The sequence below is a fragment of the Plantactinospora veratri genome (assembly GCF_036421995.1).
GTDB classification, from domain to species: domain Bacteria; phylum Actinomycetota; class Actinomycetes; order Mycobacteriales; family Micromonosporaceae; genus Plantactinospora; species Plantactinospora veratri.
On record NZ_JAZGQL010000014.1, the window covers coordinates 288,215 to 345,885 of the forward strand.

Annotated in this window: 46 protein-coding genes and 1 pseudogene (2 of these 47 running past the window's edge); 23 read left to right on the plus strand and 24 right to left on the minus strand. The window is 69.9% G+C overall.

The features are described from left to right. The 12 genes from V1634_RS20020 to V1634_RS20075 all read left to right on the plus strand — a co-directional run. Window positions 1-1,053, plus strand: the 3' portion of a protein-coding gene (locus tag V1634_RS20020) for a rhamnogalacturonan lyase family protein (RefSeq protein WP_331209407.1). The gene continues 834 nt to the left of window position 1, outside the view; 1,053 of the gene's 1,887 nt are visible here — the last part of the coding sequence; the start codon falls outside the window, past its left edge; the stop codon is at window positions 1,051-1,053. Between the two features lie 235 nt (window positions 1,054-1,288). Then, window positions 1,289-2,689: a family 43 glycosylhydrolase gene (locus V1634_RS20025; protein ID WP_331209408.1), complete on the plus strand. Its 1,401-nt coding sequence runs from the start codon at window positions 1,289-1,291 to the stop codon at window positions 2,687-2,689. Window positions 2,690-2,708: 19 nt separating this feature from the next. Continuing rightward, on the plus strand, window positions 2,709-4,154 hold the full coding sequence (locus tag V1634_RS20030; RefSeq protein ID WP_331209409.1) for a glycoside hydrolase family 43 protein: 1,446 nt from the start codon (window positions 2,709-2,711) through the stop codon (window positions 4,152-4,154). 149 nt (window positions 4,155-4,303) lie between these two features. Further along, entirely contained in the window at window positions 4,304-6,100 is a 1,797-nt protein-coding gene (locus V1634_RS20035) for an ABC transporter ATP-binding protein (protein ID WP_331209410.1), read from the plus strand. Window positions 6,101-6,171: 71 nt separating this feature from the next. Continuing rightward, window positions 6,172-6,306 (plus strand): keywimysin-related RiPP, encoded by a 135-nt coding sequence (locus V1634_RS20040; protein ID WP_331209411.1) that lies wholly within the window; start codon window positions 6,172-6,174, stop codon window positions 6,304-6,306. 40 nt (window positions 6,307-6,346) lie between these two features. Next, the gene (locus tag V1634_RS20045) at window positions 6,347-8,182 is read left to right on the plus strand and encodes an asparagine synthase-related protein (RefSeq protein WP_331209412.1); all 1,836 of its coding nucleotides are present in this window, start codon (window positions 6,347-6,349) and stop codon (window positions 8,180-8,182) included. Between the two features lie 10 nt (window positions 8,183-8,192). Beyond that, window positions 8,193-8,453, plus strand: coding sequence for a lasso peptide biosynthesis PqqD family chaperone (locus V1634_RS20050; RefSeq protein ID WP_331209413.1), 261 nt, complete (start codon window positions 8,193-8,195; stop codon window positions 8,451-8,453). After that, window positions 8,450-8,905, plus strand: a complete 456-nt coding sequence (locus V1634_RS20055; protein WP_331209414.1) for a lasso peptide biosynthesis B2 protein — start codon at window positions 8,450-8,452, stop codon at window positions 8,903-8,905. Before V1634_RS20050 ends, V1634_RS20055 begins: the two co-directional genes overlap by 4 nt. Beyond that, window positions 8,902-9,444: a MauE/DoxX family redox-associated membrane protein gene (locus V1634_RS20060; RefSeq protein WP_331209415.1), complete on the plus strand. Its 543-nt coding sequence runs from the start codon at window positions 8,902-8,904 to the stop codon at window positions 9,442-9,444. Before V1634_RS20055 ends, V1634_RS20060 begins: the two co-directional genes overlap by 4 nt. 9 nt (window positions 9,445-9,453) lie before the next feature. Then, on the plus strand, window positions 9,454-10,008 hold the full coding sequence (locus V1634_RS20065) for a thioredoxin domain-containing protein (RefSeq protein WP_331209416.1): 555 nt from the start codon (window positions 9,454-9,456) through the stop codon (window positions 10,006-10,008). A gap of 284 nt (window positions 10,009-10,292) precedes the next feature. Beyond that, window positions 10,293-13,763, plus strand: a complete 3,471-nt coding sequence (locus V1634_RS20070) for an NB-ARC domain-containing protein (RefSeq protein ID WP_331209417.1) — start codon at window positions 10,293-10,295, stop codon at window positions 13,761-13,763. A 164-nt stretch (window positions 13,764-13,927) separates the two neighbouring features. After that, complete coding sequence (locus V1634_RS20075; RefSeq protein ID WP_331209418.1) at window positions 13,928-14,290, plus strand: hypothetical protein; 363 nt, start codon at window positions 13,928-13,930, stop codon at window positions 14,288-14,290. Between the two features lie 161 nt (window positions 14,291-14,451). Here the strand turns inward: V1634_RS20075 and V1634_RS20080 are convergent, their stop codons facing one another. Beyond that, on the minus strand, window positions 14,452-15,042 hold the full coding sequence (locus V1634_RS20080) for a DinB family protein (RefSeq protein ID WP_331209419.1): 591 nt from the start codon (window positions 15,040-15,042) through the stop codon (window positions 14,452-14,454). Between the two features lie 160 nt (window positions 15,043-15,202). Continuing rightward, complete coding sequence (locus V1634_RS20085) at window positions 15,203-16,255, minus strand: hypothetical protein (RefSeq protein WP_331209420.1); 1,053 nt, start codon at window positions 16,253-16,255, stop codon at window positions 15,203-15,205. Between the two features lie 68 nt (window positions 16,256-16,323). Between V1634_RS20085 and V1634_RS20090 the strand changes: the two genes are divergently transcribed. Continuing rightward, window positions 16,324-16,905 carry a TetR/AcrR family transcriptional regulator gene (locus tag V1634_RS20090; protein WP_331209421.1) on the plus strand — a complete coding sequence of 194 codons (582 nt, stop codon included), beginning with the start codon at window positions 16,324-16,326 and terminating at the stop codon, window positions 16,903-16,905. Between the two features lie 37 nt (window positions 16,906-16,942). Here the strand turns inward: V1634_RS20090 and V1634_RS20095 are convergent, their stop codons facing one another. The 13 genes from V1634_RS20095 to V1634_RS20155 form a co-directional block, all read right to left on the minus strand. After that, window positions 16,943-17,287: a thioredoxin family protein gene (locus V1634_RS20095; protein WP_331209422.1), complete on the minus strand. Its 345-nt coding sequence runs from the start codon at window positions 17,285-17,287 to the stop codon at window positions 16,943-16,945. Beyond that, window positions 17,284-17,604 (minus strand): hypothetical protein, encoded by a 321-nt coding sequence (locus V1634_RS20100; protein WP_331209423.1) that lies wholly within the window; start codon window positions 17,602-17,604, stop codon window positions 17,284-17,286. Before V1634_RS20100 ends, V1634_RS20095 begins: the two co-directional genes overlap by 4 nt. Then, window positions 17,594-18,352: a hypothetical protein gene (locus V1634_RS20105; RefSeq protein WP_331209424.1), complete on the minus strand. Its 759-nt coding sequence runs from the start codon at window positions 18,350-18,352 to the stop codon at window positions 17,594-17,596. The genes V1634_RS20100 and V1634_RS20105 overlap by 11 nt, the downstream gene beginning before the upstream one ends. A 48-nt stretch (window positions 18,353-18,400) precedes the next feature. Continuing rightward, window positions 18,401-19,117 (minus strand): hypothetical protein, encoded by a 717-nt coding sequence (locus V1634_RS20110; protein WP_331209425.1) that lies wholly within the window; start codon window positions 19,115-19,117, stop codon window positions 18,401-18,403. A gap of 93 nt (window positions 19,118-19,210) precedes the next feature. After that, entirely contained in the window at window positions 19,211-19,915 is a 705-nt protein-coding gene (locus tag V1634_RS20115; protein ID WP_331209426.1) for a WXG100 family type VII secretion target, read from the minus strand. A gap of 10 nt (window positions 19,916-19,925) precedes the next feature. Next, window positions 19,926-20,240, minus strand: coding sequence for a type VII secretion target (locus V1634_RS20120; RefSeq protein ID WP_331209427.1), 315 nt, complete (start codon window positions 20,238-20,240; stop codon window positions 19,926-19,928). A 3-nt stretch (window positions 20,241-20,243) separates the two neighbouring features. Further along, a complete protein-coding gene (locus tag V1634_RS20125) occupies window positions 20,244-20,687 on the minus strand; it encodes a YbaB/EbfC family nucleoid-associated protein (protein WP_331209428.1) in 444 nt (147 codons plus the stop codon). A gap of 250 nt (window positions 20,688-20,937) precedes the next feature. Continuing rightward, window positions 20,938-21,396: a hypothetical protein gene (locus V1634_RS20130; protein WP_331209429.1), complete on the minus strand. Its 459-nt coding sequence runs from the start codon at window positions 21,394-21,396 to the stop codon at window positions 20,938-20,940. Between the two features lie 25 nt (window positions 21,397-21,421). Beyond that, window positions 21,422-25,615, minus strand: a complete 4,194-nt coding sequence (locus V1634_RS20135; RefSeq protein WP_331209464.1) for a coiled-coil domain-containing protein — start codon at window positions 25,613-25,615, stop codon at window positions 21,422-21,424. After that, window positions 25,612-26,634 (minus strand): hypothetical protein, encoded by a 1,023-nt coding sequence (locus tag V1634_RS20140; RefSeq protein WP_331209430.1) that lies wholly within the window; start codon window positions 26,632-26,634, stop codon window positions 25,612-25,614. Before V1634_RS20140 ends, V1634_RS20135 begins: the two co-directional genes overlap by 4 nt. 91 nt (window positions 26,635-26,725) lie before the next feature. After that, complete coding sequence (locus V1634_RS20145; RefSeq protein WP_331209431.1) at window positions 26,726-29,302, minus strand: RICIN domain-containing protein; 2,577 nt, start codon at window positions 29,300-29,302, stop codon at window positions 26,726-26,728. A gap of 351 nt (window positions 29,303-29,653) precedes the next feature. After that, window positions 29,654-30,181: a DUF488 domain-containing protein gene (locus V1634_RS20150; protein ID WP_331209432.1), complete on the minus strand. Its 528-nt coding sequence runs from the start codon at window positions 30,179-30,181 to the stop codon at window positions 29,654-29,656. 34 nt (window positions 30,182-30,215) lie between these two features. Beyond that, window positions 30,216-30,905 carry a helix-turn-helix transcriptional regulator gene (locus tag V1634_RS20155; protein ID WP_331209433.1) on the minus strand — a complete coding sequence of 230 codons (690 nt, stop codon included), beginning with the start codon at window positions 30,903-30,905 and terminating at the stop codon, window positions 30,216-30,218. 104 nt (window positions 30,906-31,009) lie between these two features. Between V1634_RS20155 and V1634_RS20160 the strand changes: the two genes are divergently transcribed. Genes V1634_RS20160 through V1634_RS20170 form a run of 3 tightly spaced genes read left to right on the plus strand, consistent with a single transcriptional unit; the run spans window position 31,010 to window position 33,095 of the window. After that, window positions 31,010-31,144 carry a hypothetical protein gene (locus tag V1634_RS20160; RefSeq protein WP_331209434.1) on the plus strand — a complete coding sequence of 45 codons (135 nt, stop codon included), beginning with the start codon at window positions 31,010-31,012 and terminating at the stop codon, window positions 31,142-31,144. A gap of 44 nt (window positions 31,145-31,188) precedes the next feature. Beyond that, on the plus strand, window positions 31,189-31,827 hold the full coding sequence (gene folE, locus V1634_RS20165; RefSeq protein ID WP_331209435.1) for a GTP cyclohydrolase I FolE: 639 nt from the start codon (window positions 31,189-31,191) through the stop codon (window positions 31,825-31,827). 35 nt (window positions 31,828-31,862) lie between these two features. Continuing rightward, window positions 31,863-33,095, plus strand: coding sequence for an NAD(P)/FAD-dependent oxidoreductase (locus V1634_RS20170; RefSeq protein ID WP_331209436.1), 1,233 nt, complete (start codon window positions 31,863-31,865; stop codon window positions 33,093-33,095). Between the two features lie 126 nt (window positions 33,096-33,221). Here the strand turns inward: V1634_RS20170 and V1634_RS20175 are convergent, their stop codons facing one another. From V1634_RS20175 to wrbA, 5 genes are all read right to left on the minus strand, one after another. Then, entirely contained in the window at window positions 33,222-34,001 is a 780-nt protein-coding gene (locus V1634_RS20175) for an ATP-binding cassette domain-containing protein (RefSeq protein ID WP_331209437.1), read from the minus strand. Window positions 34,002-34,150: 149 nt separating this feature from the next. Continuing rightward, window positions 34,151-34,843, minus strand: a complete 693-nt coding sequence (locus V1634_RS20180) for an ATP-binding cassette domain-containing protein (RefSeq protein ID WP_331209438.1) — start codon at window positions 34,841-34,843, stop codon at window positions 34,151-34,153. A 144-nt stretch (window positions 34,844-34,987) separates the two neighbouring features. Then, entirely contained in the window at window positions 34,988-36,625 is a 1,638-nt protein-coding gene (gene abc-f / locus V1634_RS20185; protein WP_331209439.1) for a ribosomal protection-like ABC-F family protein, read from the minus strand. A gap of 304 nt (window positions 36,626-36,929) precedes the next feature. After that, window positions 36,930-38,354 (minus strand): MFS transporter, encoded by a 1,425-nt coding sequence (locus V1634_RS20190; protein ID WP_331209440.1) that lies wholly within the window; start codon window positions 38,352-38,354, stop codon window positions 36,930-36,932. Window positions 38,355-38,369: 15 nt separating this feature from the next. After that, a complete protein-coding gene (gene wrbA, locus V1634_RS20195) occupies window positions 38,370-39,062 on the minus strand; it encodes an NAD(P)H:quinone oxidoreductase (RefSeq protein ID WP_331209441.1) in 693 nt (230 codons plus the stop codon). A gap of 74 nt (window positions 39,063-39,136) precedes the next feature. Between wrbA and V1634_RS20200 the strand changes: the two genes are divergently transcribed. The 3 genes from V1634_RS20200 (at window position 39,137) to V1634_RS20210 (ending at window position 46,725) form a co-directional block, all read left to right on the plus strand. Next, window positions 39,137-39,622 carry a MarR family winged helix-turn-helix transcriptional regulator gene (locus V1634_RS20200; RefSeq protein WP_331209442.1) on the plus strand — a complete coding sequence of 162 codons (486 nt, stop codon included), beginning with the start codon at window positions 39,137-39,139 and terminating at the stop codon, window positions 39,620-39,622. Window positions 39,623-39,698: 76 nt separating this feature from the next. Beyond that, window positions 39,699-40,712: a phosphotransferase enzyme family protein gene (locus tag V1634_RS20205; RefSeq protein ID WP_331209443.1), complete on the plus strand. Its 1,014-nt coding sequence runs from the start codon at window positions 39,699-39,701 to the stop codon at window positions 40,710-40,712. A 124-nt stretch (window positions 40,713-40,836) separates the two neighbouring features. Next, window positions 40,837-46,725, plus strand: coding sequence for a HEAT repeat domain-containing protein (locus tag V1634_RS20210; protein ID WP_331209465.1), 5,889 nt, complete (start codon window positions 40,837-40,839; stop codon window positions 46,723-46,725). Between the two features lie 89 nt (window positions 46,726-46,814). On the opposite strand, the gene V1634_RS20215 is transcribed toward V1634_RS20210, so the two are convergent. The 4 genes and pseudogenes from V1634_RS20215 to V1634_RS20230 all read right to left on the minus strand — a co-directional run bounded on the left by V1634_RS20215 (window position 46,815) and on the right by V1634_RS20230 (window position 53,360). Next, complete coding sequence (locus V1634_RS20215) at window positions 46,815-48,806, minus strand: acyl-CoA dehydrogenase family protein (RefSeq protein WP_331209444.1); 1,992 nt, start codon at window positions 48,804-48,806, stop codon at window positions 46,815-46,817. A 252-nt stretch (window positions 48,807-49,058) separates the two neighbouring features. Beyond that, a pseudogene (locus tag V1634_RS20220) lies at window positions 49,059-49,490 on the minus strand (histidine kinase dimerization/phospho-acceptor domain-containing protein); the annotation flags it as partial. Between the two features lie 299 nt (window positions 49,491-49,789). Then, the gene (locus V1634_RS20225; protein WP_331209445.1) at window positions 49,790-51,343 is read right to left on the minus strand and encodes an arabinofuranosidase catalytic domain-containing protein; all 1,554 of its coding nucleotides are present in this window, start codon (window positions 51,341-51,343) and stop codon (window positions 49,790-49,792) included. A gap of 184 nt (window positions 51,344-51,527) precedes the next feature. After that, window positions 51,528-53,360, minus strand: a complete 1,833-nt coding sequence (locus tag V1634_RS20230) for an RICIN domain-containing protein (protein ID WP_331209446.1) — start codon at window positions 53,358-53,360, stop codon at window positions 51,528-51,530. Between the two features lie 303 nt (window positions 53,361-53,663). On the opposite strand from V1634_RS20230, the gene V1634_RS20235 reads away from it, so the two are divergent. The 4 genes in view from V1634_RS20235 to V1634_RS20250 are tightly spaced (at most 32 nt apart) and all read left to right on the plus strand, a layout consistent with a single transcriptional unit that may run on beyond the window. Further along, window positions 53,664-54,902: a sugar ABC transporter substrate-binding protein gene (locus V1634_RS20235; RefSeq protein WP_331209447.1), complete on the plus strand. Its 1,239-nt coding sequence runs from the start codon at window positions 53,664-53,666 to the stop codon at window positions 54,900-54,902. 18 nt (window positions 54,903-54,920) lie between these two features. Next, the gene (locus V1634_RS20240) at window positions 54,921-55,892 is read left to right on the plus strand and encodes a carbohydrate ABC transporter permease (RefSeq protein ID WP_407951815.1); all 972 of its coding nucleotides are present in this window, start codon (window positions 54,921-54,923) and stop codon (window positions 55,890-55,892) included. Beyond that, the gene (locus V1634_RS20245; protein WP_331209449.1) at window positions 55,889-56,713 is read left to right on the plus strand and encodes a carbohydrate ABC transporter permease; all 825 of its coding nucleotides are present in this window, start codon (window positions 55,889-55,891) and stop codon (window positions 56,711-56,713) included. Before V1634_RS20240 ends, V1634_RS20245 begins: the two co-directional genes overlap by 4 nt. A gap of 32 nt (window positions 56,714-56,745) precedes the next feature. Then, window positions 56,746-57,671 carry the 5' portion of an amylo-alpha-1,6-glucosidase gene (locus V1634_RS20250; protein WP_331209450.1) on the plus strand. It continues 787 nt past the right edge of the window, so 926 of the gene's 1,713 nt are visible here — the first part of the coding sequence; its start codon is at window positions 56,746-56,748; its stop codon lies beyond the right edge, outside the window.

Below are 57,671 nucleotides of genomic sequence, written 5' to 3' on the forward strand. Positions count from 1 at the left end.
ACCGGAGCGCCCCGGGCCACCGCACCGGTGCCGACCGACTACCTCGCCGACGGCCCGATGTACGCCCGCTTCGGCGTCGGTCACCTCGACGGGGTCAACCCGAGCCTGGTCGCCTTCATGAAGAACCGGATCGGCAGCGGCGACTTCAACCTGATGATGGCCGCTTGGCGGTTCACCGGCCAGTCCCTCAGCCAGCAGTGGAAGTGGCTGCGTGGCAACCAGAACACCCCGGACGGGCACAACACCCGGATCGTCGACGTCGACGGCGACGGCCGGGACGAGGTCGCCGAGATCGGGTTCGTCCTGAACGGCAACGGCACGCTGAAGTACTCGCTGGGGCCGCAGGGCGTCATCCACGGCGACCGCTTCCACATCGCCAAGATGGATCCCAACCGGCCGGGTCTACAGGGCTACGGCGTCCAGCAGGTCAACCCCAGCGGGCTGCGTCAGTATTACTACGACGCGAGCAACGGCTCCATCATCTGGCGGCACGTCGAGTCCGGTACCGCCGACGTGGGGCGCGGCATGGCCGGTGACATCGACCCGCGCTTCCCCGGCATGGAGGTCTGGTCCTTCTCCGGGCTCTACAACGCGCCCACCAACCGGCTCGCCGAGCCGAACACCTCGCTACAGCCGTGGCCGCAGCTCGGGCTCTGGTGGGACGGCGACGTCACCATGGAGCTGCTCAACGACGGCAAGATCGAGAAGTGGAACCCGAACAGCCCGACCGCGAGTGGCAGCGTGCCCCGGCTGGTCAGCACCTGGAACTACGGTGCGGTCAACGCGAGCCAGGGCGTCCAGCCCACCTTCGTCGGCGACATCCTCGGTGACTGGCGCGAGGAGGTCGTCTACACCAACGCCGGCTACAACGAGCTGATCATCTTCACCACCAACCAGCCGAGCGGTACCCGGCTGTACACGCTGGCGCACAACCCCGCCTACCGCAACGCGATGACGCTGAAGGGGTACATGCAGTCCCACCACGTCGACTACTTCCTCGGCGCCGGCATGAGCACCCCGCCCCGGCCGAACATCGGCTACGCCGCCAGGTAGCGGTGGGCACGGCAGCAGGACGTGAGTGCAGCGGCCCCGGGTCGGGAGACCGGTACGGGGCCGCCCTGCTCAGCCATCGAGCAGCGTCCAGGTCTTGACACTCTCAATGTGAGCGCTAACACTCTTAGGGCAACAGCGCCCCTCGGGTCCGCGACGGAGCCGGTCGTCGCCCCAACCGCTCCCTGTCTCGATGTGTGCACCGGCCGCGGCGGCCGACCCGGATCGGAGTCTCGTGATGCGCATCCTGCCCGTCCTCACGCTCTCCGCGGTGGCGGCCGGCTTTCTGACCCTGGTGCCGGGCTCGCCCGCCCGGGCGGCCGCGGCGCTGCCGACCGGCGCGCGGTCGCTGGAGTCGGTCAGCCATCCCGGACGCTACCTGCGGCACCAGGACCACCTCGGGCGGCTCGACGAGGTGACCTCCGGCAGCACCGCCCAGACCAGGCTCGATGCCACGTTCACCGTGGTGAACGGGCTGGCGTCGCCGCGGTGCTACTCGTTGCAGGCCGCGAACGGGCAGTTTCTGCGGCACCGGGACTGGCGGCTGCGGATCGACCCCAACACCGGTGACCCGACGTTCCGGGCCGACGCCACCTTCTGCGCGGTCGACGGCGCGGTCGCCGGGTCGGTCTCGCTCGCCTCATACAACTACCCCGACCGGCGGATCCGGCACCGCGACTCCGCGCTCTGGCTGGACCCGCACCAGGACACCGCGACGTTCCGGGCGGAGAGTTCGTTCCGGCTGACCGCACCGTGGGCGCCGAAGACCACCAGGGGCCCGGTCATCCCGGGCCTCTTCGCCGACCCGCACCTCACCACCTTCCACGGCCGCTACTACCTCTATCCGACGACCGACGGGTACGCCGGCTGGAGCGGCACCTACTACAAGGCGTTCTCCTCCACCGACCTGGTCAACTGGACCGACCACGGGGTGATCCTCGACCACGGGCCGGACGTGTCGTGGGCGGACGACTCCGCCTGGGCCCCGGCGGTCGCCGCCGGCAACGGCCGCTACTACCTCTACTTCAGCGGAGGGGCGGCCAGCGGCAACACCGCCAAACAGCTCGGCGTCGCCGTCGCGGACACCCCGACCGGTCCGTTCCGCGACGCGCTGGGGCATCCGCTGGTGCGCGCCGGCCAGTTCCCGGGCGGCCAGGCGATCGACCCGATGGTCTTCACCGACGACGACGGGCAGTCCTACCTGTACTGGGGACAGGGCGTGGCCCGCGCCGTACGGCTGAACGCCGACATGGTCTCGTACGACCCGGCCCAGGTACGCACCATCACCCCGGCCGGCTACAACGAGGCGCCGTTCGTGTTCAAGCGGAACGGCACCTACTACCTGATGTGGTCCGAGAACGACACCCGCAGCGAGGACTACCGGGTCGCCTACGCCACCGGAACGTCACCGCTCGGGCCGTGGACCAACCGCCGCGTCGTACTCCAGAAGCGGCTCGACGCGGGCATCAAAGGCACCGGCCACCACTCGGTGGTACGGGCGCCCGGCACCGACACCTGGTACGTCGCCTATCACCGGTTCGCCGTGCCGGCCGGCAACGGCACCAACCGGGAAACCACCATCGACCGGATGGAGTTCGACGCCGACGGCACCATCCGGCCGATCGTCCCCACCGCCTAGGGCCACCGGAGGCAGCCTCATGTCGAGAACCATCGCCCGGCTCAGCGCGGTCCTCGGCGCCGCCTGCCTGCTCTTCACCTCGTGGTCGGCGACGGCGCCGGGACAGGCGGCGGCGCTGGATCCGTTCACCGGCTACCTGATGGCGCACTTCGTCGGTGAAGGGGCGGCCGGCCAACAGATCTCCGTCGCGCACAGCCGGGACGGGCTGCACTGGGCCGACCTCAACAACGGAGGTCCGGTCCTGCGCTCGACCGTGGGTACCCGTGGAGCGCGGGACCCCGCCCTGGTCCGCTCCCCCGCCGGAGACCGTTACTGGATCATCGCGACCGACCTCTGCATCGGCTGCGGACAGGACTGGGACGGCGCCGTCAACAACGGCAGCCGCAACCTCGTCGTCTGGGAGTCCACCGACCTGGTGAACTGGTCGGCGCCCTGGCTGCTCAACGTCGCCGGTGCGATCCCGGACGGACGCAACGCCTGGGCGCCGGAGGCGATCTGGAACCCCGCCACCGGCGACCACGTCCTCTACTGGGCCACGAACGCGACCCGCGGCGGGGTGCTGAAGCACCGCATCTACTACGCCCGGACGACGGACTTCCGCAGCATCACCACCCCGCAGGTGTACATCGACCGGGCCGGAGCCCAGGGCATCATCGACACCCAGATCGTCGAGGTTCCGGCCGGCGTCGGCGGCCACCGCTACGTGCGGGCCTCCGGCGACGGCCAGATCACCGTCGAGGGGAGCAACTCGATTCTCGGCACCTGGACCACCCTCGGCAACCTGGCCGGGATCGGCCTGACCGGCTCGCAGGTCGAAGGTCCGATGTGGATGAGATTCAACAGCCGCGCCGAGTGGGCCCTCTACCTCGACCAGTACTCCTCCGGGCGCGGATACCTTCCCGTGCTGACCACCAACCCGTCGAACCCCGGCGGCTACCGGATTCCGGCGTCCGGTTCGTACGGCATGGGCGGCACCGTCAAGCGCCACGGCTCGATCCTCAACCTGACCGCCGCCGAGGAGAGCCGGGTGCTCGCCCGCTGGGGCAACAGCACACCGGTCAACCGGATCCAGTCCTACAACCACCAGGACCGGTACGTGCGGCACGCCGACTTCGACGTACGCCTCGACGCGAACGTCAGCCCCGCGCAGGACGCCCAGTTCCGGCTCGTACCCGGGCTGGCCGGCGGCACCGACACCAGATCGTTCGAATCGGTGAACTTCCCCGGCCACTACCTCCGGCACTACGACTTCGACTTCCGGCTGGAAGCCAGCGACGGCACCGCCACGTTCGCGGCCGACGCGACGTTCCGGCCCGTCGCCGGACTCGCCAACCCCTCGTGGACCTCGTACCAGTCACACAACCATCCCGACCGTTACATCCGGCACAGCGGCTACCTGCTCCGGCTGGACCCGATCGGCGACGCACAGGGCCGAAGCGATGCCACCTTCCGCACGACCACCTAGCCGTACGCCGAGGTCTGCGGCGGTGCTCCGACGGCGCAGGCCGCCGACGAACGTTCCGATATAGCTCGAATATCGGACCTCACCGGAGGGTGTCGGTGGGCCGGCGTCGATCCGACCGGCACCTCCGACACCCCGGTGAGGACGACGGCATGCTTCCCATCACCAGTGCCGCCGGTCGGGCGCCGCTGGCGTCCCTGCTCAGCTACGTCCGCCCGCACGCCCGTGGACTGCTCGGTGGAGCGGCGCTGATGTTCCTCGGCGGACTGGCCAACCTCGCCCAGCCGATGGTGGTCAAGAGCCTGATCGACGCGCTGACCGGCGGCACCCCGTACCGGGAGCCGATGCTGCTGCTGGTGTCGCTGCTGCTGCTCAGCGTGGTCGTCGGGGTCTGGGGCATGTACCTCGTGGAGTTGACCGCCGAGAGCGTCGTGTTGACCGCGCGCCGCCGGCTCGTCGCCCGGCTGCTGCGCCTGCGCATCGCGGTCTTGGACGGCGCCGAGCCTGGGGACCTGCTGTCCCGGGCGACCGGAGACACCACCCAACTGCGCGCGGCGGCGACCAGCAACGTCGTCGACCTGGTGGCGGGGGTGCTCCAGATCGCCGGGGCGGTGGTCCTGATGGCGCGGCTCGACGCGGTCCTGCTCACGGTGGTACTGGTCGTACTGCTGGTGCTCGCCGCCGTGACCCTGGCGCTGGTCCCCCGGATTCGCAGCGCCGGGGAGCAGGCGCAGGAGGCGGTCGGCGGAATGGGCGCGGTCCTCGAACGTACCCTGGGCGCCTTTCGGACGGTCAAGGCCAACGGCGCCGAGGAGCGGCAGGCCGCCGCCGTGCACGCCGCGGCCCGGCAGGCGTGGCGGCGGGGGCGGCAGGCGGCGCGGTGGGTCTCGCTGGCCGGCATCGCCACCGGCCTCGCGGTCCAGGTCGCCTTCATCGTGGTGCTCGGGGTGGGTGGGGCACGGGTCGCCGCCGGCGGTCTCGCCGTGTCGTCCCTGGTCGCCTTCCTGCTGTACCTCTTCTACCTGGGCGGCCCGGTGACCCAGCTGGTCGGTGGCGTGACCGGGCTACAGGCGGGCCTGGCCGCCGTCCGGCGCATCGACGGGATCGCCGAGCTCGCCGCCGAGGACCTGGACCGGCCCGGGCACGCCCCGGCAGGGAGCATCCCGGCGCCCGTGACGGTGGCGTTCCGGAACGTCTCGCTGCGGCACCGACCCGGCGGCCCGGCGGTCCTGGAACACGTCGACCTGCGGCTGCCGGCGACCGGTCTGACCGCTGTCGTGGGACCCTCCGGAGCCGGCAAGACGACCCTGCTGGCGCTGATCGAGCGCTTCTACGACCCCAGCAGCGGGCAGGTCGAGATCGACGGCCGCGACGTACGGGACTGGCCCCTGGCCGACCTGCGCGCCCGGATCGGCTACGTCGAGCAGGACGCCCCGGTCCTCTCCGGAACGCTGCGGGACAACGTGACGATGGGCTCGGCACACGCACCGGAGCCGTGGCTGGCGGAGGTCCTCGAACAGACCCGCCTCGTTCCGCTGCTCCGGCGGCTGCCGGACGGCCTCGACACCACCGTCGGCCACCACGGTACGACGCTGTCCGGCGGGGAACGGCAACGCATCGCGATCGCCCGTGCCCTGCTGCGCCGACCGGGGCTGCTGCTGCTCGACGAGCCGACCTCGCAGCTCGACGCCATGAACGAACGCGCGCTCGGTGAGATCGTCGCCGCCGTCTCCCGGACCACCACGGTGGTGATGGTGGCGCACCGGCTCTCCACGGTGACCCGGGCCGACCGCATCGTCGTGCTGGACGCGGGCCGGATCAGCGCGGTGGGCACCCACGCCGACCTCGTGGACGGCTGCGAACTCTACCGGGGGCTGGCCGCCACCCAGTTGCTGGCCGGAGCCGGTACGCAGCCGCTGAGGCAAAGCTCCGATATCGCAACAATATAGATCGACCTCGGATAGTGCTTGCACCGGGCTCCGGACGCCGGAGCCCGACCACACCGAGGAGGTACATCGAGATGGTGAAGAAGACCGCCTACGAGCGGCCCACCCTGTCGAAGCAGGGCACGTTCGCCCGCAAGACGGCCGGCAGCCTGTTCACCAGCTGCCGGGAGTCGTTCGTCACCCAGAAGCCGCGCTCGATCTGCAGCTGATGGCCCTCGCCCACCGTACCGACGCAGAGGGGTAGTACCCATGGTGGCCGTTCCGGACCTGGCATCCGGGCTCTCGTGGTTCGTGGTCGTCCCGGACACCGACGCCGGTCGCGCGCTCGTCGAGCCGCTCCGGCAACGGGTCCCGGAGCTGCGGACGCTCACCCATGCCTCCGGGCGTCCATGGCTGCTCGGTCGGTGGACCGACGACGAGGTGGCGGTGGCCGAGTTGGGCGACCGCCGCCTCGTCGCGCTGGGCGAACACCGTCTCTCGGCGGATGACCTCGAACGGTTCGCCGCGGGCACCCGGGACGCGGATCAGATGTGCGCCGCCCTACAGGGCCTGCCCGGCAGCTTCCACGCGCTCGCCACCACCCCGGCCGGGACGGCGGTGCAGGGCAGCCTCTCGGGGTACCGCCGGGTCTACTTCGTCTCGGTCGGCGAGCGGGCCGCCGCCGGTGACCGGGCCGACGTACTGGCCGGGCTCACCGGGGCGCGGGTCGACGACGAGGCGCTCGCCCTGCGGATGCTCGCCCCGTACGCCCCCTGGCCGATCTCCTGGCAGCCGGTCTGGCGCGAAGTGCGGGCCGTACCCCCGGACGGGCGCCTGCTGCTGGAGCGTGCCACGGCGCCGCGCACCGTGACCCGGTGGCGTGCTCCGGAACCCGTGCTCGACCTGGCCACCGCCGCCGACCGGCTGCGTCGGGCGCTCTCCGACGCCGTCGCCGTGCGCGCGGGCGCCCACGCGCCGATCGCGAGCGACCTGAGTGGGATGGATTCGACGTCGCTGTGCGCGCTGGCCGTTCGGGGCGGCAGCCGGGTGGTCGGGCTGACCTGTGTGAGCCCGGATCCGCTCGACGACGACCTGCCGTGGGCCCGCCGTGCCGCCGCCGCGCTCGGCTCGGTCACCCACGAGGTGGTGACGGGTGAGGCGAACCCCCTGCCGTACGAGGGCATCCTCCAAGCGGAGGACCGCTTCGACGAGCCGACCGCCGCCGTGCTGTACCGGGCGAGCTTCCTCGCGGTGTCCCGCCGGGCCGCGGCGCACGGCGCTGGTACCCGGCTCACCGGGTTCGGCGGCGACGAACTGCTCAGCGCCGACCCCGTGATGCAACTGACGCTGCTGAGGACGCATCCGTGGCAGGCTCTTCGTCAGCTGCGGCTGCTGCGCGCGGCATACCGGTGGCGACGCCGGGACACCCTGCGTGCGGTCCTGGACGGACGCTCGTACGGCCGCTGGATGGCGTCGCTCGGCAACGACCTCGACGGTGCCCGGCTCAGCCGTCCCCGTCCCTTCCTCGACTGGGGCCCACCGGTCGCGACCGCGCCGTGGCTCACCCCGGATGCCAGGGCGGCACTGGGCGAGGCGCTGCGCCAACGGGCGGCCACGGCGGTGCCGCTCGCCGACGACCGTGGGCTGCACGGCCGGCTCGCCGGGGTGTACGCGGGCGCGGCGAACGCCCGGCACCTCGCCCAGTCGACCCGCCGGGTCGGGGTGACCGCGGCCCTGCCGTACCTCGACGACCAGGTCCTCGAGGCCTGCCTGGCGGTACACCCCGCGCAGGTCACCGCACCCCGGGACTACAAGCCGCTGATCCGCGCCGCCATGCGGGAGGTACTGCCGCCGGCACTGCTCGCCCGCGACACCAAGGCCGACACCTCGATCGCGGCCGCCCGGGGCGCCGACCGGCACCGCGACGACCTGCTCGCCCTCGCCGACGACTCACGGCTGGCCGGGTACGGCCTCGTGGACGCCGCCGCGCTGCGCGCGGCCGTGCGCAGTCCCGACGACCGCACCTGGTTCGACCTCGACCAGACCCTGGCCTGCGAGACCTGGCTGCGCACCGTGGAACCCGCACCCGTACCCGCTATCCGATGAGGGAAAGACCATGACCTGGAAGCTGCGCGACCGGGTGTCCTGGACACCGACCGAGTACGGCGGCGTGCTCCTCGACGCCGCATCCGGCCAGTACTGGACGCTCAACCCGAGCGCGGCGGCGGTGCTCGCCTCGCTGCTGGCCGACGGGGATCCCGGGCACGCGGTGGCCCGACTTGAGGAGGAGTTCGACGGCGACCCCGAGGCGATGGCCGCGGACGTGCCCGGGCTGATCGCCGACCTGGAGGCGGCCGGACTGGTGGTCGCGGGGTGACCTCGGAACAGGTACTCCGGCACGACCCGGGGCGGCTGGGTCTGCGGCGGCGGATCGTCGTGCGCGCGGTCGTCGCCGTGGCCAGGCTGCTGGCCGTGCAGAAGCCCGACCGCATCCATCGGGTACTGCACCGGCTGAGCCGTGGCGCGCGTCCGGCAAGCCGCGCGGAGGCGGCCGCCGCCCGCCGGGACACGGTGCTGACCAGTGCCTTCTGTAGCGGTCCACTGGGCTGCCTGCCGCGTTCGATCGCCACCGTGCTGCTCTGCCGGCTCGCGGGCTGCTGGCCGGTGTGGCATGCCGGCGTACGGCGGCACCCGCCGTTCGGCGCGCATGCCTGGGTCTCGGTGGACGGCGTCGCGGTGGACGAGCCGTACCCGGAGGACTTCCACATCCCGCTGCTGACCGTCGCCACCGAGGACCGCGTCGTCGAGGGTCGACGGGAGTTCGGATGAGCAGCGTGCTCGCGTACCTCTCCCTCGTCTGTCGTGGCACCGTCGTCGTGGTCTTCGCGCTCTCCTCGGTCGGCAAGCTTCGCAGCCGGGCGGCGTACGCCCGGTTCCGCCGTTCCACCCGGCTCTTGACGGGCCTGCCGGAGGAGCCGGCCGCAGCGCTCGCGCGGCTCGTCGTCGCCGGTGAGGTGGCCGTGGCGCTGACCGCGGCCGCCGGCCCGCTCTCGTCCGCCGGGCTCGGCCTGGCCGGCGTACTGCTCTGCGGCTTCACCTGGGCGCTGGTCCGATCGCCGGAGTCCGGGCAGGCGCTGGAGTGCGAGTGCTTCGGCTCGTCGGTCTCCGCCACCCGCCGCACCGCCATCGCCCGTAACCTGCTGCTGCTGGGTGTGGTGGCCGGCGGCCTGCTGAGCACCCGGTCCGCCGCCGGGGCGGTGTCGATGCGCTGGGACGCCACGCTGGTCTGCGTGGTGGGCGCCGTCGCGCTGGCCGTCCTCATCACCCGGCTGCACGAGATCACTTCCCTCTTCACCGCTCGTCTGTGAGGCCGCGTCATGTCCGTGCTCGTCGCCGTCGTCGTGCTCAGCAGCACCGTGTGCGCGTTCAACACCGCCCTGCTGGTCGCGGTGGTGCGGCGCCTGCGCTACCAGTCCGAGCTGCTCTCCGAGGTGGAGCGGCAGGGAGTTCCGGCGCGGGCGCTGCCGCGCGGTGACACGGTGGGAGATTTTCTCGTCCACGACACCCAGGGTCGACCGGTCACCCCGGACGTACCGGCGGCCACCCTGGTCGGCTTCTTCAGTCCCACCTGCGCATCCTGCCGCCGTGAGCGGGCACGGTTCCGGGCGGTGGCGGCGCGCTGGCCGGGCGGTTCCGCCCGGGTACTCGCCGTGGTGACCGGACCGGACGCGTCGGCGCGGTTCCTCGGCAGGCTGGACCCGGTGGCCCGGATCGTCGTGGACCCGGCGAACACGATGCGGCGGGCGTTCGGTGTCGAGGGATTCCCGGCGGTCTTCGTGCTGGCGGAGTCGGGACGCCTGAGCTGGACCGGCATACACGTCGACGCGGTACCGGGGCTGACCGCGGAACCGGTCGGCCCGCAGTCGCGGTGACCGCACGCAGCGAGCGATTCGGTTGCCGGCGATCCTGTACCGGTTCGGCCATCCGGTCCTCGGCAACTGCCGGCCGGTGGACGGGCGGGTCCGGACTCAGCCAGCTCGGTCCGGCGGCCCAGGGGGCCCGTTGCGCGGGCGTTCGGCCACGTCGGGTCGACCGATCGGCAGCGAATCCGAATCGAGTCGCCCAAGCACCACCGTAGTGGTCCAGATATAAAGTGGGCGGACTGGCCGAATTTCCAGGTGGAGGCCGAGTGCGTCGCTCGCTGACATTCGCGCTGGTGATCACATTCCTGACTCTGCTCGCCGGCGGACTGATCAATGTGGTCACGGCGAATGCCGATGTCGCAATCCCGGTGTGGATAATCGTCGGAGTAATCGTCGCGATCGGTGTGACCACGGCTGTACTCGACACGCTCCGGCATCGGAAGGAGGAAAAGCCGGCGACGACGCCCACCCAGGCGGCGCCGGCACCGTGGGCCGCGACGATGCCCGACGAGGTGCTGATCGATCGACCTGACCTCATATCGCAACTGCACGCGCATCTGGTCGATGCGGATACGGAGTCCGTAGGTCTGACCGGCGTCTACGGCGCCGGAGGCTTTGGAAAGACCACCCTGGCGATGCAGGCGGCGCTGCTGCCGGGCCTGCGGGAGCGGTTCACCGGCGGGCTGCTGTGGATCACCGTCGGACAGTCGCTCTCCGGCCCCCGGCTGGCCGATGCGATCAACGATCTCACCGAGCAGCTGACCGGCAACCGGCCCGGCCTCGTCACACCCGAGCAGGCCGGCCAATGGCTCGGCAGGGAGCTGGACAAGCGCGAGCCCGTACTCCTGATCATCGACGACGTCTGGCACGAGGAGCAGTTGCGCCCGCTGCTGGCGGGTGGCACCCGCTGCAAGCGGTTGATCACGACACGGGTAGCCCGGCTGCTTCCGAAAGCCGCGCACCGGGTGCAGGTCGACGAGATGGGCCGCAACGAGGCGGCAGACCTGCTGACGCGGGGGATCGACGGGATTCCGGCGTCGGACACGACCAAGGTTCTGGCGCTCACCGGCCGGTGGCCGCTGCTGCTGGCCCTGGTGAACGGGGCGGTTCGGTGGCGGGTCCAGCGCGGTGAGGCGGTAGCCGCGGCCACGGCGACGGTTGTCGACCAGTTGACGGCAGGCGGCCCGGCCGCGCTGGATGTCACGGCGCTGGCCGCTCGGGAGCGGGCCGTGGACCTTACCGTACGGGCGAGCCTCGAGCTGTTGCCGGTGCCTCATCAGCGGCGGTACGAGGAGCTCGGCGCGTTTCCCGAGGACGTGTCCATACCGGACGGCACGACGAACATGCTGTGGGCGCGGACGGCAGGGATGACCGCGGCGACTGCGGAGTCGCTCCGCGGCGCCATGACGGACCTGTCGCTCGCGCAGCGGGCACCCGACGGCCTACGGCTGCACGACGTACTGCGAGGCTACCTGCGCCAGCGGTTGGCGCCGGCCGCCCTCCGCGAGGTCAACGCCCAGTTGATCGTCTCGGCAAGGGACCTTGTCGACGGTTCCCGGCTGCGCTCCACCCCGTGGTGGCGGCTGCCGGCCGACGAGGACTACCTGTGGCGGCACCTCTGCTATCACCTTGGTGAGGCGGGCCTGGGTGCCGAGCTGACTGCGGTCGCGTCACACCTGGAGTGGATCACCGCGAAGACCGTCGGCATGGGCGTGGCCGCCGTCGAGGCCGACCTGCAACGGGCCGGTGACGCGTACAGCGGGCTGTTGCTGGCGCGGCTGTCCAAGAGCGCCCACCTGCTGACGCCGACGACGCCACCGGAGTCGTTCCGGGACGTGCTGACATCCCGGCTTCACGGCGTACCCGAGCTGGCCCCCGCAGTGCGCGCCTACACGGCGGCCGGCAATCTCTCGCGGCCGAGGATCGCACTGCGGTGGCCGCTTCCCGACATCGGCCCGCCCAGCCTCGACCGGGTCATCGCTGTCGGGGGCGGATGGCTGAGCTGCTGCGCGGTGTCGCCGGACACGGCATGGATCGTCTCTGGCAGCCGTCGGGGCGTCGTCGGCGTCTGGGACCGGGCGACCGGCACGGCAGTCGCCCTCATGCCAGGACACGAGGGCGAAATCAACGCGGTGGCGGTTACCGCGGACGCGGCGTGGATCGTCTCGGCCGGGACCGACGCGACGGTACGGGTCTGGGACGCGGATCGTCATCGGGAGACGATCGCGCTGCGCCTACACAGCGGCAAGGTGAACGACTGCGCGGTGTCACCAGATTCCACCCGGGTGGCCTCGGTGGACGAGCACGGCGTTCTCTTCGTCGCCGCCCTGACCAGCGGCGAGCAGCTCTACTCACACCGCTTTCCGCAGGAGGCGCTCGTCACGTGCGCGTTCGTCGACGACGAGGTGGTGCTCACGGCGTCGGAACACGGGACCGTGCTCCTGCACGACCTCGCCAAAGGCGTCTCGGCGACATACCTGCACGACGATTCCGCCGTGGTGGAGGCGATGGCCGTGGGCGCCGGGCTCTCCCACGTGGCCCTGACCGGAGTGGACGACGAGGTCCGCGTGTTCCGACGGGGCGCAACCGGGCCGGTGACGCTGGTCGGGCACGTCGGCTTCGTCAACACGCTGGTGGCCAGTGGTGACCGGATCATCTCGGGCGGCGCCGACGGGACGATCCGGACCTGGGACGCCGACACCGGACGGCCGGTCGGCGTCGTGCCGGCCCACACCAGCTGGGTCACCTGCTGCGTACTGTCCGCGGATGGCCGCTGGCTCGTCTCGACGGGAAGCGACGGCATGATCCGGGTGTGGAACACGGCCCTGATAGCCGGGGAGTCCGCCGACGGGCACGTGGACTGGGTCAACGGATGCAGTGTGTCGCCCGACGGCACGGAAATCGTCACCGCCGGCAACGATCACACCCTACGGTTCTGGACGGCCGACGGTGAGACGGTCAACATCTGGCGGGCCGAGACCACCGTCCGGAGCTGCGCCTACAGTTCCGGTGGCGATGCCCTGGCAGCAGTCGCCATACTGCGGCCGTACATTCTGCGGCGGAAAGAATCGGTCTGGACGGCGCAGGAGCGTACTGCGGTCGACGATCTCCAGTCGCTCGACACCTGCTTCGCCTCCCCGTCGGGAGATCTCGTCGCCTGGACGGGGCTGTACGGAGACGTCCGCGTTTCTTCCCTGCGCGACGACATCGAGATATCACAGTACAAGCACAGAGACTTCGTGAAGGCAGCCGCCTTTCTGGGCGACAACGACCTGCTCGTATTCGGCGGCAGCGACGGCGACCTGCTCGCCTGGCGGTTCCGCACCGGCCGGCCACCACAACTGGTGACGCAAGGCCCGCCGATCGAGGCGCTGGTCCGCTGCCCCGACGGCTCCCGCCTGCTCTGCCTGACCGGCTCGCTCGTGCGGATCTTCGACGCCCGGACACTCAAGGTTGTCGCCCGCGCCGAGTTCGACGACGGTTCGGGCATGAACGCCGCTGCCGTGTCGAGCGACGGCAGTTGGCTCCTGACCACCAGTGACAAGGGCGACCTGCGGGTGCACGACCTCGACACGCTGGAGAACGTGGCCTCCATGCGCGTGGACGGCGCCCTCTTCGACTGCGCCTGGCGGCCCGGCTCGCTCGACTTCTACGCCGTCGGCCGCCGAGGCGTGTACGCGTTCTCCTTGCTACCTGCCGCACCGCCGAACCAGCGGGCCGCGAAGGGTACCCGGCAGACAAGGTCGCGGACGCAACGTCGCTGACGGCGCGCACCGACCGGCGGAAAGCCCGTGCGGTGCTGAGGGAAATGGTCGCTCACCATGGATCTGGCGTAGCCGCACCGAGGTCGGATGAAGTCGCCGTGAAGTCATGGTGTGCTTTCCTGGTCGGACAGCACAGCCACATCACAATGGAACGGGAGTCCAAAGTGAAAAAGCGTCTCGCGGCGGTTGTGGGCGTCATGGCCCTGGGTCTGTTCTCCTCCGTATCCCCGGCCACTGCTGCTGCCGATGATTCCGTCGGAGTGCTGATCAACCAGCGCACCTGCAAGACCGAAAGCCCGCGCCAAATCGTCCTCGTGCATTCGTCCGGCAGCATCACCTGCTACGGCGGCACCGTCGGCCGGCTCAGCCTGAACGGACGATACGTGCAGACGGTTCACGCGGGTGGATACCACGGGGCGATCGGCTGGTCGAACGGTTCGAGCGGCGGTCACATCATCCTGGAGCCCGGCGCCGTCGAGGTGGTCGGCCGCAACTGCACCTGGCTTGAGATCCGGCCGGCCAGTTAGCGACGGCGGGAAAGCCACACGGCTACCTTCGTGACCCGGACCTCGGGCACGGAATCCGGAGAGTTCCAGATCCGTGCCCGAGTCCTCCTACTACGCCTTCCTCGCCACCAATCCCCCGGCCGGGTCCCGCCACAGCGCGATAATGAGCCTGGGCGCGTCCACTAACCGAACCGGTCGGCCAGCTTCGTCAGCTTGGTCACGTACGCCGGCCAGTCGTAGTCGTCGGGGACGTTGGTGTTCGCCCGCCGCAACCCGATCGCCCTGTCGTGCTGCTCGCGCATGATGTCTGCCTGACCGACGTGCCGGCTGAGGTCGCAGATTACGTGGACGATGATCCTTTGCAACGTCACGACCTGTCCATCCGGCCGCCACCACGGCACCCGTCCAGGCGCGTCGAGCGGTAGCTGTTCGATCGTCTGATCCGCGAACACCCCGACCCGGCGGTAGAGGTCGATCAGCCCATCCTTCGTCTCGTCCTCCCGGGCGTACCAGTCCGCCTGCGGGTCCTCCTCGAACGCCTGCATGGGGACCAGCTCCTCAGGCGTCGCGAACTCCCGGCCGAAGGTGGTCCCGAAGTAGCCGACCTCGACATTGAGACAGTGCTTCAAAACTCCCAGCAGGTTGTTGCCGGTCGCGGTGCGGGGCAGTCTGGCCTCGCGTTCACTCAGCCCGTCGAGCTTCCAGATCAGGTCCTCGCGAGTCGCCCGGAGGTAGTGGTGCAGCGCAGCCTTCGGATCGCTCAGATCAGCCATGCCTGCCAGTCTGTCCTATCCGCCCGAGCCACTCGTACGTGGAGTCCCGCGCAAGATCAACCTCACCGGAGGAGCCGACATCCATCCACTGGCCGAGGTCCGGTAGCGCACTTCAGCCGGCCCGGTAGAACGGAGATCCACGCGCAGTGCCCGCTCGGATTCATCCGACCCGTGGGGCTGGGTCACTCCGTTGGCCAGTTGCCGATGCGCCCGGGTGCAGGGCCCGCGAGCGGCCGTACGCGGCAAGGGCGTGGAAGGCGGCCTTCGGCGTCCACGAGCCGTCCGGCAGTACCCGCACGATCCCGCGCGCGGCCAGGTCGAAGTCGCGCTCCGGGTCGCCGGTGGTCGGCAGGTGCCGGTTCGCGAACGTGTACACGAACGCTGCCTCCACCCCACCGGCCTCGTAGTCGCGCAGCAGCTCCACGACGTAGCGGGCCTGACCCTCCTCGTCGCGCTCCAACCCTGTGGTGAGGCTCGCGGCGCGGCCGTGCCCGTCGTACGTCACCGGCTCCGTCCGGCCCGCGACGTCGGCCGCACCGCGGAACGTGCAGCAGCCGAACTCCGTCACGGCGTATGGCTTGTCCTGTCCCACCGCAGCCGCCAGGGTTTGCGGGAAGGCTGCGGCGTTGGTCGCGTCGCGGTACCCGGCGTCGCTGGCGATGATGTCGAACGGTGCCCAGTCCACGGCCTCCATCGGAATCGAGGCGTAGCCGACGGGCCCGCCGAACCGCGCGCGCACTGCCGGCACCGCCTCGGCGAGGAAGCCGCGCACGGCGGCGCGCGCGGCCGGGACCGCCTCCCGCAGCCGCATCGGGTCGGTGAACAGCGCCATGCGCTCGGCCAGGTCGCGGCCGGGCAGGAAGCCGTCGGTGAACATGGCGATCTCGGAGCCGGTGAGGTATATGACCGACGCTCCGCTCTGCCGCAGCCGTTCGGCCCGCTCCGCGCCGTCGAGCACGAACGCCATCAGCTCGTCGCGGTCGAGGCCGTTGGTGAACGGGCAGTACCACACCTCGAGCCCGGCTTCGGCGGCGAACCGCGCGGTCAGTTCGAGCCGGTCCTGCACCCCGCCGGTGATGCGGACCGCGTCGCAGTGCAGTTCTTCGCGGATGACGCGCAGGTCCTGCCGCACGGTCTCGGGGTCGAACGGCTCGTGGGTCGTGGACCCCGCGCTCACGAAACCGGTGTCGTAGTTCATGCCGAAGACGCGCATCGGGCGACTCCCCTCACTCGTAAGGTACGTCGCGTACCCTATAGGGTACGTGCAGTACCCTGCAAGGCATGGGCACGAGGCGCCGAGGCGAGGAGCTGGAGCGGGCGATCCTGCACGCGGCCGCGGAGGAACTGCGCGAGTCCGGATACCCGGGGATGACCATGGACCGGGTCGCCGCCCGAGCGGGGACCAACAAGAACGCGATTTACCGTCGGTGGCCGCACCGGGCGGCACTGGGCATCGCGGCGTACCGCCACCTCTCCGACGCCGCGATGCCAAACCCCGACACGGGCACCCTGCGGGGCGACGCGCTGGAGATGTTGCGGCGCGCGAACGAGACGTGGTCGTCGCCGCACGGGGCGATCCTGCGCGGCTTGCTCGCCGCCGCGGCCGACGACCCCGAACTGCTAGCCCTCATGCGGCAGCGGTCCGGCGCGGACACCATGGACCGCGCCTGGCTGGCGATGCTGGAACGCGCCGCAGCCCGGGGCGAGGCACCCGCTGCCGCCGCACACCACCGGGTGGCGACGACACCGATGATGCTGCTGCGCGCCGAGTACGCGACGCGCGGCATCCCCTCCGTACCCGACGAGGTACTCGTCGAGATCGTGGACAAGGTGTTCCTGCCGCTCGTGCGCGGCCATGCCTGAACGCGCCCAGCGGCCGCAGCGGGTGTTGCCCTGCGTGTTACGGCGTTGCGATGTTCGGCCCGACGACCTGCTCGATCTCCTCGACCAGCCGGTCGGCGGGGCGTACCCCGAGCAGTACGCGCTGCATGATGCCGTGGTCGAACAGCACCGAGGTCGGGGTCTGGGTCACGCCCCACGCCCGTGTGGTGACCGGGTTGGTGGCCACGTCGATCGTGGCGACCAGCAGCTCGTCACCCATGCGCTGCGCGACCTCGGCGAGCACCGGGGCGAACGCCCGCCGAACCTCGCCGCCGGAGGGCAGGAAGACCAGCAGGACCGGTGTCGGACTGTCGACGACCCGGGCGCGGTAGGTGGCGTCGGTGACCGGGACGACGTAGCTCATAGGTCCTCTTCCGGCTGACGCTTCCATTCGAAGGCGGTCCGCCATCGGTTGTCGTCGTAGAGGTAGCTGAGGAACGCGTCGGTGACCGCCTCCTTGGTCTGCGAGAACGGTGCGGCGTAGGCGCGGTCGGGTCCGCCCTCGCGGTAGTCCACGTCGAGTCGGCCGTCGTCGAGGGCGTAGGTCTGGATGTAGTAGTGCGGCCGGATCCGGAGGACGGCGAACCGCGGACCACGACTGTCCAGCCGTGCGATCCCGGCCCGGATGTCGGCCTCCGTCGCGTCCTCGATCGGGTCCCGGTCCTCGATGTCAAGATTCATCGTCGACGCCCTCGGTGAGGAACCTGTGCGCGTACAGCAGCAGGTCGGTCAGCTCGATCTCCCGACCCTGGCCGCCCTCGGGGGCCAGCCGAAGGCCGTCCTCCCAGTACGCCCGGCGCAGCTTGTTCTGGAAGTTCTGGAAGTCGATCCACGCGCCCTCGGCCTGATCGAGCTTGCGCAACTCGCTGTACAGCAGGTCGGTTCTGGCCAGGCCGAGTTCGCTGCCGATGCTGCCGCCGCCGGTCTTCGGATTGTCGAAGCGCATCTTGAGGAATGGTCTCGGCAGGCGGTGGATGTCGGCGGATTCCAGAAACTTGTTGAACCGATCCGCCGCCTCGATCTGCGACTCGCGGCCGGAGAACTCGCAGCGCCACGCCGGAAACACCTGATAGGTGACCTCTGCGAGTTCGGGAATCTTTTTGTGCAGGCGGTAGACAGCAGGAATCACACCGCCGACCGAGTCGAACTCGTAATTGGAGTCTTCCGGGGGTGTGTAACCTTCGAGAACCGCGAACGGCACGGCGGCCAGCACCTCGGTGCTGCGCTCCCGGGCGAAGGACAGGACGCTGGCCATGAGTTCCTCGTCCCCTTCGCCGCGCACGTTCATCTGCACCGCGTGCGCGCCGTCGGGGGTGATGGCCAGTCCGTAGGTGAACATGGTGCCCAGCGACCAGGTCCACGCGTCCTGGACCCCAGGTAGGGGCCGGACGCCGGCGAAGCCCTGGACGATGTTGGCGATATCGGTCACGACACTCCAGTTCGGTTACCGGCAGCTACGCGTCCTCGGGGGCGGACATCAGGAGGCAGTATATCCGTCACCCGTTTCCTGCTCGTATCTCAACCCCAGTGTCGCGCCGCCTCTGGAATTCTCCGACCGCAGCATGGGCTGGAGATTATCGACGTTATTGTACCAGTCATTTCGGTACTGCCTGGTATTGAACCGGCCATTTTCGTTCCAGTCCTGCACCACTGGTTTGTTGTGTTCGTAGGTGATCGCGTCACCATCTGGGACGTCGATAACCTCACCGTTGTCGTCGAGCCAGGTGAGGTCTTCCTTGGGCACTCGCTGACCGTTGGGCAGGCGTGGCCACTCTCCGGCGAGGCCACCCTCCACCGTGTATCTGCGAGCCATTTCGTCGTGCGTGGACTCCCGGTAGCCGCCGGGGTACTCGCTGTCGCGGTTGTGCGCACCGGGTGGGGCCGTCGGATCCTTGGCGTACCCGCCGTCCGGACCGTGCAGCCGCCCGTTGTCGTCGTACTTGTAGCCCTCCGGTAGCGGCTTGCCGGTGATGGTGCTGTTCACCGGCGACCCGGTGGTCGAACTGGCCGCGCTCGCGTTACCTACCCGGCCGGCCTCGAACGCCGCCTGCACGGCGGTGTGCCCCCCGTCGACACTGCTGGCGTTCGCGCCGGGGGTTCTCCTCGGCCGCGGCGCGCCGTCACCGTCGCCTCCGGTGCGGGTGGTCGACGGAATGTCGGTGCCGGTATGGGATCCCCCGCTGCCCCTGGCCATCGGCGCGCTACCACCCCTGCGCGGCGAGGCGAATGGCCGGCTCGGTCATGGCCACCCCCACCAGTCGTACGGAAAGTCCGGTCAGGCGCACGATCAGCTACCCATCAGCGTCTTCAGGTTGGTGAGGCTGGTGATCAGCGCGCTGGTGTAGCTGGCGATCCGGCCGGCCCACTTCAACACCGCAGAGACGATCTGCGCCGCGACCACCGGAATCGTGACGACCAGCAACGCCTCCGCCGCCCAGACGATCACCCGGGCGACCAGATCGCAGATCAGATCCCGGACGATGTCCCGGGTGAACTGCACCAGGTTGCCCGCCGCCTGGGTCGCCGAGGCCATGGTCGCCGCCAGCACGGAGAGACCGCCGAGCCCGTCGACGTTGTTGGCCATCTTGTTCCGGTACGCCTCGGCCGCGCTGCCACCCCAGTCAGGCAGGTCCGACGCGAGGCTGGAATACAGGTCCTCGGCCATGGTCTGCAGCGCACCGGCCATGTTCTTCCACGTCTCGGCGTGCGCGACGACCATGTCCGGAATACCGGCCAGCTTGTCCAGCACCTCACGCAACGGCTCGAAATGCTCCATCGCCCAGCCGAGCCCGTTGGCCAGCAGCGCACTGAACGGATCGAGTACCGTCGCCGCGGCCTCCATCGCGAACGCCCCGCCGGCCAGCAGCCCGTCCACCCAGGAGCCGCTGTTCACCGACTGGTGGAGGCCCTGGAACCCCTCTGCCAGGGACGACCCGGTCCACGCCGTACGCGACGACGTCGGCGTGGCGACCAGCGCATTGTCGGCGACCATAACGGTGACCTCACCCCACCCCGCCGGACCGGAGGACTCGGTCCGAGGAGGAACGGTCAGCGGATTCGTACGCCCGTGCAGCGGTGGTCAACGCCTCCGACGTCAGCGACAGATTCTCCTCCACGTACGCGTAGAGCGCGTCCTGCCGTTGGTGCCGGGCCTCGAGAATTCCGGAGATCCACCCGCACAACAGCCCGTAGGCCGCGTCGTTCTGGGAGATCGCGCGGCTGGCGCCCTTGATCGCCTCCAACTGATCCCGCACCGCGAGCACTCTGGCCGCATGCCGGTGCAACTGCGCGGGATCGACATTGAACGCATCAGCCATCGCCTACCCCCTGCCCGGACCCGGGGCAGGAGGCCCGGACACGCCGTCGGTGGAGTCGGGCCGCTCAAGCAGCTGCTGCATCCGGTCACCGATCGTGCGGGCCGCCACCGAGTCGGGTCCCAACGTCTCGATCGCGATCTCCCGCGACCGGTCGGCCGCCGTCACCCGTGCCTGACGCAGTGCGGACATCACCGCCCGCGCGACCACGTCCGGATCGAACCGGTGGATCCGCTCAGTGAGCTTCAGGTCGACCAACACACCCGTCGAGTCGACCGTCACCTCGGCCAGCCCGTTACCGTCCCTCGCACTGGCCCGCAGCTGTCCGATCTGGTCGCTCATGGCCTGCGTCTTCGCCGCCATCGCCTCGACGCGCTGCTTCCACGACCGCAAGTAGTCACGCGCGCTGTCCGGATCCAGAAACGCCTCGCCGTCCGGGATCCCTGCCATGGCCGCCACCCCCGCTCGCCGCTAGACGACCTGCCGAAGTCTAACAACGACACGCACAGTTGATCACTCGGCCTGCGGCACCGCCGAGGCCGTCCGAAGTGGCAGGTCGGTGACGCCGTCCGGTTGCGGTCCGAGCCTCGGCAAACCAGTCAGCTTGCGCCCGTTGCGGCACCCAGTGGTGGCCGGAGTACGCCCCTCGACCGCGCCCGCTGAGGCCGAGGGACGTACTCCGGCTCCTATCGCCAGTGCCTCAACGCCACCCGAACCGCCGCCGCACCGAGTCGATGAACTGCTGCACGGTCGCCGCATCGGAGGGGACGAGGCGGTCGCGGATGTTGCTAGCCCGCTCGATGTCCTGCCGTATGTTGCTGTGCTCCCATTCGCCGTAGCGGGTGTACATCTGGCCGTACACCCCGCTGCCGTCCGAGGCATCCCACTCGCGCAGGACGCCTACCGGCTCGTCGGTCGGGTCGTCGTCGGTCACGACGATCGAGTATCGATAGGCGACCTTCTTCTCCCGTCGTTGCTGAATGCGGGCGGCGGCCTTCTCGCTGATCGGCCGGACCTGGTACGCGACCTCGCCCGCCTCGATCCGATCGAGCAGCGTCGTCCGCACCCAGGCGGCGTCGTCGTGCAGCATGGTGACGCCGGTGCGCTCGGACACCCGGACAACGGTGACCGGGTCCTTGACGTCGTGCTCGTCGTCCACGACGGCGAAGTAGTGGTTCATCCGATCACCACCCGGGCGGGAAGTCGAGTTCCCCGGCACCGGCCGGCACCCGGACGGTCGCCCACAGCTCCTCCGAGATCGCCTGCGCCTGCTCCTTCGTCAGACCCCAAGCGGACGGTGACGGTGCACCCGGTTCCGACAGCTCGAGCCGGCCGATCTCGTAAAACGGGTGCTCGGCCTTGTTGACCCAGAAGCTGTCCGGTGTGTGGAACTGCAACTCGAACAGGTGACCAGTCCACGGGTCCCGCCACGTCGTATTGATGCCCTTGTAGTTGCCCATCGCCCCGGGAACCCACGCGTTCTTCGCCTTGATCAGCTCGTACCGCTTCAGCTTCAGGGCGTGGACCATCTCCTGCACACCGCCGACATACCGATCCGCCTCGAACACCGCAGTGTAGCGGAGGTTGTCACCGATGCCCTCGAGCAGCTGCTCCGCCGTCCGGGGGTTCCCCTTGAGGTCGGTGGCGAGCTTGCGCTTCAGCGAGTTCGGGGTCTTCTTCCGATCGGCCCAGCCCTCCCGGGACGCGCCCGGGATCGAGTTGATCAGCTCCACCATCCGCGGCGACAGCTCGGTTTCGGCGATCTTGGCAGCGTCGATCGCCGCGTCCGCCAGCTCGTTGTCCCTCTTGGTGAGGTTGAGCGTGACGCCGTTCTCTTCGTACTGCCAGCTGCCGTCGGGCTGGGTGCCGTTGCAGGCCGCGGCCGCCGCCGCTGCCGCCGCTGCCGCCGCTGCCGTCTTCGCCGCTGCCGGGATCCTGCAGCCGGGCGGCGTGTCCGGGAAGTCGACGTCGTGCCCGACCTTGAGCACGAGATCCCTGATCCTGACGATCCCGTTCTCGAGGCTGACGAGCCCGCCGTCGAGGTGCACGACAGCGTCCTCGAAATCGGCGACCGTCCCGTCGAGCCGGGCCGTGGTGCTGTCCACCTTGTACAGCTTGTTGTCGAGGAGGGCGAACGCCTCGTCGAACCGGGCGACGCCGTTCTCCAGCCGCAACCCGATGCCGGTGATCCGGGCGATCTTGCCCGGCGCCTCGGCGACCCGGATTGCGAAGCGCTCGATCCGCCCGATGCCGCCGGAGATCTTGGTGAGGCCGAGGCGCAGCAGGTTGCTGATCTCACCAAGCGCCTTGTTGAGCGCCCCGCCGACCTCGCCGACACCGGGAATGGCGAAAGAGGCGACGTCGAACAGGGTCAGCCCGAACGCCTTGCCCGGGTTCTCCCGCCACTCGGTGATGTGGATCAGCTCGAGCGGGTGGTCTCGGAGCATCTCCGGCATCTGCCGGAAACCCTCGACGGTCTTGCCGCAGTTGTTCCGGAAGTAGTCGCCGTCCAGGCCGACCACGACCCAGCTGCCGCAGTCGGCGAGCGCCTTGAGGCCCTGGATGAAACCCTTGGCACCCTCGACCAGACCGGCACCGACCTGGACGAAGAAGTCGATCACCCTGTCGCCGTTGACCTGAGCCTCGTCGCAGGCGGCATCGTTGCCGGTGTAGCACTGGGCCAGCAGGGCGATGTGATTCTTGCTCGCGCCCAGAGCCGTCTGCAGGCTGGGTTGCACCAGGTCCCAGAGGTGCTTACAGGCGTCCACCATCCGGGCCTGGCACTTCAGGTAGGAGAGGATGCCGTCCTCGACCTTGTCCTCGAACGCCTGCTGCTCCCGGGCGATCGCCTCCTGCTTCGCCTGCTCGTCCTGCAGTCCCTTGAGGGTGTCTGCGAGCTTCTTGGCCTGACCGTGGATGTTCGCGGTAGCCGTTCTGGCCCACGCGTACGCCTTGTCGATGCTGGCCGAGGCCCGGCCCGCGCTGGCCGCCGCCAGGCTGGCGTTCTGCGCCGCGTAATCCGCGATGCTCGCTTCCCGCCACGCCGCCGACTCCCACTGGGTCGCCAGGTTGGCGGCCGTGGTGGCCCCGTTCGCGTCGACGGTGGCCGCCACCGCGGCCTGGTACGCCTTGTTGGCCGCACCGATCGCCGTATTCGCCGAGCCGACCGCGCGGGCCGCCGCCTCGTACGCCGGCTTGATGGCGCCGACCGCGTCGGTGGCCTCCTGGGAGGCGTGCCGCGCAGCCGCGTCGGCCTCGTCGGCCCGCCGCTGGGCCGCCTCGGACTGCTCCTGGGCGACCAGGATCGCTTCGCTCGCCACCAACAGCGCGGCCCGGGCGTCGGCGTTGATTGCGGCGAAACGCGACGCGATGTAGCTCGCGGTGCCGGCGCGGTCGACGGTCAGCTGAGCCAGCGCGGCAGCGCTGCCGGCCGCGTTGCCGGCAATGTCCGCCTGGACGACGGCATGCCCCGCCTCCCGGACCGCAGCCTCGGCCTCGGCCTGGGTGCGCTCCGCGTTCACCCGCGCGTTCTCAGCGGCGTGCACGCTGTCCACGGCCGCCTGCCCGGCCCGGTCGGAAGCCCGCCGGGCAGTCAGCGCGTTCTGCTGCGCCGCCTTCGCCGCATCCCGGGCCTGTTTGGCGGCGGCACTGGCCCTCTCGGCCTCGCCACGGGCCGCATCGGCGGCCGCCCTCGCCCGATCCGCCCAGGCCAGCGCGGAGTGGTAGGCATCGCGTGCGCGGTTGGCCTGGATCTGCAGGTCACGAGTTGCCTCGTCGGCGTCCTGCCCGGCTGCGATGGCCTCGTCCCGGGCCTTCTGCAGGGCCGCGGTGATCGCGTTGTACTCCTCCTCCGCGGCGAAGCAGCGGGAGGTGGCGGCCTGGAGCTCCTCGGCAGACCGGTTGACCCGGTCGATGGCTGCGGATTCCCGCCGGATGGCGCCGTTCGCCTCCAGCTGAGCCGACGCGGCGACCTGAGCCTGGGCGATTGCGTTGTCGGACGCTCGCTGGGCGTCGGCCCGCAGCGACTTCGCTCTCTCCGCGTGCTGGCGGGCGTCAGTGGCCGCCCTCTCGGCTATCCCGCGCTGGTCCTTGGCCCGCTTGGCCGCGTCCTCGGCGATCTTTTGCTGCGCCTTGGCCACGACCGCCTGGTCCGCAGCCACCTTCTCCTGGTATCTGGTCTCGGCCAGCCACCGGGCCGCGTTGTTGGCGTGCAGGGTGGCGTTCTGGTCGGCGTCCAGCGCCAGGCTGTCGGCGAGCGTCGCCGTCGCGGCCTCGCCGGCCGTCCCGGCGGCGTGCGCGGCCGCCTGCGCGGACAGGCCGACTGAGATGGTGACCTGCGCCCAGTCCTGACCGTGCGCCTGACCCGACTCGCTCAGGTCCCTCGCTGCCACCTGCACCCGGGCGATGACGGCGTTCATCTGCAGCGCCGTCTGACTGGCCCGGCTCGCCTGCGCGATCGCTTCGGCCTTGTGCGCCTCCAGCAGGGCGGTCCGGCCCGGCTGGCGTGGACGGTTCACCCGGTCCTGCTCGAAGACCTGCTCCGCGGCGTTGGCCGCAGCGGCCGCCTGCCGCATGGCGAGCAGCGCATCCTCGAGGTACCTCAGACCCTCGATGTTGGCGGCGATGATCTCCGCCCGCGCCCGGGCACCGGTTTCCGCAGCGGTGGCGCCGGCGGTGAGCGCGTCCAGGTTCTGGTTGCGCTCTTCGATGGCCTGCCGGACGCGTTCACGGTTGTCCCAGTCGATCCGGTTGGCCGCGGCGTAGCCGGTGGTGTAGAAGTCGGCGATCGCCGCCGGGTCCGCGGACGCCAGCGCCTGGCCGCCCTCGGCCACGACGGTCGGCCCGCCGATCGCGATCATCTGCTCGACGCGGGCGTAGATCCGCTCGCGCTCGGCGTCGGTGTCGGCAACCGGGTGGTCCAGCCGATCGGCGATCTCGTAGCCCCACGCCACGAACTCGCTGATGGCGTAGTCGCCGCCCAGCAGCGCCAGGTTGGCGGCCTTCTTCACGTTGGTTCCGCCGCTGGTGGCCCACGCCCTGACCTGGTTTTTTTCCCGGGTCTTACGCTGGGTGGCCGCGAGCCGGGCGCTTGCCCAGCCGATCTCCACGAAGTCCGCGACCGCCTGGGTGGTGCCGACCGCCAGCGCCGCGCTGGCCGCCTCCCGGACCTCGGGCTCGGCCGCGTAGACGGCGATGTCGACGACGCTGTCCCGATACCAGTCCGCCTCGTCGTCGGTCCAGTCGGCGGCGCTCGCGGCAACGGCGGCGGGCTTCGGCTCGGCGTGGGCCGGCCCAGTCACGCCGGCCCCGGCGAGCGAGACGCCGAGGACGGCCGTCAGGACAACGCGCAGTGTCATGCCGGGGAGTCGCCGGTTCATCGGTCGCCCGCCTCTTCGGCTATCTCTGCCCACATCGCGGCCTGTTCCTCGGCCCACCGGACCGCGTCCTGCCAGGCAGCGGCGTTGGTGCCGGCGCGGGCCACCACGGCGGCCCAGTCCTGCTCGGTGGTGGCGCCCCTGGCGTACTCGGCCACGCTGGCCCACTTCGCAGCCTGCTCGGCGGCCCGGTCTCGTTCGGCGGCCCAGTTGACGCTGGTGCCGGTGGCCGCGGTGGCCACGGCGCGCCAGGCGGCGACGGTCTCCGCGTGCAACTTCTCGGCAGCCTCACCGCTGGCCGCCGCCTCGGCAGCCTCGGCGGCGAGGGCCGCCTGTCGCAGCCGCGCCATCGCCGCGTTGCCCCTGAGGTCCAGGTCACTGATCGCGAGCCGGTACGCCTCGTCGTCGAGTCGGGCCCCGGCAGCCCAGTAGTAGGTGAAGAAGTCGGCGATGTCCCGGTCCTCTCCACCGGCGATCGCCGCCACCGCGGCCGCCCGGACCTGCGGTCCCGGGTCGGACTGCGCGAGCGATGCCACGAAGTCGCGATCGGCCTGGGCCTGCTCCGCGACTTCCTCCTCGTGTTGGTGCTGACCGGATGCGTCCAGTTCCTGGGCGATGGCCAGTCCGGTCTCGACGAAGTCGTGCTTCTCGTCGTGCGTCGCCATCAGCGCCCGTTCGCAGCCGAGGTGCACGGCCGAGTCGGCCGGCGATATCCGCAACCAGTAGTTGATCTCTGTGACGTTGGCGCGTTCGAAGATGACGGCCCGGTTGATGGCCGCTGTCAGGCCGGTCTGCAGGAACCTGGTGACGGCATTGGGGTCGGAGCTGTTCAGGGCCACGACCGCGGCCGTACGGACTTCCCAGCGACCGTCGGACATGGCCCGCCACTGGACCCGTTCCCGGTCGGCCTGGCTGGCCGCTGCGGCTGCCGGGGCGGCCACCGCGAACTGCATGATTCCTAAGGCGAGTACGAAGGCCAGCAGTGCTGCCGGCACCGGGCCCTGGCGATTGATTCTCAGCATGAAGCGCCTCCCGACGGCGTCGGTGAGTTCGAGAGAGTGGAAGAGGTGCCCGGGGCGGGCGGCCGCGATGGCACCGCCCGCCCCGGTGCGGTCACCAGTCGTAGCTCTGCAGCTCGGTAACCGGCCCCGGTGTCGTACTCATGAACCGGACGACCTTGCCATTGGTGCCCGTCGCGGTCGTGTCGACCTGCGCGTACTTCTTCGTCGCCTTGGACTGCAACACCTCGATCGTCATGCTGGTGAGCTGGACGGACCGGCGCTGCTGCAAAATGAACCGTTGCGCGTTCGCCGCCGACGTCTGGTCGGCGATCAGCATCCCGCTGGGAGTGACGTCCGTCGCCTCCCGCACGTAGGCGTTCTTCGCGACGTTTCGCAGCGTCACTTCCATCTGGGTGCTGGTCGGCATCCCGACGACGCAGTACTGGAAGTTGGACTCGGTTCCCGGTGGTAACGCCGCATCCGCCCGGACCAGACCCTTCTTGGCATTCGCCGCGTCGGCCCGCCAGTAGGGGGTGACCACGTCCCGAACCCAGAAGTGAATGGTCCACTCGGTGTTCGTGCACGCCGGCTGGAAGGTGACCGCGGTGCCGGAGAAGCTGGTCAGGGGTTTGCCGGACGACGTCCAGATCGGCGTCGGTGCGGTCGCTCCCTCGGACACCGGCTCCAGGATCCACTGCTGATCGGTCGCGGCCGAGTAGTCCGTGGCTTTCACCAAGGTGCCATTGGCCGTGCCGTTGTTCTGCACACCCAGGTATGCACCGCTGAGGGTTTGCCGCAGGTAGGACCCGGTGGACTTCTGGAACATGACCGACCACGAGGTGTAGTGGTAGCCACAGCTCACCTGCTCGACGGCTCCCCCGTTGACCACCGCGGCCCAGCCCGCGCTGTCGTCGATGCAGTACCCGGAGGCCCGGTTGCGCAGCTCGAACCGGGTGTCGGACAGCCGGGTCACGTCCCAGATCTGCTCGGTGCCACTCCCGCAGTCGCGCAGTTCCATGTCGGCCCCGGCCGCGAGAGCGCCCGAACCCGCCGTGCCGAGCGCGCCGACCGGCCGGACGCACCGACCGGACTGCACGTTCTTGAGGCGGAAGGAGCCGGTCGGCGGCCTGCTGACGGCCGCCTGGTGCGCCGGGTCGATCAGCCGCCACTGCTGTGCGGCGAGGTGCCCGTTGGGGTTCTGCACAATGTTCAGCGAGCCAGCCGAACTGCCTGCCACCGCCGTGATCACCTTGTTGTTCGTAACGTTGCGGATCTCCACATTGCCCTGTCCGCTGTCAAGCAGCTCCCAGACGGTGGCAGCCGTGGTAGCGGGGGCGTTGCCGCACGGGAAGGCGGTGATCGGAGCGCCGTCCTGGGAAATCTTCGAGGGTGGCGGGAAGAGGCACGCCTGCTCGTGCTCGTTCAGGATCTTGTAACGCCCGGTGGTGGTGTCCGGCCTCAAGGTCCACCGCTGCGACACGTTGCTCTCGTTGCACGGCTCCACCCGAGCGTTGACCTCGACGTTGCCGACGAAATAGTTGGCCACCCACGCGACCGGTTCGGCGATGCAGCCGTTGTAGCCGACCGCCTGGATCATCACGGTCTTGTTGGCCGACGGCCGGACGTAGTCCGCCTGGCGGGCGGTGTCGTAGCCACCCAGCAGGAACAGGCTGCGGTCCAGGGCTGGACCCTCGAGCGCCTTCTTGGCCGCCGTCACCGTCTCGGGTTGGAAGCCGTCCGCCTCGGCGGCATACATGATGTCCCGCACCCTGACCTCGTTCGCCCGCGCCTCGGCCAGGTCACGCTCGTCGAGGTCGACCTTGTTGGCGAGGTGGACGCCCGTGAAGATGAACGCGATCCACACGTCGCGGGACGAACTGGCGTAGGCAACCGTCGCAGCCGCCTTGACCCGCCTGCCCGTACTCTCCGACGCGAACAGGTAGATGAGCTCGCGCTCGTCCAGGTCGTCAAGCTCGTACGGCGTCGCCGACCGCTTGAGCGCGGTCGCGATCGCCTTCTCCTTCGCCGAGCGCAGCGCCGCGGCCTCCCGGGCAGCCAACTCCTCGGCGTTGCCGTTGGCGATCTCGTTCTGCCGGTCGGTTTCGGCCTTCTCGAACAGGCCGTGCTGAAGGAAGTCGAGGCGCTGGTCGTCGGTGGCGTCGGCAGCGGTGAGCGGCTCGACGGCCGCCTTGACCTCCGGCCAGGTCGTCGCACGCCGCCAGAGTGCCTGAACGAAGTTCTGCAGCGTCTGGTCCAGCATCGTGGACCGCTCCGTGTTGTTCGCCGGCACCCAGTTGATTTCCTGCGCCGCGCGTAGCCGGACCGTGTCGAGTTCGGCCTTGCGGGCCTTCAGGGCCGCGTCCCGGTCGTTCGCGGCGAAGATGCCGACTCGAATGAACTCGGCGGAGGCGGCCGCGGCGTCGGTCGGGTCGTTGAAGGCGGCCAGCGCCGCGGCTTTCACCTCAGGGTTGTGCTTCTCCGAGGCCTTCTCCCAGAGCACAGTGGCGAAGTCGCGGTCAGAGAGCGTGACTTCCTCACGTGGCACCCAGGCCAGGACGGCAGCCGCCTGGTACTTCTCGTCGATCGTGGTCTCGGTTGCCTGCGCGAGCACCGGTGGGCTCGCCATCGCACCGGCCGGCGCAGTGACTCCGCCGATGACCGTCAACGCCATACCGGCGGCGATCAGCATCCTCAGACGCGCGCGTCCGTGTCTCCTTCTCGACATAACTCTCCCCCGTAGTCGAAAAGATCAAGTTTGTAGTTGTAGGTGCGACCCGCGGACAGTAGGCGAGTCACTCATTGTGATCGATTGAACAACGAGCGTCACCATATCAGCTCACGCCGATGGATGGGATCCCGTTCCGCGTCCGGCCCAGACGGGACCGCTAGATTCCCGTGTTTGATCTGGTGTGGCCCGCCGAACAGGACGTGAGGAATTTTCCGGCGTTTCAGAGCCGGCACCGACATGGAGACGAGAGATCAGTCGTGCGGCGCCACCGCCCAGCGGAGCCGGCTGCCGCCGCCAATCGTCGCGGACCGGTCAGGCGAGGTCGTAGACCAGCGTTCCCGGGGTTGCCAGTCTCGCGCCTGCCGCAGGGGCGTGTTCGGTGAACCGGCCATTGTGGGCGAGGTGGCGCACCGGGATCTCGCAGACCTTGGTGGCGAAGTCGGCGATGAGGCGGCGATGGCAGCGCCACCACACGCTCTCGCTGCACATCACCGCCAACCTGTAAACCTCCAGCTGGGCGGTGAGGGTCGTCATGGCGTCCTGGAATTCCGGGGTGCGCATGTAGCCGGCGTAGGCGCGGAACGCCTCAACCTGCCACCAGACGTCCGGTGAATCGGCCGGCAGCCGCCGCCGTCCGCCGAGGCGTTCTTCCCACCGGTAGCGGATGCCGGCTGCGGGCAGCCAGTCGGTGAGGGCTTCGCGGCTGAAGTGCGGGTGACGTCGACTTCCCGGAAACCGGCGGACGTCTACCAGCGCTACGACGCCGGCGGTCTTCAGGAGGGCGGTGAACTCCTGTTGGCCGAGGGTTCCGTGCCCGACGGTGACGAGTGGGTGGGTCACGGCACCGGCCGTCCGCGCTCGCGGTGAGCCGCGCTCATCGGCTGGTGACGGTGACGCAGCACCGGCCGGGTCCGGGGTCGAGACGGGCGCGGAGTTCTGTCCCGCCGAGGCCGTCGAGCAGCGCGTCGATCACGCCGAGGTTCATGCCGCACACCAGTTCGGTGTAGGTCTGCGCGAGGTTGTGGAAGGGGCAGTTCGCCAGGGTGATGATGCCGTCAGCGATCCTGGGTTCGTAGCCGTTGGACGACAGCAGATCACTGACCCTCTCGATCGGGCCGCCCGCCCCTGGGTCTTCGTCGGCCGCGGCACCGGCGAGACTGCGGCCGGTGGCTGCCGCGGCGGCGCGCAGCGCTTCCATGATCGGGATCTGGTCTCGGGCGGCGGTCGTGATGGCCTCGGCCATGACGTGGCCGGCGAGGTCGTAGCGGCGGTCGGGCAGGCTCACCGAGATGTCGCGCGCCGCCCGCCGGTAGAGCTTGGCAGGGCGACCCGCGCCGGGACCGCCCCGTCCGGGTGGGCGGGCATATTCGGCGTCGAGCAGACCGTCGGCCACCAGCTTGTCCAGGTGGAACTTGGCGGTGTGGTGCGCCACCCCGGCACCGGCGGCCGCCTGCTCACGCCCGACCGGACTGTCTTGCGCGACGACGTACCGGTAGAGCTCGCGCCGGACCGGTTCGCCAAGCGCGGCGATCCGCTCGACCTGCGTATCGAACTCCTCGGACATTCCGCGTCCTCCTACCTCCGGCTCGAGTGTAACGGACATGATCGTTGACGAAACAGACTCGCACACTCTAACGTCAACGACGATATCCGTTAGAGGGAGTCGTCATGACCAACACTGTCGCCAGCCGCTCCACCAGCACCGGCAGGTCCGCCGAGCGGCTCAAGGCCGACCCGACGTACCAGGCGTTCTGGCTGCTGAGGCTCGTCTTCACCGTCGCGCCGAACCGGTCGGCCCACTGAACCGAGCCGAACAGCGCGATGAGGCGACAGGAACGGAGACGACCATGACCAGCACTGCCTGGACCGAGTACCCACCGGTGGACCCGGCACCGCGACCACCCCAGCTGCGGCTGGCCAAGGCCGCGCCGCCGGTGGAGCTGGCGGCCGCCGAGGACGCCGTTCGAGCGCTGTTGACGGCGCTCGGCCAGGACGCCGATTCGGAACACCTCCGCGACACACCCCGGCGGGTGGCCTCGGCCTACGCCGAACTGCTCACCCCCGAGGCGTTCACGCTGACGACGTTCCCCAACGACGGCGGGTACGACGAGCTGATTCTCCTGCGCGACGTGCCGTTCCGATCCTTGTGCGAGCACCACCTGCTGCCGTTCCACGGCGTCGCACACCTGGCCTACCTGCCTGAGGACCGGATCGTCGGGCTGTCCAAGCTGGCCCGGGTCGTCGAGCACTTCGCCCGGGGGCTGCAGGTTCAGGAACGGCTCACCCGCCAGGTCGCCGACTACCTGCAGCACAACCTCCGGCCGAAGGGTGTGGCCGTGGTCCTGGAAGCCGAACACCTGTGCATGTCACTTCGCGGCGTCCGCGCCCACGGCGCCCGTACCCTCACCTCCGCCCTCCTCGGCCTGCACCGTGACGACCCGGCCACCCGCCAGGAGTTTTTCGCCCTCACCGGCATCCGTCGCTGACACCGACGGCCCACCCCCGAAACGGAGAAGGACCCATGTCCACGGAGCAGACCTTCGTCATTGTCGGCGCCAGCCTCGCCGGCGCCAAAGCCGCCGAAGCGTTACGCGCGCAGGGCTTCGACGGACGCCTCGTCCTGATCGGCGAAGAACCGGAGCGCCCCTACGAGCGTCCACCGTTGTCCAAGGCTCACCTGAGCGGCGCCGCGAAGGACGTGCACGTCCACCAGGAGACGTTCTACGCCGAACACTCGATCGAGCTGCGCACGTCCACCACCGTCACCGGGCTGGACCCGGCCGAGCACACCGTCACGCTCGCCGACACCGAAAAGATCCGCTTCGACAAGGCGCTCCTCACGACCGGTGCCACACCGCGCGGTATGACGACACCCGGCGCGGGCCTGGACGGCGTCCACTACCTGCGGACGCTGGCCGACGCCGACCGCCTTCTCGCCGCGGCGACCCACGCCAGCGCGGTCGCCGTCATCGGTGCCGGCTGGATCGGCACCGAGGTCGCCGCGTCGCTGAGGCAACGGGGACTGCCGGTAGCGCTGATCGATCCTGCAACCGTCCCACTGGAACGGGTCCTCGGCCGCGACGTCGGTGCGGTCTTCCGCGACCTCCACGCCGCCCACGGAGTCGCCCTGCACCTCGGGGAAGGCGTCCGGTCGCTGCACGGAGACGGGCGGGTGGCGGAGGTTCGGACCACCGGCGGCACCGCCATCCCGGCCGACCTCGTCGTCGTCGGGATCGGCGCGGTACCGCGTACGGAGCTCGCCACCGGGGCAGGCATCGCCGTCGACAACGGCATCGTGGTCGACGAGCACCTGCGCAGCAGCCACCCGGACATCTACGCCGCCGGTGACGTGGCTCGCGCCTGGCACCCCCGCTACCGCGAGCACATCCGCGTGGAGCACTGGTCGAACGCCATCAACCAGGGTACGGCCGCCGCCGCCAACATGCTGGGTGAAGCCGCTGCCTACACCGACATCCCCTACTTCTTCTCCGACCAGTACGACCTCGGCATGGAATACGCCGGCTACAGCCCGCACTTCGACCAGGTCGTCTTCCGTGGCGACCCGCGCAGCGGCGAGTTCATCGCCTTCTGGCTCACCGGCGGCGGGGTAGCCGCCGGCATGAACGTCAACACCTGGGACGTCAACGAGCACCTCCAGCAGCTCGCCCGGCGACACGCCAGGGTCGATCCCGCCCGGCTCGCCGACCCGCGTGTCTCCCTCGAAGCGCTGGCCGATGCGGCCGCGAACGACTGAGAAGCGAGACGATGAGCGGGGATGTGCCGGACCGGGGCGACCGGCTCCCGGTGGGACCCGGACTCCGGCCCGGATCGTGTGGCTTCTCGAACCGGCACAGCCCAGGGGTCACCTGTCGCCCACCGGTCAGCCGCGCTGAGCCGGCAGCGGCAGCTCGCGCCCCGGCCAGCGGGAACGCAGCCGCCGGTCGTGGCTGGCGACCGCGATCGCGCCCGGCCCCGCGCCCAGAGCCTCCTCCAGTTCGTCGCAGAGCTGCGGCGAGAGGTGGTTGGTCGGCTCGTCGAGCAGCAGCAGTTCGGGCGGGTCGGCGACCAGCAGCGCCAGGGCGAGTCGGCGCCGCTGGCCGACCGAGAGCCGGCCGACCGGCCGGTCCAGGTCCGCATGGCCGAGCAGCCCGAGCGAGAGCAGCGGTACCGACTCGGCGCGCTTCGCACCGAGCGCCAGCTCGTAGGTCTCCCGCGCGGTGTGGCCCGGCCGGTCGAAGACGGTGTCCTGGGCGAGCAGCCCGACCCGGGGCTTACGCCGCCAGCGCAGCTCACCGGTGGCCTCCAGCCGGCCGGCCAGCACCGCGAGCAGTGTCGACTTTCCCGCCCCGTTCGGTCCGGTGATCAGTAACCGGTCGGTGGCCGAGACGTCCAGCCGGTCGAGCGCGAGCCGGCCGGGTACGCGGATGTTCCGCAACGACACCAGGATGGCGTCCGCAGCGGTGCTGGCCAGCGTGGTGACCCGGAACCGGAGCGGTTCCGGCGGCCGGTCGACCTGCTCGCGTTCCAGTTCGTCGAGGCGGCGGGCGGCGTTGCGCACCCGCCGTGAGATCTGGTTCTGCACCCGCCCGGCGGTGTGTCCGTAGCCCATCTTCTCGTTGTCGCGCCGGGCGCGCCCCGGGGCGACCTCGTACGCGGTCACCTCGACCCGGCGGCGCAGTTCGGCGAGTTCCTCCTGCTCCTCGGTAAAGCGGCGCTGCCAGCGTTCCCGCTCCGCCCGCTTGGCGGCCTGGTAGTCGGTGTAGTTGCCGCCGTACCGGGTCGGGCCCTCCAGGGCCGGATCGAGGTCGATCAGATCTGTGCAGACGCGTCGAGGAAGGCCCGGTCGTGGCTCGCCACCACCACGACCCCGGGCAGGCCACGAAGTTGCTTCTCAAGGAAGGCTGCGGCGGCGTCGTCGAGGTGGTTGGTGGGCTCGTCGAGCAGCAGCGCCGTGGGCCGCCGTACCAGAAGGGCGGCCAACGCGACCCGGCCGCGCTCCCCGCCGGACAGGGCGGCGAGCGTACGTTCGCGTGGAAGCCCCCCGAGGCCGAGACCGGCCAGCATGATCTCGGCGCGCCGGTCGGCGTCCCAGGCGTCGCCGGCCTGCGCGCGGTCGAGTCGATCGCCGTACGCGGCGAGCAGGTCGGCGTACTCCGGCGCGTCCTCCGGAGTGTCGGCCAGCACGCCGCTGAGCCGGTCCAGTTCGGCGAGGTCCGCACGGGCCTCGCGCAGCGCGTCGTCGAGCACGGCGGCGATCGTGGAGGCCGGGTCGAAGGGCATCTCCTGGTGCAGGAAACCCAGCTCGGGTGGGCGGACGACGGCACCGGCGTCGGGCTCGTCCGCCCCGGCGAGCAGCCGCAGCAGGGTGGACTTGCCGGTGCCGTTCTCGCCGATCAGCCCGATCCGCTGGCCAGGTGCGGCGGTGACGGAGACGCCGTCGAGCACCCGGCAGGTACCGAGAGTGCGGACCAGATCCTGGGCGACCAGGGCAAACTTGGACATGCGACACCATCATCGGAATCGTCTTCGACCCGCGGGCCAGTGCCGCCTGCGGGACGTGGGGAAGGGTCAGACCTCACCGGCACCGGTGTGGCTCCACGTCGGACAGCTCGGACGGCCCGGCAAACCGGGGCGGCCCGGGGCGGGTCAGTCGACGTCTGGAGGGCCGGTCTCCGACAGGCGTCCCTCGGCGAGCCGCAGCCAACGGTTGGCCTTGATCTCCGCGAGGAACCGCTCGTCGTGGCTGACCACCAGCAGCGCTCCCTCATAGGCGCCCAGCGCGCTCTCCAACTGACCGACGCTGACCAGGTCGAGGTTGTTGGTCGGCTCGTCGAGCAGCAGAAGCTGCGGCGCCGGCTCGGCGCCCAGGACGCAGGCCAGGGTGGCGCGCAGCCGCTCGCCGCCGGAGAGTACTCCGACCGGCAGGTGGGCCCGGGCGCCGCGGAACAGGAACCGGGCGAGCAGGTTCATCCGCTGCGCGTCCGGGGTCTGCGGCGCGAACACGGCCAGGTTCTCCGCCACCGTACGGTCCAGGTCCAACAGGTCCAGCCGCTGGGACAGGTACGCGATGCGGCCATCCGCCCGCTTGATCTGGCCGCCCTCGGACTCCAGGTCGCCGTTGAGCAGCCGCAGCAGGGTGGACTTGCCGGCTCCGTTGGGGCCGAGCAGGGCGATCCGCTCCGGACCCCGGATCGTCAGGTCGACGCCGTCGGCGGCGAACAGGGACCGGTCGCCGTAACGGACCTGCATCCGTTCACCGCTGAAGAGCGTGCGTCCGGCGGGTACGTTGGTGCCGGGCAGCACCAGCGAGAGCTTCTGCTCGTTGCGCAGCGCGCGCCCCGCCTCGTCGAGCCGGGCCTTGGCGTCGTTGACCCGCGAGGAGTGCATCTCGTTCGCCCTGCCCGCGGACTCCTGGGCGTCCCGCTTCATCGTGCCGGCGAAGATTTTCGGCAGGCCGGCGTTCTTGAGGTTGCGGGAGGCGTTGCTGGCCCGGCGTGCCGCCCGTTCGCGGGCCTCCTGCAACTCCCGCTTCTCCCGCTTGAGTTCCTGCTCGGCGTTGCGGACGTTCTTCTCCGCCACCTCCTGCGCGGCGCGCACGGCCGCCTCGTACTCGGTGAAGTTCCCGCCGTGGAGCCGCAGGTCGCCGCGGTCGAGTTCGGCGATCCGATCCATCCGGTCGAGCAGTGCCCGGTCGTGGCTGACCAGCAGCAGGCAGCCGTTCCACTGCTCCAGCACGTCGTAGAGCCTGTGCCGGGCCTCGAGGTCGAGATTGTTTGTCGGCTCGTCCAGCAGCAGCACGTCCGGCCGCTTCAACAGCTGTGCCGCCAGGCCGAGGGAGACGACCTGGCCGCCGCTGAGGGTGTCCAGGCGCCGGTCGAAGGCAAGGTCGCCGAGGCCGAGCCGGTCCAACTGGGCGCGGGTCCGCTCCTCGATGTCCCAGTCGTTGCCGATCGTGGTGAAGTGTTCCTCGCTGGCGTCTCCGGACTCGATGGCATGTAGTGCCCCGAGCAGCGGAGCTATCCCCAGAACCTCGGCCACGGTCACGTTGCCGACGAGCGGCAGGCTCTGCGGCAGGTAACCGAGCACCCCCTGCACCGAGACGGACCCGGCGGTGGGCCGGTACTCGCCGGCGATCAGCTTGAGCAGCGTGCTCTTACCGGCACCGTTCGGCGCGACCAGCCCGGTACGGCCCCCACCGATCGTGAAGGAGAGGTTCTGGAAGACCGGCGTGTCATCCGGCCAGGAGAAGGTCAGGCTCGAGCAGACGATGAAGGAATCGGACATCGGGAAACAACCTCGGAGGTGAGGGCGAGCGGACCCCGGCCGCTCGACAGGAGACATGGTTTCGAGGCAACGACGACAGGGCCACGGCAACGGCGCTCACAGGCGCGGCCGATGGCCGGTCGCATGTCCGGTCTCACCCGGAGATGTCGTCGTCAACCACCATGTCTGGTCTCCCGTGTTTGTCTGATCACCCAGATTCAGATCACTCGCGATCTACCGTAGCACCGAACGGAACTCGGCCGGCTGCTGTACACAGGCATCATGCGCCGCAGTTCCGCGGTCATCGACTCGTCGTCGGTGGCGGTCACCGCGGCCTCGACCGATGTTGCGGTAGTAGCAGGCTGAGTGCCGCGATAGCCAGGCCGATTCCGGCTGCGATGAGGAAGACCAGGTGGTAGCCGGCGGCGAGGGCGGCCGGGGAGCCGGCGTCCGTTCCGGCCTTGATGCTGGCGGCTGTGGCGAGGATGGCCAAGGCTATCGAGCCGCCTACCTGGCTGGCGGTGTTGGCCAGGCCGCCGATGATCCCCGCGTCGCCTTCGGGTACGTCGGCGGTGGCCGCGGCCATCAGGGTGGGGAAGGTCAGGCCGATGCCGACGGCGGTGACCAGCGAGGGTCCGAGCACGCTGGTGACGTAGTCGCCGTCGGTGTGAGCCTGGGCGAGCCAGCCGAAGCCGGCCAGGAAGCAGGCACTGCCGGCCAGTACCAGGGCACGTGCACCGGTTCGGGGCAGCAGGTTGGCGGCGGATCGTGCGATGAGCACGAACGTCACGGCGGCGGGTGTCTGTCCGAGCCCGGCTTCGAGTGCGTTGTAGCCGAGGGCGTTCTGCATGAACAGCGAGGTGAAATACCACATCGCGATGGCGATGCCGCCGAACAGCAGCAGCATGCCGTTGCTGACGGCAACGGTCCGTATTTTGAACAGTCGCAGGGGCAGCATCGGCTGGGCGGCGAACCGCGCCTCCACCACGGTGAAGATGATGAGCAGGAGCAGTCCCGCCACGGCGGGGCCGAGGGCGCGGGAGGACGTCCAGCCGTGGTCGGCGCTCTGCATGACCCCGTAGACCAGCGCGGCCAGTCCAGCCGTTCCCGTGGCCGCGCCGATCAGGTCGAGCGATTCCCGCCGGCCGGCCCGCGCGCCGACCAGCGACGTCATGGCCAGCCCGATCAGCACGGCGCCGATCGGTACGTTGACGAGGAAGATCCACCGCCACGACAGGCCGGTGGTGATGGCGCCGCCGGTGAGCGCGCCGGCCATCCCGCCCACACCGCCCGAGGCGGACCAGGCGCCGAACGCCCGGGCTCGGGCCTGCGGCTCGACAAAACAGGTGTTGATCACGGCCAGCGTGGCCGGGGCCAGCATGGCGGCGCCGACGCCCTGCACGACGCGGGCCCCCACCAGGATCTCCGGAGCGGTTGCCAGGCCGCCGACCAGACTCGAGGCGGAGAACAGGAAGAGCCCGGCGACCAGCATCCGGCGGTTGCCGAACAGGTCAACGGCGCGGCCACCCAGCAGCATGAAGCCGGCGAGGGTAAGAACGTAACCGTTCACCACCCAGGCCAGGCCGGTGGCGGTGAAGCCGAGATTGCGCTGGACCGAGGGCAGCGCGACGTTGACGATGGACACGTCCAGGATCACCATGAACTGGCAGGCACACGCCAGCGCCAGGACCATCCGGGAGGATCTGGTCCGCGACCTGGCCCGTTCAGTTGCGGTACTGGTGCTTGTCATGACGTCTCTCCTTGGCTAACCCGCTGCACTCGCGGTCCGCGAGGCTGCCTCGGTCAGGGCTCCACGGCTGTTTCCGGTGCCCACGGAGACGTCGGGGACGACGTGCTCCCCCAGTAGCTGAAGTGTGATCCTGGCCAGCCGAAGTCCTTGGTATCGGGCAGCGTCCAGCGTTGTGGCATCGGGGCCGTCTCCGTTCGGGCTGGTTACGTGCGACGTGCCGTACGGGTTGCCGCCGGCGGCGTACACGACCGGATCGGTGAAGCCGGTCGGGACGATCAGCGAGCCCCAGTGGTAGAAGACGTTGGCCAACGACAAGATGGTGGCCTCGTTGCCGCCGTGCGGGTTGAACGCCGAGGTGAAGGCCGTCACCGGCTTGTTGGCCAGCGTCCCCTCGCGCCAGAGGCCGCCGGCCTGGTCGATGAACTGCTTGAGCTGCGCGGCCGGCGCGCCGAACCGCGTCGGCGTCCCGAACGCGTACGCGTCGGCCCAGGTCAGGTCCTCAAGTGCGGCTTGCGCAATCGACACGGTCGCGTCGGTGTGCCGCCGCCACTGCGGGTTCTGGTCGATCGCACTGTCGGGCGCCAACTCGGCGACCCGGCGCAGCCGTACGGCGGCCCCGGCCGAGGCAGCCCCCTCGGCGACGGCCTGCGCGAGCGCGTGTACGGCGCCGGTCGCGCTGTAGTAGATGACAGCGACCTTCACGGTCATGTGGGCTCCTCGATGCTGCTACGATTAGTTATCCGCATAATGTTATGCGCGTAACTACTTGTCAAGGAGAGTCCGTGGACTTCGAGTACGCCGACGCCCTGAACCAGGCCATCCGCCTGCTGAGCCTGCGCCACCGGGCCAGAGCCGCCGCGTTGCTGGCCCCGCTCGGCTTACACCCCGGCCAGGAGGCACTCCTGCTCGAACTCGACCGGACCGGCCCGCGGATCCAGGCCCAGCTCAGCGAGGCCCTCGGCTGCGAGCCGCCCAGCGTCACGCTCATGACCCGCAAGCTCGAGGCCTCGGGTCACATCCGCCGCGAACCCGCCCCCTCCGACAAGCGCGCCAGCATCGTCGAACTCACCGACAGCGGCAAGGCACTCGCCGATCAGGTCAAGCAGTTGTGGCACGCTCTCGCGGAGGAAACCGTGACCGGCCTGCCCGCCCGGACCGTGGCCGAACTACCCGCCATCCTCAACGCCATGACCGGCAACGTCGACACCAGGCGCCCGGCCACCCACAAAGCCGCCGGCACGGTCAAGCTGTTCGATCGAGGAGGCTGAGCGGTCCCGCTCGGCTACCACCGCCGGCTTCCCTGGCGGGCCACCTGGTCCCCTCATAGGCTCACTCGATATGCGCGTGACCCACTCACTCCTGCACGCCGAGGACCTCGCCCAGCTCGTCGAACGGGAGTACGCCATCGCAGCGCCCGTCACGGTGAGCTTGCTGAACCGCGGCTTCAACGACACCTACCTCGTCACCGACGCCGAGGGCGGTCGCCGCGTGCTGCGGGTCTACAACCGGGAGAAGTACTGGATCCGTTCGGAATCCGACCTCCGCTTCGAACTCGACCTGCTTGAGCACCTGGCCGCGGCCGGGCTGGGCGTCATCCGCCCGTACCAGCGAAGCCTCGGCGACCGGCTCGGCCGGCTGACGGCGCCCGAAGGCGAACGGTGCTTCGCCCTCTTCACCCACGCGCCTGGCACGCCGTTGCACGAAGGCACGCTCTCCGCCGAACAGTGGCGCGAGTTCGGCTCCGGCATCGCTCGGATGCACCTGGAGATGGACGCCTTCCGCACCAGCCACGACCGCTACCACCTGGACCAACGCATCCTCGTCGAACGGCCGCTGGCCAGCCTCGCACCCTATGCCCGCTCGGGCCGGGCCGCGGCGGACCTCGCCGAACTCGGCAGGCTCGGCGAGCGACTGACCGGCGAGATTCAACGGCTCCGAGCGATCGGCGGCGCATACGGGATCATCCATGCCGACCTGCACCGCGGCAACACCCACATCGACGGCGAGGGACGGTTCGTTACGTTCGACTTCGACCACTGCGGGTTCGGGTTACGCGCCTACGACCTGGTCAGTCTCTATCGCGGGCCCGACTCGCCGGCGGATGATCGCGAACGCTGGGCAGCGGTACTCGCCGGCTACCAGCAGGTCCGTCCACTGAGCCAGAGCGAGGTGGCCAGCTTCCCGGTACTGGCTGCCTGCCGGGCGTTGTGGGACATCGGTGATTGGCTGGGTGCCGCCATCCGTAACGGCGACGCCTGGGTGACCGAAGCGGTGATCGCCAGGCTGCTGGCGGACGTCCGCAGGGCGGAATCCGATCCCACACCCCCGCTGGCCGCCGAGGCGACATTGGAGCGATAGCCACCACACGTCGACTCCAGCCCACGCCACCGGGGTGGGTCCATCCGGTCCGGCGATCGCTTGGCGCGATCGTGGCTGCTACCTTCGGTAGCCGGACATGCCCTCCCCCGCTTGGGACCCGTTGATGAAGGTGTACGTCTCCGCGACCTTTCGCGACCTCGAGGAATGTCGTGCTGCCGTGAGGCTGGCGCTGCGGCGGCTCCGGGTCGAGGACATGTCCATGGAGTCGTACGTCGCCGAGGACCACCGCCCGCTGGCACGCTGCCTGGCCGAGGTGAACGAGTGCGACGTCTACGTCGGCATCTTCGCCTGGCGGTACGGCTTCGTCCCGCCCGGGCACGACCGGTCGATCACGGAGCTGGAGTACCGCCAGGCGCTCGCCGGCGGCAAACCCTGCCTGATCTTTCTTCTCGACGAGGAGGCGCCCTGGCCGCGCCGTTTCGTCGACCGGGGTCGGGACGCGGACAGGATCGAGCGACTGCGGGCGGAGTTGTCCGACCGGCACATGTGCAGCACGTTCCACGATCCGGCGGATCTCGCCGCGATGGTCACCGCCGCTGTGGCCAACGTGCAACTGGACGTCGTACAGCCCGCACAGGGGCTCGGAACGTTCCGTCCGGACGTCGTCGGGCAGTACTTCCAACGACTGCGCCAGCACTACGGGCTGCTTGACCTGGACGCGCTGACGCCGATTCGGGCCGACGACCACCTGCGGATCCAGTTGACCTCGGTCTTCGTCGAGCAGTGGGTACGCGAGGATCCGCCCCCGATCGAACTGCCCCGGGAGTGGCTGCGCCGGATGCAGTCCGAGGGGCGGATCGGCGCCGAGGACCTGCCCGAGGAGGTGGATCCCGGCGAGCTGGTGCACCTGCACGACTCGTACCGGGCGAAGCCGTTGCAGCGGCTCTTCGACGTGCTCGGCGCACCGGACCAGCGGGCGATCGTGTTGCTCGGCGACCCCGGATCGGGCAAGTCCAGCGCTGTCCGCTATCTGGCGCTCAGCCTGACCACGGGCCTGCTCGACAACCGGTTGGGCGCGCTGGCCAACCATCTGCCGCTGCTGATCGAGCTGCGTTCCTACATCACCCTGGTCGCCGAGGGCAGGTGCGACACCTTCGTCGACTATCTGGACTACCGGGCCAAGGCCGACGGGCTGGGTATCCCACGCCCGGTGCTGCTGCGGCACCTGCGCTCCGGCGGCCGGGCGCTGATGCTCGTGGACGGTCTGGACGAGGTCTTCGACCGGCGCCAGCGTGAGCGGGTGGCCGAGCAGATCGCCGCGTTCGCCGCGGATCACCCGCAGGTACGGATGATCGTCACGTCCCGGATCATCGGCTACTCCCGCCAGATCCTGACCAGCGTCGGCTTCACGCACTACACGTTGCAGGACCTGGACGAGGAGCAGATCGCCGAGTTCCTCTCGAGCTGGTACGGGCCGGCCGCGCAGACCAGGCCGGCGGAGGCGTGGACCCGCCAGGACCGGCTGCTGGACACGATGCGTCAGTCGTCCGCGATCCGCGAGCTGGCCGGTAACCCGCTGCTGCTGACCACCCTGGCGATCGTCGGCCGACACGAGCCGCTGCCCCGGGAGCGGTGGAAGCTCTACGACCACGCCGCGACCGTGCTCGTCGAACAGTGGGACGTGAACCGGCATCTGCGGGAGCAGTCCCAGGTCGCCGGCTTCCTGGACACCGAGGACAAGAAGGAACTGCTGCGCCGGCTCGCCTGGCGGATGCAGTCGGCCGACCGGGGCCTGACGGTCAACTACATCGACCGGGCGGAGCTGGGCGACGTCTTCGAGCAGTACCTGATCGAGCGCTACGGCCACGAGCCCGTCACCGCCCGGGTCATCGCGCTGGCGATGATCGACCAGTTCCGGGAGCGGAACTTCATCCTCAGCCGGTACGGCCCGCAGGTCTACGGCTTCGTGCACCGTACCTTCCTGGAGTTCTTCTGCGCCGACGCGATCCTGACCAGGTTCCAGCACGACCAGGTGCTCTCCTTCGACCAGCTCAAGGAGTTGTTCCGCCGGCACGCCGCCGACCTGTCCTGGCGGGAGGTCCTGCGACTGTTGACCAGCGCGATGTCGAGAGCGCACGCCGCCGCCCTCGTCGAGGTGCTGGCCGACGGTGTCCAGCAGTCCTGGACGGCGGGAGTGCCCGAAAGTCCGCCGTGGAACCTCGTCCTCGCGGTGCAGTGCCTGGCCGAGATCCGGCGCATCGACGACTCGGTGGCGACCATCGCGGACGACCTGCTACGCAAGGTCATCCTGCTCCTCGAACACGGAGTCGGGATCAACGACCCGGGCACGGAGCAGCTGTTCGAGGAGGAGATCCTGCCGGCCGCCCGGATGATCGGCAGCAGCTGGCCGGGGCGGGAGGTCTATCTCGACTGGTACCGGCGGCGCGGCGTCCGGTTGCTGTGGAGCCCGACGATCACGCACGCCACCCGGCTGGCCGTCATCCTCTCCACCCGCGCCGACGGGATCGAGGAGTTGATGCAGCGGGTACTGGCGAACATCGACGACAGTCGGTGCGCACACGCCGTGGTGGCGGGGCTGGTCGAACTCGCCGCCAGCCCGGCCGGTGACGCCGACACCGCACGGCTGCGCCACCAGCTCGTCCGGCGCGCCCGCGACGACGGGAACGCCAGCGTGCGGCTGGCGGCTCTGCAGGCGCTGGCCGAACAACACGGCACCGATCCGGAGGTCCGGGCGCTGCTCCTGGACCGCAGCCAGGCGGACCCCTCGGCGACGGTCCGGGCAGCCGGGGTGCAGACCCTGCGGGACCGGTTCCGGGGCGACCCGGCGGCCCGCCGGGTCCTGCTCGACCGGGTACGGCACGACGACAACACCGGGGTGCGGAGGACAGCGGTGCATGCGCTCAGCGAAACATCCGAGCCGGACGACGAACTCCGCCAGGTGCTGGTGGAATGCGTCCTGAGCGGTCGTGACATCGAGGTGCTGCGGATAGCCGTGCAGGCGTTGACGGACCGGTTCGCGGCGGGGGCCGAGGTGATCGGCCTGCTCACCGAGCGAGCCGGCCGGGACGAGGACAGCGCGATGCGCTCGGCCGCCGTACGGCTGCTCGGCGAGCGGAGCGCCGAGTCCGCCGACGTCGAGCAGATCCTGATCGGTCGGCTGCGCGAGGACTCCAACCCCGGTGTGCTGCGCAATGCGGCGCAGGTTCTGCTGGAACACTTCGACACCGCCGCGGAGCGCGTCTGCGCCGAGCTGGTCGGGCGCTCCCGCGACGACGCCGTGAAGGGTGTTCGGCGAACCGCCGCCCAACTGCTGGTGGAGCACTTCGGCACCGACCCGACGGTCCGGGCGGTACTGGCGGCGATCTCCGGACGCGATCCGGATCCGGAGAACCGGGCGGCGGCCACGAAGGCCCTGGCCGGCTGGGCGGCGTCCCACCAACCCAGCGCGCAGGCACTGCTCACGCTGGTCACCGAGGACCGCGACAGCGGCGTACGGTTGGCCGCCCTGGAGGGCCTGGTCGAGGCCGGCGACGCGGTGGCGGCCGAGTCGGTGCTGGTGGACGCCGCCCGGGTGGACGACGACGCCAACGTACGCGCGGCGGCGGTCCGGGCGCTGGCCCTGCGCTGCGCGGGCGACCCGCGCCTGCGGAAGATCCTGGTGGAACGGCTGCGCGAGGATCCCCACGAGACGGTACGGACCGCCGCGGTGCAGGGGGTCGGCCCACATCTCGCCGGCAACCTGGAGGTGCAGGACGGCGTCCTCTACGCAGCGCAGCACGACCCGTCCCCTACCGTCTTCGGCAGCGCCGTCACAACCATGATCGACCACGAGAGCACCGCCAGGGCGGCGCGCCGGCTTCTGCTGCAACGGGCCCGGACCGACGCGAACGCCGGGATCCGGCTCTCGGCACTGCGGCTGGTGGTGTCGCGTTTCCAGGTCAACGACGCCACCCGCGAGGTTCTGATGGACCACCTCCGGCGCGAACCCGACGTCGATATCTTCAGTACGGCCCTGGACGCCCTCGCCGCGCACACCGCCGCCTCGGAGACCCAGCGGGAACTGCTGACCGCGCGGGCGACCAGCGATCCCGACTCCGCCATCCGGGAGGCCGCCGTGGTGGCCCTGGCCGAACGGTTCGGTACCGAGCAGAGCGTCCGGGACACGCTGATCGAGCGCGCCCAGGACGTGACCGAGGTGCGGGTGCGGCGTGCCGCGCTGCGGGTACTGGGCGAGGGACTCGCCGGCTATCCGGAAGTACGCGCCCTGGTCGTCGACTGCCTCCGGGCCCGGGACTGGTCGCTGCGGGAACTCGCGGTACAGATCCTGGCGCAGCGGTACGGCACCGAGCCGGAAACCCGGGCACTGCTGAGCCAGTACGCCCTCAGCGACCCCGACCCGGACTTCCGCCGGCTGGCGGCGCAGGTGCTGAGCTACCTACCCGGCACCGACCCGGAGGACCTGCCGGACCTCTCCACCGACAGCGGTGCCACGGCGATCGAATCCGCTCCGGCCGAGTCGGGGGGCGACGGGCGGGACGCCGGCCTGGTGCACGAGCTGGGTGACGTCTTCACGCTCAACGGCACGCCCACGCTGACCTTCGTCGAGCCACCCGCGTTCCGCCGCTTCCTGGCCGCCCTGCGCCAGCCCGGCCTCGGCATCGTCCTGGAAGGGCCGTCGGGAATCGGCAAGAGCACGTTCCTGCAACAGGCGGTACGGCGGGAGAAGCGGCACGGGCGGACCATCCAGGTACTCACCCCGAAGCGACCCGAACACCTGGACCGGATCCGGGAGCTGTCGACAAAGCCACACCGGGGAATCGTGGCGATCGACGACTTCCAGCAGCTCTCCCCGGCCGACCGGACGCTGATCGCCAACCTGCTGAAGCTGCTCGCCGACGAGGGCACCGAGGACCGCCGGTTGGTGATCGCCGGAATCCCGGGCACCGGGGACAGCCTGGTCGAGGTACGGTACGACCTCGCGACCCGGATCCAGGTCTTCAAGATCCCACCGGTCGACGACGACCTGGTCACCCAGATGATCCGGCAGGGCGAGGCGGCACTCAACGTCAGCTTCGGTCAGGCCGATGAGATCGTCGCGCTCGCCACCGGCAGCCTGAACACCGCGCAGATGCTCTGCTGGCACCTGGCGCACCTCAACTCGATCGAGCGGACCCAGGCGATGCCGTTCACGATCGACCGCGGCCTCGACGAGGCCCTCGCGTACGTCGAGACCACCCTGGCGCTCAAGTACAAGGCGATCGTGCACGCGTTCGCCTGTCTGGACGGGGAGCGTCAACAGTCCTGCATCGAGTTGCTGCTGATGCTGCCCGTGGCGGGTGGCGTACTCGACCTGGACCAGGTGGCGGCCGAGCATCCGCACCTGGCGACCGCGATCGACGTACACCTGCTCGCGGCGTTTCCGGACGGCTTCGGCGCGTCGCTGGGCCGGCTGGAGGACACCCTCTATCTGAACCCGCACTCCCGTCAACTGATCATCGAGGATCCTCAGTTCCTGCTCTACCTGCGCCGGCAGTCGCGAGACGGACTGGCCCGGACCGCTGGCAAGCGACCCAGTACCCGGCGGAAGCAGATCTTCGTCAGCTACAGCCACCAGGACACCGAGTGGCTGGAACGGCTCCGGATCCACCTCCAACCGCTGGTACACGACGGACACATCCAGCTCTGGACGGACACCCAGATCGAACCCGGCAGTCAGTGGCGGGAGGAGATCGCGGCGGCCGTCGACCGCGCGTGTGCCGCGATCCTGCTGGTCAGCGCGGACTTCCTCGCGTCGACGTTCATCACCGAGGTCGAACTGCCCGCCCTGCTCGAGGCCGCCCGCGCCGATGGTTGCCGGATCATGCCGCTCATCGTCGCGCCCAGCCAATTCCAGAACCGGCCGGAGATATCGAAGTTCCAGGCGTTCAACGATCCCCGGCAGCCACTGAGCGGGGAGAAGCCCCATGATCGGGAGACCGTGCTGGCCGAACTCGCCGCCACGGTGCTGCGGCTGATCCCGAACACCACTTGATCCGGCACCGTCGTCAGGCTGGACAGCGGCGATCGGTGCTAGTCGGTGACGACGCCGACAACGGGCCGGCATCCGGCAAGGCTGCCTGCCTACGCCGGGACTGCCTGCGGATCACCGGCGGCGTCGTGGGCGGCCATGGTCTCCTGCCGGTGGGGTTCCTCACGCAGGATGGCGCAGTGCAGCCACTCCTCCGGGATGGCGAAACCGTCCACGAGCGTCCGCATCTGCGGGCGCAGCTCTTTGAGCAGGCCGTTCACCACGGCGGTGATCGCCTTCGAGCGGGCTGGCGTGAGCCGGCCGTGCTCCAGGAACCACCCCTTGTTGGCCTCGATGACGCTGAGCGCGTACAGGTCACAGACCCGGGAGAGCAGCGCCCGGACCGCCGGGTCGGCGGTTTCCTCGATGCCGGCGACGAACGCCTCCAGGGTGACCCGGTCGATGTGCGCGGCGGCAGCGGCCAGGACGTGGTCCTGAACGTCGTTGAAGATGTCGAAGGGACGGTCCTTCTTCGTGGCCGCGCCGTTGCGGAGGCGACGGACCGCGCCGTCGAGGAGGTGGTCCTCGCGGTCCTCGAACACCTTGAGCTGCCAGCCGCGGTGGGTGACGGCTACCTCCTCGTCGCGGCCGGGCACGGCGCTGATCAGCCGTTCGATGACCGCCCGCGCGGCGGTGCGCTCGAGCACCATCGCGCGGACCTGCTCGGCGACGAAGGAGGCGCGCCCCCAGCCGTCCAACGAGCCGAACTCGTCCCGGTAGCCGGTGAGCAGCCCCTTGGCCACCAGCTGCAGCAGCACCGTGTTGTCGCCCTCGAACGTGGTGAAGACATCGGTGTCCGCCTTGAGACTGGGCAGCCGGTTCTCGGCCATGTAGCCGGCGCCACCGCACGCCTCGCGGCACATCTGGATGGTGCGGGTCGCGTGCCAGGTTTGCGCGGCCTTGAGTCCGGCGGCCCGGGACTCCAGCTCCCGTTGCCGATGCTCGTCGACCGGGCCGCCGCCACCCTGCACCTCGTCCAGCGCGGCGACCAGTCCGGCCTGGGCGAAGTGCAACGCATACGTGGTGGCCAGGGCGGGGAGCAGCTTGCGCTGATGGGCCAGGTAGTCGTTGAGCAGTACCTCCCGGTCCGCGTCGGGGGTGCCGAACTGGCGGCGGACGTCGCCGTAGCGCACCGCGATGGTCAGCGCCGACTTGGTGGCCGCCGACGCGGCGCCACCCACGCTCACCCGGCCGCGGACCAGCGTGCCGAGCATGGTGAAGAAGCGCCGTGAGTCGTTCTCGATCGGGCTGGAGTACGTCCCGTCCTCCGCGACCTGCCCGTACCGGTCCAGCAGCATGTCGCGCGGCACCGCCACATGGTCGAAGCTGAGCCGTCCGTTGTCCACGCCGAGCAGGCCGGCCTTGGGCCCAGCGTCGCCGATGGTCACACCGGGCAGCGGGTTGCCCGCAGCGTCGCGGATCGGGACCAGCCACGCGTGCACGCCGTGCCGTCGCCCGTTGGTGATCAGCTGGGCGAAGACCACCGCCATCCGCCCGTCCCGGGCCGCGTTGCCGATGTAGTCCTTGCGGGCCGCCTCGTGCGGGGTGTGCAGATCAAAGGTCCGCGTCTGCGGATCGTACGCGCAGGTGGTGCGCAGCTGCTGGACGTCGGAGCCGTGGCCGGTCTCGGTCATCGCGAAGCAGCCGAGGATCTTGCCCGAGATGATGTCCCGAAGGTAGGCGTCGTGGTGCCGCCGGGTGCCCAGGGCCCCGACCGCGCCGCCGAACAGGCCCCACTGCACTCCCGCCTTGACCATCAGCGACAGGTCGACCTGCGCCAGCATCTCGCTGGCGACGATCGAGCCTCCCACGTCGGATCTACCGCCGTATTCGACGGGGAACGCCGAGGCCATACCCAGCTCGGCGGGAAGTTCGGTGAGCAGCCGGGAGACCCGCTCACGTGCCTGGTCACCGGTCTCGCCGTAAACCGGGAGAAATTTCCCATTCAGGTGATCCCGGTGTGCAGCGCGAACGGCGGCCCACGGTCCGTCGAGCACGTTCTGTAGGTGGGCGAGCTCGATGTGGCCGAATGCGTGATCGGGCATGGGCACCCCTCGACTTGCGGACATAAAGTCACATTCTGTACCCGATCAAGGGTACCGGGCCGCTGCGGTGATCCGGTGAGGGAGAGCGCGGTGAGACCGGACACCATCGACGAACTCCCACACCCGCCCTGCACGCGGATCGCGGTGACGGTGCCGGAGGTACCGAACGCGCCGCTCGCCGTCGAGGCGCTGCGTACCTCCCGGAGGCGGAGAGCACGGCGGTGACCGTGCCCTGGGCCGCGGCGATGGTTCGACTGCCGCCGGAGCCCACAACTGGTCGCCGCCGAAGCTGGCCAACCGGACCGGGCGGTCGGGGCGGCGGGCGTGCGCGTCGCGAATCGTGTCGGCGGCGATCGCGAGCATGTCGACCGGTCGCCGCTGCGGCTCCCGCTGACGGTCCAGCCGGGCCAGCAACAGCATGTCCTCGACCAGCAGCCCCATCCGCGCGGCCTCCCGCTCGATGCGGGACAACGTCTCGTCCAGAAGCCGCCCGGGCGGGGCTCCGCCACGCCGGTACAGCTCGGCGAAGCCGCGGATCGAGGTGAGCGGGGTACGCAGCTCGTGCGACGCGTCCGCGAGGAACTGCCGCAGCCGCTGCTCGGACGCGGTCGGCGCGGCGACCTCCGACTCGATCCGGTCGAGCATCGAGTTCAGCGCGATACCCAGCCGGCCCGACTCGGTGTGCGCTCCACCACCGCGATCCGACGCCAGACGTCCCGAGCGGTACGGGCGGTCGCGCCGGCGCATGGCCGTCACCGGCCCGTGGGAGAAGTACCTGGGCTGACGCAAACCTGTCGCTCCTGGCGGCCGTCTTCCGCGACGAGCCCCGGTCCGCCCGCGGACCGCTGTCGGAACCGGGCCGCACGGTCCGGGGACGAACATGGAGCGTGGCCGTCCGAACCAGGTCGGCATCGACGAAGGTGTGCGCCGGCCACCACACGGTGGTGGCCGACGCACGGGTTGTTCAGGCGCCGTTGCCGGCGTCAGCGATAACCGGCGCTCACCACGTTGGCCTGTACGGCGTTCTCGGTCGCGTCGGACGGATAACCGGCGACCATGGCTCCCTCGTAGAAGGTGCCGGCGCTCAGGTTCGCACCGCCGTCGGGCTTGCAGCAGTCACCGCCACTGCCCAGGATGATCGCGCCCTGCTTTCTCATCGGGCTGTATCCCGGCGGGAGCGCGCCGTCCCACAGCGTGTAGAGGCTGCCGGACCGGGCGTCGCTGCCCTTGATGGCGAAGCGCGTCGTGCCGTTGTTCTTGAGGGTCGCGGTGACGAACTTGCTGGTGAAGGAGCGCTGGTTCGGGTTCCACGTCTGGCTGCCGCCGGGGAAGAGACCCCACTCGAGGTCTGCCTGCACCCAGGGTCCGGTGCCGGAGCAGCCGCCGAACCAGCACTGTGTGCTGAAGTTGATGGCGTCCATCGCCCCGGCGGCGTCGGCCTTCCTGGTCGTCTCGCTGTTGCCGTAGTCGAAGCAGCAGCCGTTGTTGACGTGGGTGCCGCTGGTCACCATGTACATGCCCTCGGGAGCGGCACCGGTCGGCACTCCGGTCAGGTGCCCGTCCCGCCAGTAGCTGTTACCAGGATTGATGTAGAGCGAGTACGCTTTCGCGCCTCCCACGGTCAGCGACTCCGACGTCGCGATCGCCGGCCTGCTCTGCGGGGAGCCCGGAACCACGCCCGACCCCTGGTACCAGAGGTCGTTCCCACGCCCGGACTGGTCGAAGACGACGGTGATCACGCAGGTCGTGCCCGCGCAGAACGAGTCCTGCGTCGCCGCGTTGGCGGTGCCGCCCGCGCCGGAAAGCCCGATGTCGCGGGTCGTGTTGTCCGAGGAGCGCCGGACCTGGTAGAGGTTGCCGGCATACGCCGCGTAGAGGGCCCGCGTCGTGCTGTGCGCTGCTATGCACGGAGTGCCGCCGGAGGCGTAGATGTCGCACGGGCGGGTACCGGTCGGCGGCTGGGTGGTCGGCGGGTTCCACTGCTGGTTCGCGCCGCCGTGGCACGCCCACAGGTGGATCTTGGTGCCGTTCACGGTGCCGTAGCCGCTGGCGTCGAGACACAGCCCGGAGTGCATCCCGGTGATGGTGCCGTTCGTGTTGACGTTCCACTGCTGGTTGGTCTGGCCGTTGCAGTCCCAGATGATCGCCGGTGTGCCGTTGGCGGTGCCCTGGCCGGAGGCGTCCAGGCACTTGTTGCCGTAAACCGTGAGCTGCTTGCTCGAGGTCCAGGTCCAGGTCTGACCGGCGCTTCCCTGGCAGTCCCACAGTTGTGTCTGGGTGCCGTTGACGGTGCTGGAGTTGGGTACATCGAGGCAGCGACCGGACGGCGTGCCGACGATCGGGGCGCTCTGCCCCGGCTCGATGGCAGCCGACGACGACGGTGCGGCGGTGGCCTCGCCGGCGAGCGGCGGGGTACCGGGGGTGGCGCCGACGAGAACGCCAACCAGGACGCCGGCCAGGACGGTCAGTCGGACGCGACGGCGTCTCGGAATGAGATCGCGGGCCTTTCCTGGCCCACTTCGGGACGGAGTTCGCACGGGGTGTCTCCTCGGACTTGTGGAAGCGCCGGGCTTGTCGACGCGCCGGGGCGATGGTGGTGATGGCGACTCGATTCGCGGCCCGTCGTAGGATCGGTTGCGACTGGTATCAATGAATGTCGTCGGTGGGATCGGCGCGGGCCGTCGGGGCAGACGGGCCAGCACCTCCACTCTTCCGGGACGCCTACCGCCCCAGGATCCGCCACGTCTGGTTCAACGGGCTGCCCTGGCCGGCCGCGTTGCAGGTCCACTGGTGGATCGGTGCCCGTGCCGCCGTGGAGACCGCGCTGACGTCGACACACTTGCCGCTGTGCCGGGCGACGAGTTGATGGTCGTGCGAGTCGTTGCCCGGGTAGGTCACTCTGCGGAGGGTGAACTGCTGGTTGAGGCCGTTCAGGCAGGTCCACTGGTGCACGGCCGCGCCGTCCGCGGTCGACACGCCGCTGACGTCGAGGCACTTGCCGCTCTGCCGGTTGACCACCGTGTATGTGTCGGCCACGCCGGCGACCGGGCGGAAGTTCCAGAGCTGCTGGTCACCACCGTCGCAGTGGTTCTGCTGTTGGACGTTGCCGTCGGCGGTGCTCAGCCCGGCGTTGTCCAGGCACTGCTGGGAGTGCTGGGCCACCGCCACCGACTGGAAGCCACCGTCCGAGGGTGGCAACAGGGTGACGGTGTAGGCGTCGGTCTGGTTGGTGTACGGCAGGGTCACGGTGGCGTTGTTGTTGGACACGCCGACCACGCTGTTCGAGACCGTGACCGGCCCCTGCACCGCGCCGCCGCCGTTGTGTGGGATGCGTTGCGTGAGGACCCGCACCTGGTTGTTCTGCACGATACCGACGGTCGTGTCCAGGCGCCGCAGGTTGACGGTCAGGTTCCCGGTGGTACGACCGCCGCCGACCAGGACCTTCGCCACGCCGGTCGCCTTCGTGGCGTGCGCGTCGTAGGACGGGCTGGCGGTCACCGCGACGACCTCCCCGGTCTGGGAGGCGTAGTAGTGGTAGGCCCACCACTCGCCCTTGGGCTGGTGCTGGCCGGCCGAGTTGCGGACCAACAGGTTGCCGAGGTCGTTGTGCAGGTTGCCGCCGCCGGCCCAGTTCGCCCTGAGGCCGTCCGCGCGGGCCCGTTCCAGACGCGCGATGTACCAGGCACCGTCGGCCGGGTTCTGCTCGTCGGGCGCACCGTACTCGTTGATCTGGTACGGGCGCGGGTGGGCGATTCCCCGCGGGTCGAGGGTGGCGTTGGCGGCGGCGACGTTGGCGACCGGGTCACCCGGCAGCGAGTGCCAGCTGATGATGTCCGGCACCGTGTTGGTCGAGCGGACGAAGTCCAGGTACTGGTTCCAGAAGGTGTGCGTGGTCGACGGTACGCAGGCGCAGCTCGGCCCGACGATGAGCTGGTTGGGGAACTCCGCCCTGATGCGCTGGTGGGTGCGGCGCCACAGTTCGAAGTACTGCGAGATCGGACGGTTCCAGAAGAGGGTGATGTTGGGCTCGTTCCAGATGTCCCACTGCACGGACAGCCCGGACGCCCGGACGTCGTTGACGAGGCGGGTCAGGAAGTTGTCATAGTCGGTCCAGTCGCCGTTGTCGCCGGGGAAGCGGGAGATCGCCGCGCCGTCCGCACCCCACAGGTCATGCGGCAGGATGATGAACTGTCCGCCGAGGGCGATGGTCCGACGCGCCTGGGCGAGGGTGGAGTTCCAGCGACGGTCGTAGGTTCCGCCGACCCAGCCGCTCCCGGACAGCTGCGCGCCGCCGGCCCGCATGTACTGGAACTTGACGTCCCGGTAGAAGTGGTCAGCCGGACCGCTGGCGTTCTCGGTCATGCCGTAGATCCAGCCGGACGCGCGGTAGGTCGGCGTACCGCTGGTCGTGGAGAAGTTGACGGTGATCGACTCGTCGGCCGCCTGGGCCGGGGACGCGGCGACGGTTACGGCGGCGACGACGAGTGGGCCGACCACGAGGCGGGCGACAAACGCCTGGGCTCGTCCTGACCTGCCGCGGGGCGGGGTTTTCACGGGCGGCTCCTTGGTGGGGCGTGGGGGGACGCGCTCCGGAGGGCTGCATTTGCGAATCGATTCGCACGGATCGTAGGACCGGGAACTGAACTGTGTCAATGAAGAGACGGCCGGACGAAGCGCGTGGTTGCCAGCGCAACACTCATCGCAGGCCGGCCATCTCTTGACCACTGGGCATGGCCAGACCTATCTTCGTGCGAATCGATTCCTCGAACCGATTCGCTCGATGGCCCCGCTGTGGTACGGCCCGCCACGGTCAACCCGTGCATCCCACCTGACGATCGACTTGGAGTGAGGACACACATGACAGGACTCAGTCGTCGGCGGCGCCTGGCCGCCGTCGCCGTGATAGCGCTCGCCGCAGCGGCAGGCAGCGCCTGCTCGTCGTCCGCCGACGGCCCCACCGACGGTGACGCCCACCTCGTCTGGGATCCGTATCCGCAGTTCGCCGACGACTCCGAATGGGTCGCGCTGCTCAAGAAGTGCGGCACCTCCGCGGGGGTGACGGTCGAGCGGACCGGCCACGACACCACCGACCTCACCAACAAGGCGCTGCTCGCCGCCCAGCAGGGTAATTCGCCGGACGTGCTGATCGTGGACAACCCGGTCATCTCCACACTGGCCGAGGCCGGCGCACTCACCACCACCGACGACAACAAGCTGGACGTCTCGGCCGTGGAGCCGAACCTGCTCGGCGCCGGCCAGAGCGACGGCAAGACGTACGGCGTGCCGATCGGGGCGAACACCCTCGCCCTCTACTACAACAAGGACCTGCTGACCGCCGCCGGCGTCGATCCGGCCACGATCAAGGACTGGACGTCCCTGACCGCGGCGCTGACCAAGGTCAAGGCCGAGGGGAAGAAGGGCATCACCTTCTCCGCGATCGGCACCGAGGAGGGCAGCTTCCAGTTCCTGCCCTGGTTCTGGGGATCGGGAGCCCAACTGACCAGCCTGGACTCGCCGCAGGCGGTGTCCGCGCTGACGCTCTGGACGGACTGGCTCAAGCAGGGCCACGCCCCGAACTCCGTCATCAACAACACTCAGACCACGAGCTGGCAGGAGTTCGCCACCGGTGACTACGCGTTCGCCGAGAACGGCACCTGGCAGCTGGCCAACGCGGAGAAACTCGACTTCCCGTACGGCATCCTCGCGATCCCGGCCAGCGCGGGCGGCCCGGCGCCGGCGCCCACCGGCGGTGAGTTCGTCTCGATTCCGGTACAGAAGAACACCGGCCGGTACGAGACGTCGCGGAAACTCGTCGCCTGCCTGACCAGCGCCGACAACCTCCTCACCACCGACAGCACGCTCTCCTACGTCGCACCCGTCGCCGCCGTCCAGGAGCGGCAGGCGGCTGCGGACCCCAAGCTCAAGGTCTGGGTGGCGGCGGTCCGGGCGGCCAAGGGCCGCACCGGGGACAACCTCGGCACGAAGTACCCCAAGATCTCCGAATCCCTGTGGACCGCGGTGCAGGCGGCCCTCAGCGGCGGGAAGTCGCCGCGCGAGGCGCTGACCGCCGCGCAGGCCGCGGCCACGACCAGGTGAGCGCGCCGAACCGACACCATGCTCCCCACGACACACGACTCCACCGCCGCCCGAGACCAGGGTGGGGCGGCGACGACCGCCCCACCCGGGCCCTCCCCGTCGCGCGCCCGCCGGCCCGACCGATGGCTGGCCTGGGGCTTCCTGGCACCCGTGACCGTCTACCTGACGGCGTTCTACGCCTACCCGCTCTATCGCAACGTCGAGTTGAGCCTGCGCGAGTACACCGTCCGCTCCTTCGTGCAGGGCGGCGCGCCCTTCGCCGGCCTCGACAACTACCGGACGGTCCTGACCGACCCGGCCTTCGGGCCGACCTTGGCGCACACCCTGGTCTTCACCGCCGTGTCGCTCGCCTTCCAGTTCACCATCGGGATGGCCCTGGCGCTCTTCTTCTACCAGCACTTCCCGCTGTCGCGCACGCTGCGGGCGTTGATGCTCGTTCCGTGGCTGCTGCCACTGATCGTCTCGGCGTCGACCTGGTCGTGGCTGCTCAACAGCGACTCGGGGCTGGTCAACGCGGCGCTCGGCGTCGTTGGCATCGACCCGGTCAACTGGCTCACCTCGCCGGGCTGGTCGCTCACCTCGGTGATTGTCGCCAACGTCTGGATCGGCATCCCGTTCAACCTGGTGGTGCTCTACAGCGGCCTACAGGCGATCCCGGCCGAGATGTACGAGGCGTCCGCACTCGACGGCGCGACGGGATGGCAACGGTTCTGGTCGATCACCTTTCCGTTGCTGCGCCCCGTCTCCGCGATCACGCTGCTGCTGGGGTTGATCTACACGCTGAAGGTCTTCGACATCATCTGGATCATGACCAGGGGTGGCCCGACCGGCTCCTCGGCCACACTCGCCACCTGGTCGTACCGACTCGGCTTCGGCAATCTGCTGCCCGAGTTCGGACCGGGTGCGGCCGTCGGCAACCTGCTCATCGTGATGGCCCTGATCGCCGGGCTCGGCTACATCCGGATCGAGCGGAGGCAGCACCCACGATGACCACTTCAACACCTCGGACGTGCTGGAAGACCGGCATCGGCCTAGTGCTGACCGGGCTGATGCTCTTCCCGGTCTACTGGATGATCAACGTGTCGTTCACCCGGGACCAGGACATGCGGGCCAGCCCTCCACACCTGATCCCGACCGACGGCACGTTGGACGGCTACCGGGCGGTGCTCGACCAACAACTGCCGTACCTCGGCACCAGCCTCCTGGTCGGCCTCGGCACGGTGGCGCTGACCGTGGCGCTGACCGCCCCCGCCGGATACGCGCTGGCGAAGCTCCGGCCGCCCGGCGGCCCGGCGCTGAGCTTCGTACTGCTGATCGCGCAGATGATCCCGGGAGTCATCATGGCGATGGGCTTCTACGCCATCTATCTCAATCTCGGCGTCCTGAACACGCTGCCCGGGCTGATACTGGCGGATTCGACACTGGCAGTGCCGTTCGGCGTGTTGATCTTCACGGCCTTCATGTCCGGAATCCCCGACGAACTGCTCCAGGCCGCCCTGGTCGACGGCGCTGGTCGACTGCGCACCTTCTGGTCGGTCGTGCTGCCGGTCAGCCGCAACTCGATCATCTCGGTGTCGCTCTTCGCGTTCCTGTGGTCCTGGTCGGACTTCATCTTCGCCTCGACCCTCGCCGGCGGCGGCGACCACCAGCCGATCACCCTCGGCATCTACCACTACATCGGCAACAACAACCAGCAGTGGAACGCCATCATGGCCACCGCCGTCGTCGCCTCCATCCCCGCCGCAGTGCTGCTGGTCCTGGCCCAGCGATACGTCTCGACGGGCGTGACCGCCGGCGCCGTCAAGGACTGACCACCCGCACCACAGAAGGGCACCCGCCACCCATGACCGTCGCCCCGTCCGGTCCCGAGTTCCCCATCCAGGACATCCCCTTCAGCTACCGCGGATCCTGGTTCAACATCTCCCCGGTGGTAGCCGAGAAGACGTACGCCGACGACCTGCACCTGGTCTCCCACCAGACCGGGCTGCACCCCGTACTGCGCCTCGCACCCGCGGTCGCCGGCACCACGGTCGTCGCCACGCCCGCGCTGCTGACCTGGCGCAACGGAGTAGACCGGATCGAAGCCGTCTACGACGGAACGGACACCCTGCGGATCCGGGGCCGACGGCTCGGCCTGCGGGTAGCCGCGGTCGCAAGCACCCTCACCCCGTTCAGCGGCACCTACCTGTACCTCGACCCGGTCGACGGGTCACACGTGTTCACCTCGTACGAAACCGGTCGCCGCTACCGCATCACGGTGCTCACCGGTGCGCTCCGGCGGACCGACGGCGTGGAGGCCCTCGGCACCGCTGACCGGTCCCTGGAAACCGGCGGCGACCAGCCCTGGGAAATCGCGGTCGAAGAGTTCGCCACCGCGCGCCGCCCGTACGCCGGATCCGTCACCTTCGACCAGCTGTGCCGCCACCGGAGCGCCGAGTTCACGGCGTTCGTCGACGCGATCGCACCGTGGCGCGGCGCGGACACCCCGGCCGCCGAGCTGGCCGCGTACGTACTGTGGTCGGCCACCGTCGCTCCGGCGGGCTTCGTCACCCGCCCGGCCGTCCTGATGTCCAAGCACTGGATGGACAAGGTGTGGAGCTGGGACCACTGCTTCAACGCGATCGCCCTGGCCGCCGGCGAACCGGAGCTGGCCTGGCACCAGTTCCAACTGCCCTTCGACCACCAGGACGAGGCCGGCGCCCTGCCCGACTCGATCACTCACTCCGAGGTCCTACACAACTACGTCAAGCCGCCCATCCACGGCTGGGC

Bases quoted from the DNA above. Each gene is read 5' to 3' on its own strand.
- V1634_RS20025 (WP_331209408.1), top strand. From the start codon at position 1,289: ATGCGCATCCTGCCCGTCCTCACGCTCTCCGCGGTGGCGGCCGGCTTT.
- V1634_RS20030 (WP_331209409.1), top strand. From the start codon at position 2,709: ATGTCGAGAACCATCGCCCGGCTCAGCGCGGTCCTCGGCGCCGCCTGC.
- V1634_RS20035 (WP_331209410.1), top strand. From the start codon at position 4,304: ATGCTTCCCATCACCAGTGCCGCCGGTCGGGCGCCGCTGGCGTCCCTG.
- V1634_RS20040 (WP_331209411.1), top strand. From the start codon at position 6,172: ATGGTGAAGAAGACCGCCTACGAGCGGCCCACCCTGTCGAAGCAGGGC.
- V1634_RS20045 (WP_331209412.1), top strand. From the start codon at position 6,347: ATGGTGGCCGTTCCGGACCTGGCATCCGGGCTCTCGTGGTTCGTGGTC.
- V1634_RS20050 (WP_331209413.1), top strand. From the start codon at position 8,193: ATGACCTGGAAGCTGCGCGACCGGGTGTCCTGGACACCGACCGAGTAC.
- V1634_RS20060 (WP_331209415.1), top strand. From the start codon at position 8,902: ATGAGCAGCGTGCTCGCGTACCTCTCCCTCGTCTGTCGTGGCACCGTC.
- V1634_RS20065 (WP_331209416.1), top strand. From the start codon at position 9,454: ATGTCCGTGCTCGTCGCCGTCGTCGTGCTCAGCAGCACCGTGTGCGCG.
- V1634_RS20080 (WP_331209419.1), bottom strand. From the start codon at position 15,042: ATGGCTGATCTGAGCGATCCGAAGGCTGCGCTGCACCACTACCTCCGG.
- V1634_RS20085 (WP_331209420.1), bottom strand. From the start codon at position 16,255: ATGCGCGTCTTCGGCATGAACTACGACACCGGTTTCGTGAGCGCGGGG.
- V1634_RS20090 (WP_331209421.1), top strand. From the start codon at position 16,324: ATGGGCACGAGGCGCCGAGGCGAGGAGCTGGAGCGGGCGATCCTGCAC.
- V1634_RS20095 (WP_331209422.1), bottom strand. From the start codon at position 17,287: ATGAGCTACGTCGTCCCGGTCACCGACGCCACCTACCGCGCCCGGGTC.
- V1634_RS20100 (WP_331209423.1), bottom strand. From the start codon at position 17,604: ATGAATCTTGACATCGAGGACCGGGACCCGATCGAGGACGCGACGGAG.
- V1634_RS20110 (WP_331209425.1), bottom strand. From the start codon at position 19,117: ATGGCCAGGGGCAGCGGGGGATCCCATACCGGCACCGACATTCCGTCG.
- V1634_RS20115 (WP_331209426.1), bottom strand. From the start codon at position 19,915: ATGGTCGCCGACAATGCGCTGGTCGCCACGCCGACGTCGTCGCGTACG.
- V1634_RS20120 (WP_331209427.1), bottom strand. From the start codon at position 20,240: ATGGCTGATGCGTTCAATGTCGATCCCGCGCAGTTGCACCGGCATGCG.
- V1634_RS20125 (WP_331209428.1), bottom strand. From the start codon at position 20,687: ATGGCAGGGATCCCGGACGGCGAGGCGTTTCTGGATCCGGACAGCGCG.
- V1634_RS20135 (WP_331209464.1), bottom strand. From the start codon at position 25,615: ATGAACCGGCGACTCCCCGGCATGACACTGCGCGTTGTCCTGACGGCC.
- V1634_RS20140 (WP_331209430.1), bottom strand. From the start codon at position 26,634: ATGCTGAGAATCAATCGCCAGGGCCCGGTGCCGGCAGCACTGCTGGCC.
- V1634_RS20145 (WP_331209431.1), bottom strand. From the start codon at position 29,302: ATGCTGATCGCCGCCGGTATGGCGTTGACGGTCATCGGCGGAGTCACT.
- V1634_RS20155 (WP_331209433.1), bottom strand. From the start codon at position 30,905: ATGTCCGAGGAGTTCGATACGCAGGTCGAGCGGATCGCCGCGCTTGGC.
- V1634_RS20160 (WP_331209434.1), top strand. From the start codon at position 31,010: ATGACCAACACTGTCGCCAGCCGCTCCACCAGCACCGGCAGGTCCGCC.
- folE (WP_331209435.1), top strand. From the start codon at position 31,189: ATGACCAGCACTGCCTGGACCGAGTACCCACCGGTGGACCCGGCACCG.
- V1634_RS20170 (WP_331209436.1), top strand. From the start codon at position 31,863: ATGTCCACGGAGCAGACCTTCGTCATTGTCGGCGCCAGCCTCGCCGGC.
- V1634_RS20180 (WP_331209438.1), bottom strand. From the start codon at position 34,843: ATGTCCAAGTTTGCCCTGGTCGCCCAGGATCTGGTCCGCACTCTCGGT.
- abc-f (WP_331209439.1), bottom strand. From the start codon at position 36,625: ATGTCCGATTCCTTCATCGTCTGCTCGAGCCTGACCTTCTCCTGGCCG.
- V1634_RS20190 (WP_331209440.1), bottom strand. From the start codon at position 38,354: ATGACAAGCACCAGTACCGCAACTGAACGGGCCAGGTCGCGGACCAGA.
- wrbA (WP_331209441.1), bottom strand. From the start codon at position 39,062: ATGACCGTGAAGGTCGCTGTCATCTACTACAGCGCGACCGGCGCCGTA.
- V1634_RS20210 (WP_331209465.1), top strand. From the start codon at position 40,837: ATGAAGGTGTACGTCTCCGCGACCTTTCGCGACCTCGAGGAATGTCGT.
- V1634_RS20215 (WP_331209444.1), bottom strand. From the start codon at position 48,806: ATGCCCGATCACGCATTCGGCCACATCGAGCTCGCCCACCTACAGAAC.
- V1634_RS20235 (WP_331209447.1), top strand. From the start codon at position 53,664: ATGACAGGACTCAGTCGTCGGCGGCGCCTGGCCGCCGTCGCCGTGATA.
- V1634_RS20240 (WP_407951815.1), top strand. From the start codon at position 54,921: ATGCTCCCCACGACACACGACTCCACCGCCGCCCGAGACCAGGGTGGG.
- V1634_RS20245 (WP_331209449.1), top strand. From the start codon at position 55,889: ATGACCACTTCAACACCTCGGACGTGCTGGAAGACCGGCATCGGCCTA.